Origin of the sequence: Nonomuraea sp. PA05 (assembly GCF_008086045.1) — a bacterium.
Lineage (GTDB): Bacteria > Actinomycetota > Actinomycetes > Streptosporangiales > Streptosporangiaceae > Nonomuraea > Nonomuraea monospora.
Map to the genome: position 1 here is coordinate 1 of NZ_VSEY01000069.1, position 50,301 is coordinate 50,301.

General features: G+C 71.1%; 44 protein-coding genes and 1 tRNA gene. 19 read left to right on the forward strand and 26 right to left on the reverse strand.

The features are described from left to right. Nucleotides 1–295 precede the first annotated feature (295 nt). The gene (locus tag FXF51_RS56220; RefSeq protein ID WP_262380550.1) at nucleotides 296–1,342 is read left to right on the forward strand and encodes a threonine aldolase family protein; all 1,047 of its coding nucleotides are present in this window, start codon (nucleotides 296–298) and stop codon (nucleotides 1,340–1,342) included. Between the two features lie 473 nt (nucleotides 1,343–1,815). Here the strand turns inward: FXF51_RS56220 and FXF51_RS56225 are convergent, their stop codons facing one another. From FXF51_RS56225 to rpmH, 8 genes are all read right to left on the reverse strand, one after another. Then, nucleotides 1,816–2,781 (reverse strand): ParB/RepB/Spo0J family partition protein, encoded by a 966-nt coding sequence (locus tag FXF51_RS56225; RefSeq protein WP_148443097.1) that lies wholly within the window; start codon nucleotides 2,779–2,781, stop codon nucleotides 1,816–1,818. Nucleotides 2,782–3,309: 528 nt separating this feature from the next. Continuing rightward, nucleotides 3,310–4,245: a ParA family protein gene (locus FXF51_RS56230; RefSeq protein WP_222871935.1), complete on the reverse strand. Its 936-nt coding sequence runs from the start codon at nucleotides 4,243–4,245 to the stop codon at nucleotides 3,310–3,312. Nucleotides 4,246–4,382: 137 nt separating this feature from the next. After that, nucleotides 4,383–5,057 (reverse strand): 16S rRNA (guanine(527)-N(7))-methyltransferase RsmG, encoded by a 675-nt coding sequence (gene rsmG, locus FXF51_RS56235; protein WP_187415127.1) that lies wholly within the window; start codon nucleotides 5,055–5,057, stop codon nucleotides 4,383–4,385. Between the two features lie 947 nt (nucleotides 5,058–6,004). Beyond that, complete coding sequence (locus FXF51_RS56240) at nucleotides 6,005–6,493, reverse strand: protein jag (RefSeq protein WP_148443099.1); 489 nt, start codon at nucleotides 6,491–6,493, stop codon at nucleotides 6,005–6,007. Between the two features lie 20 nt (nucleotides 6,494–6,513). Continuing rightward, nucleotides 6,514–7,464 carry a membrane protein insertase YidC gene (gene yidC / locus FXF51_RS56245; RefSeq protein ID WP_148443100.1) on the reverse strand — a complete coding sequence of 317 codons (951 nt, stop codon included), beginning with the start codon at nucleotides 7,462–7,464 and terminating at the stop codon, nucleotides 6,514–6,516. Nucleotides 7,465–7,468: 4 nt separating this feature from the next. Further along, complete coding sequence (gene yidD / locus FXF51_RS56250; RefSeq protein ID WP_148443101.1) at nucleotides 7,469–7,750, reverse strand: membrane protein insertion efficiency factor YidD; 282 nt, start codon at nucleotides 7,748–7,750, stop codon at nucleotides 7,469–7,471. Beyond that, on the reverse strand, nucleotides 7,747–8,109 hold the full coding sequence (gene rnpA / locus FXF51_RS56255; protein WP_148443102.1) for a ribonuclease P protein component: 363 nt from the start codon (nucleotides 8,107–8,109) through the stop codon (nucleotides 7,747–7,749). Before rnpA ends, yidD begins: the two co-directional genes overlap by 4 nt. Nucleotides 8,110–8,168: 59 nt before the next feature. Then, on the reverse strand, nucleotides 8,169–8,306 hold the full coding sequence (gene rpmH / locus FXF51_RS56260) for a 50S ribosomal protein L34 (RefSeq protein ID WP_020547366.1): 138 nt from the start codon (nucleotides 8,304–8,306) through the stop codon (nucleotides 8,169–8,171). Between the two features lie 442 nt (nucleotides 8,307–8,748). Between rpmH and dnaA the strand changes: the two genes are divergently transcribed. The 9 genes from dnaA to FXF51_RS56305 all read left to right on the forward strand — a co-directional run bounded on the left by dnaA (nucleotide 8,749) and on the right by FXF51_RS56305 (nucleotide 20,767). Further along, nucleotides 8,749–10,332: a chromosomal replication initiator protein DnaA gene (dnaA, locus tag FXF51_RS56265; protein ID WP_148443103.1), complete on the forward strand. Its 1,584-nt coding sequence runs from the start codon at nucleotides 8,749–8,751 to the stop codon at nucleotides 10,330–10,332. A 542-nt stretch (nucleotides 10,333–10,874) separates the two neighbouring features. Continuing rightward, nucleotides 10,875–12,014: a DNA polymerase III subunit beta gene (gene dnaN / locus FXF51_RS56270; protein ID WP_148443135.1), complete on the forward strand. Its 1,140-nt coding sequence runs from the start codon at nucleotides 10,875–10,877 to the stop codon at nucleotides 12,012–12,014. A 43-nt stretch (nucleotides 12,015–12,057) separates the two neighbouring features. Then, nucleotides 12,058–13,002 carry a phosphogluconate dehydrogenase (NAD(+)-dependent, decarboxylating) gene (gene gnd / locus FXF51_RS56275; protein ID WP_148443104.1) on the forward strand — a complete coding sequence of 315 codons (945 nt, stop codon included), beginning with the start codon at nucleotides 12,058–12,060 and terminating at the stop codon, nucleotides 13,000–13,002. 83 nt (nucleotides 13,003–13,085) lie between these two features. After that, complete coding sequence (gene recF, locus FXF51_RS56280; protein ID WP_148443105.1) at nucleotides 13,086–14,330, forward strand: DNA replication/repair protein RecF; 1,245 nt, start codon at nucleotides 13,086–13,088, stop codon at nucleotides 14,328–14,330. A 160-nt stretch (nucleotides 14,331–14,490) separates the two neighbouring features. Further along, complete coding sequence (locus FXF51_RS56285; RefSeq protein WP_262380552.1) at nucleotides 14,491–15,045, forward strand: DUF721 domain-containing protein; 555 nt, start codon at nucleotides 14,491–14,493, stop codon at nucleotides 15,043–15,045. Nucleotides 15,046–15,376: 331 nt separating this feature from the next. Continuing rightward, complete coding sequence (gyrB, locus tag FXF51_RS56290) at nucleotides 15,377–17,320, forward strand: DNA topoisomerase (ATP-hydrolyzing) subunit B (RefSeq protein WP_148443106.1); 1,944 nt, start codon at nucleotides 15,377–15,379, stop codon at nucleotides 17,318–17,320. Between the two features lie 15 nt (nucleotides 17,321–17,335). Further along, the gene (gyrA, locus tag FXF51_RS56295) at nucleotides 17,336–19,834 is read left to right on the forward strand and encodes a DNA gyrase subunit A (RefSeq protein WP_148443107.1); all 2,499 of its coding nucleotides are present in this window, start codon (nucleotides 17,336–17,338) and stop codon (nucleotides 19,832–19,834) included. A gap of 3 nt (nucleotides 19,835–19,837) precedes the next feature. After that, complete coding sequence (locus FXF51_RS56300) at nucleotides 19,838–20,563, forward strand: DUF3566 domain-containing protein (RefSeq protein ID WP_148443108.1); 726 nt, start codon at nucleotides 19,838–19,840, stop codon at nucleotides 20,561–20,563. 130 nt (nucleotides 20,564–20,693) lie between these two features. Continuing rightward, nucleotides 20,694–20,767 (forward strand) — tRNA-Ile (locus FXF51_RS56305). 61 nt (nucleotides 20,768–20,828) lie between these two features. On the opposite strand, the gene FXF51_RS56310 is transcribed toward FXF51_RS56305, so the two are convergent. Then, complete coding sequence (locus FXF51_RS56310) at nucleotides 20,829–21,752, reverse strand: alpha/beta hydrolase (RefSeq protein WP_148443109.1); 924 nt, start codon at nucleotides 21,750–21,752, stop codon at nucleotides 20,829–20,831. A 170-nt stretch (nucleotides 21,753–21,922) separates the two neighbouring features. On the opposite strand from FXF51_RS56310, the gene FXF51_RS56315 reads away from it, so the two are divergent. After that, complete coding sequence (locus FXF51_RS56315) at nucleotides 21,923–22,303, forward strand: DUF2255 family protein (RefSeq protein WP_148443110.1); 381 nt, start codon at nucleotides 21,923–21,925, stop codon at nucleotides 22,301–22,303. A 119-nt stretch (nucleotides 22,304–22,422) separates the two neighbouring features. Beyond that, nucleotides 22,423–22,887: an SAM-dependent methyltransferase gene (locus FXF51_RS56320; RefSeq protein WP_262380553.1), complete on the forward strand. Its 465-nt coding sequence runs from the start codon at nucleotides 22,423–22,425 to the stop codon at nucleotides 22,885–22,887. A 66-nt stretch (nucleotides 22,888–22,953) separates the two neighbouring features. Here the strand turns inward: FXF51_RS56320 and FXF51_RS56325 are convergent, their stop codons facing one another. From FXF51_RS56325 to FXF51_RS56340, 4 genes are all read right to left on the reverse strand, one after another. Continuing rightward, nucleotides 22,954–23,589: a carboxymuconolactone decarboxylase family protein gene (locus FXF51_RS56325; protein WP_148443111.1), complete on the reverse strand. Its 636-nt coding sequence runs from the start codon at nucleotides 23,587–23,589 to the stop codon at nucleotides 22,954–22,956. Continuing rightward, on the reverse strand, nucleotides 23,586–24,212 hold the full coding sequence (locus tag FXF51_RS56330; RefSeq protein WP_187415128.1) for an HXXEE domain-containing protein: 627 nt from the start codon (nucleotides 24,210–24,212) through the stop codon (nucleotides 23,586–23,588). The genes FXF51_RS56325 and FXF51_RS56330 overlap by 4 nt, the downstream gene beginning before the upstream one ends. Nucleotides 24,213–24,288: 76 nt before the next feature. Next, complete coding sequence (locus FXF51_RS56335; RefSeq protein ID WP_148443113.1) at nucleotides 24,289–26,997, reverse strand: helix-turn-helix transcriptional regulator; 2,709 nt, start codon at nucleotides 26,995–26,997, stop codon at nucleotides 24,289–24,291. Between the two features lie 28 nt (nucleotides 26,998–27,025). Further along, a complete protein-coding gene (locus tag FXF51_RS56340; RefSeq protein WP_148443114.1) occupies nucleotides 27,026–27,916 on the reverse strand; it encodes an alpha/beta hydrolase in 891 nt (296 codons plus the stop codon). Nucleotides 27,917–27,999: 83 nt separating this feature from the next. Here FXF51_RS56340 and FXF51_RS56345 point away from each other — a divergent pair, with 83 nt between their 5' ends. After that, on the forward strand, nucleotides 28,000–28,704 hold the full coding sequence (locus FXF51_RS56345; RefSeq protein WP_148443115.1) for a TetR family transcriptional regulator: 705 nt from the start codon (nucleotides 28,000–28,002) through the stop codon (nucleotides 28,702–28,704). A 4-nt stretch (nucleotides 28,705–28,708) separates the two neighbouring features. Here the strand turns inward: FXF51_RS56345 and FXF51_RS56350 are convergent, their stop codons facing one another. Further along, entirely contained in the window at nucleotides 28,709–30,007 is a 1,299-nt protein-coding gene (locus tag FXF51_RS56350; protein ID WP_148443116.1) for a hypothetical protein, read from the reverse strand. A gap of 74 nt (nucleotides 30,008–30,081) precedes the next feature. Further along, complete coding sequence (locus FXF51_RS56355; protein WP_148443117.1) at nucleotides 30,082–30,834, reverse strand: SDR family NAD(P)-dependent oxidoreductase; 753 nt, start codon at nucleotides 30,832–30,834, stop codon at nucleotides 30,082–30,084. Nucleotides 30,835–30,889: 55 nt separating this feature from the next. Here FXF51_RS56355 and FXF51_RS56360 point away from each other — a divergent pair, with 55 nt between their 5' ends. After that, nucleotides 30,890–31,264: an ArsR/SmtB family transcription factor gene (locus tag FXF51_RS56360; protein ID WP_148443118.1), complete on the forward strand. Its 375-nt coding sequence runs from the start codon at nucleotides 30,890–30,892 to the stop codon at nucleotides 31,262–31,264. A gap of 37 nt (nucleotides 31,265–31,301) precedes the next feature. Here the strand turns inward: FXF51_RS56360 and FXF51_RS56365 are convergent, their stop codons facing one another. Both FXF51_RS56365 and FXF51_RS56370 read right to left on the reverse strand, forming a co-directional pair. Further along, the gene (locus FXF51_RS56365) at nucleotides 31,302–32,051 is read right to left on the reverse strand and encodes a class I SAM-dependent methyltransferase (protein ID WP_148443119.1); all 750 of its coding nucleotides are present in this window, start codon (nucleotides 32,049–32,051) and stop codon (nucleotides 31,302–31,304) included. A gap of 12 nt (nucleotides 32,052–32,063) precedes the next feature. Continuing rightward, nucleotides 32,064–32,663, reverse strand: coding sequence for a TetR/AcrR family transcriptional regulator (locus FXF51_RS56370; protein WP_148443120.1), 600 nt, complete (start codon nucleotides 32,661–32,663; stop codon nucleotides 32,064–32,066). 82 nt (nucleotides 32,664–32,745) lie between these two features. On the opposite strand from FXF51_RS56370, the gene FXF51_RS56375 reads away from it, so the two are divergent. Next, nucleotides 32,746–33,906 (forward strand): DUF418 domain-containing protein, encoded by a 1,161-nt coding sequence (locus FXF51_RS56375; RefSeq protein WP_148443121.1) that lies wholly within the window; start codon nucleotides 32,746–32,748, stop codon nucleotides 33,904–33,906. Nucleotides 33,907–34,162: 256 nt separating this feature from the next. On the opposite strand, the gene FXF51_RS56380 is transcribed toward FXF51_RS56375, so the two are convergent. Continuing rightward, entirely contained in the window at nucleotides 34,163–34,789 is a 627-nt protein-coding gene (locus FXF51_RS56380; protein WP_148443122.1) for an FMN-binding negative transcriptional regulator, read from the reverse strand. A gap of 26 nt (nucleotides 34,790–34,815) precedes the next feature. Between FXF51_RS56380 and FXF51_RS56385 the strand changes: the two genes are divergently transcribed. Then, a complete protein-coding gene (locus tag FXF51_RS56385; RefSeq protein ID WP_148443123.1) occupies nucleotides 34,816–36,153 on the forward strand; it encodes an aminotransferase class I/II-fold pyridoxal phosphate-dependent enzyme in 1,338 nt (445 codons plus the stop codon). A gap of 12 nt (nucleotides 36,154–36,165) precedes the next feature. Here the strand turns inward: FXF51_RS56385 and FXF51_RS56390 are convergent, their stop codons facing one another. From FXF51_RS56390 to FXF51_RS56405, 4 genes are all read right to left on the reverse strand, one after another. Beyond that, entirely contained in the window at nucleotides 36,166–37,227 is a 1,062-nt protein-coding gene (locus FXF51_RS56390; RefSeq protein WP_262380554.1) for a Dyp-type peroxidase, read from the reverse strand. 38 nt (nucleotides 37,228–37,265) lie between these two features. Beyond that, complete coding sequence (locus FXF51_RS56395; RefSeq protein ID WP_148443125.1) at nucleotides 37,266–37,787, reverse strand: copper chaperone PCu(A)C; 522 nt, start codon at nucleotides 37,785–37,787, stop codon at nucleotides 37,266–37,268. A 101-nt stretch (nucleotides 37,788–37,888) separates the two neighbouring features. Next, nucleotides 37,889–38,428: an MFS transporter gene (locus tag FXF51_RS56400; protein ID WP_148443126.1), complete on the reverse strand. Its 540-nt coding sequence runs from the start codon at nucleotides 38,426–38,428 to the stop codon at nucleotides 37,889–37,891. A gap of 4 nt (nucleotides 38,429–38,432) precedes the next feature. After that, nucleotides 38,433–39,914 (reverse strand): MFS transporter, encoded by a 1,482-nt coding sequence (locus FXF51_RS56405; RefSeq protein ID WP_148443127.1) that lies wholly within the window; start codon nucleotides 39,912–39,914, stop codon nucleotides 38,433–38,435. Nucleotides 39,915–40,045: 131 nt separating this feature from the next. Between FXF51_RS56405 and FXF51_RS56410 the strand changes: the two genes are divergently transcribed. Then, the gene (locus FXF51_RS56410) at nucleotides 40,046–40,762 is read left to right on the forward strand and encodes a hypothetical protein (RefSeq protein ID WP_148443128.1); all 717 of its coding nucleotides are present in this window, start codon (nucleotides 40,046–40,048) and stop codon (nucleotides 40,760–40,762) included. Here FXF51_RS56410 and FXF51_RS56415 read toward each other — a convergent pair. Genes FXF51_RS56415 through FXF51_RS56420 form a run of 3 tightly spaced genes read right to left on the reverse strand, consistent with a single transcriptional unit; the run spans nucleotide 40,735 to nucleotide 46,785 of the window. Next, nucleotides 40,735–43,338 (reverse strand): LuxR C-terminal-related transcriptional regulator, encoded by a 2,604-nt coding sequence (locus FXF51_RS56415; protein WP_148443129.1) that lies wholly within the window; start codon nucleotides 43,336–43,338, stop codon nucleotides 40,735–40,737. The two genes, FXF51_RS56410 and FXF51_RS56415, sit on opposite strands and share 28 nt — an antisense overlap. A gap of 52 nt (nucleotides 43,339–43,390) precedes the next feature. Continuing rightward, nucleotides 43,391–43,552 carry a hypothetical protein gene (locus tag FXF51_RS61580; protein ID WP_187415129.1) on the reverse strand — a complete coding sequence of 54 codons (162 nt, stop codon included), beginning with the start codon at nucleotides 43,550–43,552 and terminating at the stop codon, nucleotides 43,391–43,393. 35 nt (nucleotides 43,553–43,587) lie between these two features. Continuing rightward, nucleotides 43,588–46,785: a BTAD domain-containing putative transcriptional regulator gene (locus FXF51_RS56420; protein WP_148443130.1), complete on the reverse strand. Its 3,198-nt coding sequence runs from the start codon at nucleotides 46,783–46,785 to the stop codon at nucleotides 43,588–43,590. Between the two features lie 108 nt (nucleotides 46,786–46,893). Here FXF51_RS56420 and FXF51_RS56425 point away from each other — a divergent pair, with 108 nt between their 5' ends. After that, nucleotides 46,894–47,412 (forward strand): universal stress protein, encoded by a 519-nt coding sequence (locus FXF51_RS56425; RefSeq protein ID WP_222871934.1) that lies wholly within the window; start codon nucleotides 46,894–46,896, stop codon nucleotides 47,410–47,412. Here FXF51_RS56425 and FXF51_RS56430 read toward each other — a convergent pair. Continuing rightward, a complete protein-coding gene (locus tag FXF51_RS56430) occupies nucleotides 47,368–48,786 on the reverse strand; it encodes a PLP-dependent aminotransferase family protein (RefSeq protein ID WP_148443132.1) in 1,419 nt (472 codons plus the stop codon). The genes FXF51_RS56425 and FXF51_RS56430 overlap by 45 nt on opposite strands. A 204-nt stretch (nucleotides 48,787–48,990) precedes the next feature. Here FXF51_RS56430 and FXF51_RS56435 point away from each other — a divergent pair, with 204 nt between their 5' ends. Then, complete coding sequence (locus FXF51_RS56435; RefSeq protein ID WP_262380557.1) at nucleotides 48,991–50,265, forward strand: MFS transporter; 1,275 nt, start codon at nucleotides 48,991–48,993, stop codon at nucleotides 50,263–50,265. Nucleotides 50,266–50,301 lie beyond the last annotated feature (36 nt).

The window sequence follows — 50,301 nt, forward strand, 5'->3', positions numbered from 1 at the left end:
TCCGCTCCCGCTCCATCCCTCCTCCAGCCCACCTGTTCCCAACCAACCGCCGCCACTTCCTCCTCACCCACGCGGCGGGCCAGCCACGCGCCTCTCCCTTCATCGCCAACTGCCATGAGACCGTCACCCCCACCTTGAGGCGCCTCACCCTTGAACAACCCACCCTCGAACGACCCGCCCTTGAGGCACCCGCCTTGAGACGCCCGCGTTGAAACGCCCACCCTTGAACGCCTAACTCTGGCGGCACCCCACCCGGAGGCACCGAAGCTCCCACACCGATAAGTAGCCTTACAACGTGCCGATCGATCCGATGTACCCCAAGAGCTTCGCCAGCGACAACCACGCCGGCGTGCACCCCACCATCCTCGAAGCCATCACCGCCGCCAACACCGGCGACGCCCCCGCCTACGGCGACGACACCTGGACATCAACCTTCGAGGAGAAAGTCAAGGAAACATTCGGCCCCAACGCCGAGGGCTTCGCGGTCCTCAACGGAGCAGGCGCCAACATGGTCGGTCTCGCTCTCATGCTGGGCCGCTACAGCGCCATCATCTGTGCCGACAGCGCCCACATAGCCACCCATGAAGCCGGCGCGTCGGAACGCCTGCTCGGCGTAAAGCTCATGACAGTCCCGACCGAGGACGGCAAACTACGCCCCGCTGACATCAAGTCGCGCCTGGACGGCCTCGGCAACCACCACGTGTCCCAGCCCGCCGTCGTCTCCATCACGCAGACCACAGAACTCGGGACCACCTACTCCCCCGCCGAGATCTCCGCCATCGCCGAAGTGACACACGAGGCAGGTCTCCGCCTCCACCTCGACGGCGCCCGACTCGCCAACGCGGCCGCCTTCCTCGACTGCGATCTGAAGGCCGTCACCACGGACGCAGGGGTGGACGTGTTCAGCTTCGGCGGCACCAAGAACGGCGCCCTGGCGGCCGAGGCGGTAGTCGTCCTCAACCCATCACTGGCACACGCCGTACCGTTCCTCCGCCGTCAGTCTCTCCAACTCGCCTCGAAGATGCGCTTCATCTCAGCACAACTTTCGGCTCTCCTCACGAACGACCTCTGGCGCCAGAACGCCTCCCACGCCAACGCAATGGCCACGCGCCTGGCGAACGGTCTCGCGGATGTCCCAGGCGTCTCACTCGCGTACCCAGTCCAATCCAACGCCGTCTTCGCCACTCTCCCACCGGCCATCGGCGAGCCCCTCAGCCGTCGCTACCTCTTCCACTACTGGGACGAGACCGCGGGCACCGTCCGCTGGATGACCGCCTTCGACACGACGCCGGGACACGTAGACGACTTCCTCGACGACATCCACAAGGCCGCCGCGACGTAAGAGCGGGGAGCCGCCATCCACCCCGCGCTTCTCCGGTTTCACGTGAAACACGCCGTCGCGAGGGACCCACCATCCGTGCTGGCGTCTATAACCGCTTCGCCAACTCTCCACCGCACAGTTTCTCGTGAAACACCACGACGGCTCTCATGCGGCAGACACCTACCCGATGCCACCCCGCCAGCCCCACCGCTCTCGCTGCCAAGCAAGTCACAGCCAACATCGCCTAGACGGAGCCGCCGCCGTCCACTCCCATGTTTCACGTGAAACAGTGCCAGGCTTCACCGCGGACCCGGCTCGCTCTTCACATCCGCGTTTCACGTGAAACGCCAATAGCTAAACACCCAGCTAACTAGGCACCGAGAGACGCCGATGCGGCCGTGCTGGCCGAACTGGCCGATGTTGGCCGTGCTGGCCGTGCTGGCCGAGGTTGGCAGAGCCGGACAGAGGAGCTGGCAGGGCCAGCCGCCGATCAGTCAGTCCTCGCCCTCCCGCATCGCACGCACCGCCTCAGGCGCCATCGTGCCGATGATGCGCTCAAGGTCATCGATCGTCGCGAACTCCACAACGATCCGCCCCTTCCTACGCCCCAGATCCACCTTCACCTTGGTCTCGAAGTGATCCGAGAGCCGGTCGGCAAGGTGCGTAAGCCCGGGCGCAGTCGGCTTGGCCGTCTGACGCTCTCGCGGCGCTGACTTGGCCGCCTTGGCGCTCCCCATGGCCACGATCTCCTCCACGGCCCGCACCGAGAGAAGCTCCGCCACAATGCGCTTGGCAAGCGCGATCTGCTCTTCCGCGCTCTCGAGCCCCAGCAGGGCCCGCGCATGACCGGCGCTGATGACCTGAGCGGCCACCTTCCGCTGCACGTCGGGTGGGAGGTTGAGGAGACGCAGCGTATTGGTGATGTGAGAACGAGAACGGCCGACCTTCTTGGCAAGCTGATCGTGCGTCGCCTGGAAGTCATCAAGGAGTTGCTGGTACGCCGCCGCCTCCTCCAACGCGTTCAGCTGCTCGCGCTGCAAGTTCTCTATGAGGGCGTCACGCAGAAGATCGGTGTCCTGAGTGTTCCTGACGATCGCCGGCACCGGATCAAGATCCGCCTGCTGGCACGCCCGCCAGCGACGCTCCCCCATGATCAGCTCGTACTTGCCACCGCCGATCGACCGAACCACGATCGGCTGCAGAAGACCGACCTCTCGGATGGACGCCGCCAACTCCTTGAGCCGCTCCTCCTCGAAGATCTCACGCGGCTGCCGCGGGTTGGGGACGATCGCGGACAGGGCGATCTCTTTGAAGTACGCCCCGGCGATCGGCTTGGGCCCCGTCTCCCCCGTTGACCCGTTGGACGTGGTCGGCGCCGCCGCCCCCGTACCGTCAACGATGGGACCGGTCGGGATGAGCGCCCCGAGCCCCTTGCCCAATCCCCGCCGCTGCTGACTCACTGCGTCTCCTCATCCACCCGGTAGATTCCGGTCTCCAGGAGAGGTTACCGTCGCCCGCCCCGCGGGGTGCCCCCTCGCCACACACCACCCAGTTGGATTTACACCGACACGGTCACAAACCTGCCTAACTCGTGACTGAGCTCCAAGATGCACCTGTCCCGCCCCGCCTACGCGCCAACCACCCGTGCCGAGCACGAGCGTCGGGCGCGACTGTACGTGGGTGTGTGTGAGGCATGCAGGCGTGCGCGTACAGCACAAAGGCTGGACGCCGGCCGGGAGCAGATCACCATCCAAGCCCACGCACGCCACACACAACGCACTCCCCCACGCCGAAGCGCCGCCCCGCGTCAAGGCACCATCTCAGCGGGAGCCACTGCAAGTGTCAGGAACCCTCGCCAGTCCGGGGCATCGCAGCGGGCCGAGACCACGCACCAGTTGCGTGGCCTCTGGCGGGGATTCGGACGTCTCCCGCTCGGGATGAGAACAAACCCGCCCGGTTCTCCTTCAACACACGCGTGGAAGAAGCAATCAGGCGACGACGGCCCGATGAGCGATCTCGCGCGCGGCGTCCATGTAGGCCATCGCGCCGCTGGACCCCGGATCGTACGTCATCACCGACTGTCCATAGCTGGGCGCCTCCGACAACCGGACGCTACGCGGGATCACAGTGTTCAGCACCGTCTCCCCGAAGTGGGCCCGCACCTCCTCCGCCACCTGCGACGCCAGCCGCGTACGCCCGTCGTACATCGTCAGCACGATGGTGGAGAGCCGCAGCGTCGGGTTCAGATGGGCCTTGATGAGGTCGACGTTTCGGAGCAGCTGCCCGAGCCCTTCCAGCGCGTAGTACTCGCACTGGATCGGGATCATGACCTCGTCGGCGGCGACCAGGGCGTTCACCGTCAGGAGGCCGAGGGACGGCGGGCAGTCGATCACGATGTAGTCGAAGTCCACCCCCTCGTAGGCGGCCAGGGCGCGGCGGAGGCGGGCTTCGCGGGCGACCAGGGAGACGAGCTCGATCTCCGCGCCCGCCAGGTCGATGGTGGCCGGGGCGCAGTAGAGGTTGGGCATGTCGGGCACCTGCTTGACGATGTCCGCCATCGGCAGGTCGTCGACCAGCACTTGGTACACGTCCGGCACGTCGCCGCGATGCTCGGTGGCCAAGGCGGTGGAGGCGTTGCCCTGGGGGTCGAGGTCGACCACGAGAACGCGCTGCCCATGCATGGAGAGGGCGGCGGCAATGTTGACCGAAGTGGTCGTCTTGCCCACGCCGCCCTTCTGGTTGGCAACCGCGATCACTCTGGTTTTGGCTGGACGCGGCCAGTTGCCGTTGCCCTCACTCGAGACCTCACCCGACTGGGCGGCCGTCTGGGTGGCGGTTGTTTCACGTGAAACCACTGAGCTGAGGGCCTCTCGTACCAGGGGCGAATCACCGGGGTTCAGGGGGGTCTGGGTCACGTTGGCCATCCTTTCAACCAGTGGTGTGCCGGTGCCGGGAGTTTGCTGTCGCGACACGCCCATTTCAGGCCAGCCAACCCCGTTGGGACTCTGGGACCGACGGCTGTCCGGCCAGCCCAGACCGCTTGACGCGACTGGCACAACCGTCACCTCCTTCGTCGCGGCCTAGCTCGCTCCGGCGCGCGACCCGCTACCACCCGAACCAATGTTGCAGGCGGCTCGACCTTACCGTGCCCGACGGTCACAAGCTCAGCCGTTCGGGCTCCGCTCGCCCGCAATTGGGCCTCCGCCTCGGCGAGTTCGTCGGCGGCCCGCTCCCCCTTCATGGCGATCAGCTCGCCGCCCTCACGGAGCAGCGGCATCGCCCATTTCAGGAGGCGGTCGAGCGGCGCCACCGCGCGGGCGCTGGCGACGTCGAAGACGTGCTTGCCGGCCAGTTCCTCCGCCCGGCCGCGCAACACCTCGACGTTGTCCAGCTTGAGCGCCTCAACGCATTCCTCCAGGAACACGGTACGACGCAGCAGCGGCTCCAACAGGGTAACCGTGATGTCCTGTCGCACGATGGCCAGGACCAGGCCGGGCAATCCTGCCCCCGAGCCGATGTCCACCAGTCGTACGTCCGGAGGCACGGCCTCGGCAACCACCGCGCAGTTGAGCAGGTGACGATCCCAGATGCGCGGTACCTCCCGCGGACCCAGAAGCCCGCGGACGACGCCGGGACCCGCCAGCAGCCCGGCGAAGGCGTTGGCACGCTCCCAAGCTTCCCCGGTGAAGACGTCTCGCGCTATCTCCGGCGGCTCAGGAAGCTCATCGTCGCTCACTGGTCGGTGGCCCTTTCTGGGGCCTGGCGGCCCTTGCTCGCTGTGTCGGTGTGGAAGGAGGTGTGGAGAGTGGGTGGACGGTATCGAGGGGTGAGGTATGGAGAGTGGGTGGAAAGGGTCGGCGTGGGTTCGGTGTTTGTCGTCGTCTCGTGTCGCGCCGGTGCGGGCTGCGGTAGGCGGTCTGCTTCGGTGGTGCGGCGGCCGGCTCCGGAGTCCGGACTCGGTTTTGTGCTCCCCCAAGGCTACGGGGTGAGATCACAAAGGCAGACTAGCGGGCTGGGGTCAAGGAGGCCTGTGAGCGCGCCGTCGGCACGCCCTTGCCGACTTGCGAGCGCTAACAGAGGAGAGAGCGTAAGTGCAGGCGAACGCGAGTGCGGCGAAGGCGAGTGCGGAGGTGCAAGCGAACGTAGGTGTGGGCGAAGGCAGACGCGGGTGAAGGTAGACGCGGGCGAACGTAGACACGGGCGCTGGGGTGCGGGCGAACTCGGGTGCGGACGCTGGGTGCGAGCGGGGTGCGGGCGCAGCCGCTGGGTGCAGGCAAACGCAGGCGCTGGGGTGCAGAGGAACGGAGGTGCAGGGGAACGGGGGCGCTGGGATGCGGGCGGGTTGCAGGCGCTGGAGGGCGGCGAAGTGCTGGGGTGCGAACGCTGGAGCGTGTGAGTGGTGGAGCGTGCGGGCGCTGGAGCGCGTGAGTGCTGGGGTGCGTGAGTGCTGGGGTGTGAACGTAGCGGGGCCTGACGCAAGGGCAGAAGGCAGCGTCCGTCCAGTCCGTACAGAAAGGCGACCGCGAGCCGCCACCCACCCGCACGGAATCCGCCGCCCCCGGAAACCGGAAACGGCCGCCTGCCACGCGCGACAGCGGGCAGACGGCCGATTCGGACGGCGGCGGGACGTACCTCAGGCGAGTGACACCAAGGCCCCTCAGCCGGGCACGACCCCCACATGCCTCAGGCAGGCAGGACCACCACGTACCGCTGCGGCTCCTCCCCCTCGGACTCGCTCCGGAGCCCGGCGGCGGCCACCGCGTCGTGGACGATCTTGCGCTCGAACGGGGTCATCGGCTGCAGCGCCTTCGACTCGCCGCCCTCCTTGACCTGGATCGCGATCTCGGTGCCGAGTTTGGTCAGCTCCGCGCGGCGTCGCTCCCGGTAGCCGGCCACGTCGAGCATCAGCCGCGAGCGCTCGCCGGTCTGCCGGTGCACGGCCAGCCGGGTCAGCTCCTGCAGCGCTTCGAGGACCTCGCCCGCGGGCCCCACCAGCTCCGTGCTCTTCAGCCCGACGACGGAGACGAGGGCGCGGTCGCCCTCGACGTCCATGTCGATGTCGCCGTCGATGTCGGCGATGTCGAGAAGGCCCTCGACGTAGTCGGCAGCGATCTCACCTTCCTGCTCCAGCGCGTTGAGATCAGGAGCCTTCTCCTGCTCGGCCTCGGTCATGGCCGGCCTCTCCTTCGTGTTCAAGACTTCTTGCTGCCGGTGCGCTTGCTGCGTGACTGCCTGCTCGGCTGCTGCCTAATGATCTTAGGCTCCGGAGGGGGCGGAGGGGCCTGTTCTTCCGGAGTCGTCTTCCGCAGTTTGGCGAGGAGCCCAGGCTTGTTCTGGACGGGGATCACGTTGCCCTTGGCGTCGTACTGCGGCATCGGGTGCCTGCTGTAGAACCAGTGCTGCTGACCGAGGGTCCACAGGTTGGTCGTGACCCAGTACATGATCAGACCGAGCGGGAAGTTCAGGCTGAAGAAGGCGAACAGCGGAGAGATGTACATCAGGATCTTCTGCTGCTGCGCCATGGGGTTGTCCGGCATCTGAGCCATGGAGCGGGTGACGCTCTGCCGGACGGTGAGGAAGGTGGTCAGCGAGCTGACCGCGACGAAGATACCCAGGACGATCTTGGTCTGTACGTTGCCGGCGCCGAAGGCCGCGAGATCGTCGGCGTTCATCCAGAAGTTGGCGGGCAGCGGCGCGCCGAAGATGTGCGCCTTACGCGCGCTGTCGACGAGCTCCTGCGTCATGCCGTACTTGGCGTGCCCGTTCGCCATGTTCTGCAGCACCGTGAACATGGAGATGAAGATCGGGAACTGCGCGACGACGGGGAGGCAGCCACCGAGCGGGTTGGCGCCCGCGCCCTGGTAGAGCGCCATGACCTCCTGGTTCATGCGCTGCTTGTCGTTCTTGTAACGCTTGCGCAGCTCTTGAACCTTGGGGGCGAGTTCCTGCATCTTCCGCGACGAGCGCATCTGCTTCAGGAAGAGCGGGAAGATCAGGATCCGCATGAACACGGTAAGCGTGATGATCGTCAACGCCCAGGTCAGCCCGCTGTCCGGGTTGAGGACCGTGCTGAATGCAGTGTGGATCCAGATGATGACTTGGGCTACGGCTTGGTACAGCCAGCTCAGCCAGGACAGCTCCACCGAGCTATCTCCCTTGCGTTTCGTGGGACCGGACCGGGCGTGGGGGCACCGGGTCTATACCTCCGGGATGGAATGGGTGGCACCGCCCGATGCGCCGGACAGTCAGCCATGTGCCGCGCAATGCCCCGTGCACGGCAATCGCTTCGAGTCCATAGGCACTGCACGACGGATAGAACCGGCAGCGTGGACCGAGCAGTGGGCTGATGAACGCCCGATAGAACCGAATGGGGATGATGAGCGCTCGGGCGGCGAGGCCCGGCACCACCCCTTGCGGTTGCTCCGTCATTTCTGTCCACCCGTCGAGGACTCGCGCCGCCTGAGCAAACGATCCAGCGCGAGATCGAGTTCGGCGGCCAGGTGCTCGAATCGCGCGGACGCGGCCGGTGGGTTGGCGCGTACCACAAGCAGGCTACCTCGCGGCAGCCGATCGAGACGGTCCCGCATCAGGTGTCGGAGCCGTCGTTTGACCTTGTTTCGGGTCACGGCGCCCCCGACGGCCTTGCTCACCACGAAACCCACCAGAGGTGGCTCTTCCCCAGAAATGGTGAAATGCACCACAAGGGTCGGGCGACCCGCGCGTTTGCCGCGCCTGACCGCCGCCTCGAACTCCTCCCCGCGTCGCATGCGGGATTGACGGGACAGCACCGTATACGTCTAACGCCCGCCGGCGAGCATCGCCGGCGGGCTGTAGTCGCGCGAGACGATCAGGCCGACAGCTTCTCGCGGCCCTTACGGCGGCGAGAGGCGAGGATGGCGCGACCGGCCCGGGTGCGCATCCGCAGCCGGAAGCCGTGGGTCTTCGCGCGGCGACGGTTGTTCGGCTGGAAAGTACGCTTGCTCACGGGTGGGCTCCAGGCTTGATGGTGCGCCACGGGGGGCGCTGTACACACATGGATGGCCTGCCAGTATACGAGGGCACGCGAAATAGCCGTCGCGTGACAAGCCGACCGTCGTACGTTACGGGGCAAGTACCGTCCAGGTCAAACCAGACCGGTTATCCACCAATCCACAGCCCACTTTTCCACCGGGGGCCCCACGTCCACAAGTTGTGCACTCTGGTGCCACTAGGCTGTGGACAACGCTTGAACACACCTGTGCACAAAGATACTGTCGGCCCTTTCGGCCCGCTCAAGCCCTGTGGATAGCGTGTGGACCGCCTGTGGAGGACGGCCTGAAGCTCCGTCCCCACGTGTGGACAAAGGGGGCCGCCGACCGCCGCAGGCGACCCTGCCATGTGGATAACGATCGCGGGGGGCCGCGAGAGGGAGGAGGGGGAGCCGCACCATGAACGGTGTCGACCTCGGCACGGTATGGGAGAACGCCCTGGGCAACTTCCTCAACGAGAACGTGCCCATCCAGCAGCGCACCTGGCTGTCGATGGTGCGTCCGATCGCCCTGGCCGACGACACGATCGTGCTCGGTGTCCCCAACGACTTCCTCAAGGACCTCATCGAGAGCAACAAACTGCGCCCGCTGGTGACGCACGCGCTCTCACAGGAGCTCGGCCGGACGATGCGGGTGGCCGTGATGATCGACACGGCGGCCCCCGAGAAGCCTGCCGGCGACGTCCATCAACAGCCTGTGACTCAAAGTTATCCCCAGGGTGTGGAGAGTCAGCTTCGTTACGCACAGCCCGTCCAACCGCAGTACAACCAGGTGTCCGAGCCTCCGCAGTTCTATTCTCCACAGCCGGAGCAGCCCCAGATATCCACCGAATATCCACAGCCTGGCTTTGGTTATGAACAGGCCCAGCCGTACACACCGCCTGTGGAGAAGTCGCCCGAGCCGACGCCTAATCGGTGGGAGGCGAAGAGCAACAAGCCCAGCGAACCGGCCAGGCTTAATCAGAAGTACACATTTGAGACATTCGTCATCGGCGCCAGTAACCGGTTCGCGCACGCGGCCGCCGTGGCGGTGGCCGAGTCCCCCGCGAAGGCGTACAACCCGCTCTTCATCTATGGCGACTCGGGGCTGGGGAAGACGCACCTGCTGCACGCGATCGGGCATTACGCCCAGAGCCTGTACGACGGGGCGCGGGTCAGATACGTGAGCTCCGAGGAGTTCACCAACGACTTCATCAACAGCATCCGCGACCACAAGGCCGACGGCTTCCGCGGCCGCTACCGGGCGATCGACATCCTGCTCGTGGACGACATCCAGTTCCTGGAGGGCAAGGAGCAGACGCAGGAGGAGTTCTTCCACACCTTCAACACCCTGCACAACGCCAACAAGCAGATCGTCATCTCCAGTGACCGGGCGCCCAAGCAGCTCATCACGCTGGAGGACCGGCTGCGCAACCGGTTCGAGTGGGGCCTGATCACCGACGTCCAGCCGCCCGAGCTGGAGACCCGGATCGCCATCCTCAGGAAGAAGGCCATCCAGGAGGGCCTGGCCGCGCCGCCCGAGGTGCTCGAGTACATCGCCAGCCGCATCTCCACCAACATCCGTGAGCTCGAGGGCGCGCTGATCAGGGTCACCGCGTTCGCCAGCCTCAACCGGCAGGGCGTCGACCTGCAGCTCGCCGAGGTGGTGCTGAAGGACCTGATCACCTCGGAGTCCGACACCGAGATCACCATCGCGGCCATCATGAGCGAGACCGCACAGTACTTCGGGATCAGCATCGACGACCTGTGCGGCACCTCACGCAGCCGCGCGCTCGTCAACGCCCGGCAGATCGCCATGTACCTGGCGCGCGAGCTGACCGAGCTGTCGCTGCCGAAGATCGGCCAGCAGTTCGGCGGACGCGACCACACCACGGTCATGCACGCGGAGCGGAAGATCCGGTCGCTCATCGCCGAGCGCAGGTCGATGTACAACCAGGTCAACGAGCTAACAATGCGGATCAAGCAGACACAGCGTGGATCTTGAGTTTATGCACAGCCTGTGGAAAACACTGTGGACCAGCGGAAACACAGAAATTCACCCGCCGTTCGCCCGACAATGCTGGGAAAAATCCGTCCACAAGGGCTGGGGACAAAGGTGGGGACATCCTGTGGGGAACTTGGGGACTACCAGTGGACAACGTGTGGACAGACTGTGAACAACGGATCTGGGACTCCAGAAGGGCCCCTTCTACCCCGTGGATAACCTGTGGAAACCCCGTGGATAACTCCCGTCTCACGGTGGATGACGGGACCATGATCTGGGGACGGCCTGTGGGCGAAGTTTCGTCATCCCCAGGCGGCGAAGTTCTCCCCAGGCTTCACCCACAGGACGAGTGGATAAAAATATGGCGGCTGACCAGCCAAGACGCTGGTTGTCCACAGTTTCCACAGCCCCTAGTGTGATGACTTCCCTTCTCTAACTAAGAAACACAAAGACCCATAGTTGGGCTTCTCCCGGAGCGCGAGGCCGGGAGGGTGGATCCTTGAGATCCTTGAATCAACGACGAACCCAGGAGGCTGATGACCGTGATGTTCCGAATCGAGCGAGACGTCCTCGCTGAGGCGGTGGCATGGACGGCACGCAGCCTCCCGGCCCGCCCGTCGGTGCCCGTGCTCGCCGGCATGCGCCTGGAGGTCACGGAGCAGCAGCAGCTCAAGCTCTCCGGCTTCGACTACGAGGTCTCCGCCGAGGTGACGCTCGAACTGCACACCGGTGAGCCCGGCGTCGTCCTGGTCTCCGGCAAGCTGCTCGCCGAGATCACCCGCGCTCTTCCCGCACAGCCTGTGGACTTCGTGGTGGAAGGCGCCAAGGCGGTCGTCACGTGCGGCAGCGCGCGATTCACCCTGCTGACCATGCCTGTGGAGGACTACCCGACCCTGCCGGCCATGCCTCCGGCCGCCGGGCGGGTCGGCAGCGACGTGTTCGCCTCCGCCGTCAGCCAGGTCGCCGTCGCCGCCGGTCGCGACGACACGCTGCCGATGCTCACGGGCGTGCGGATGGAGATCGAGGGCGACACGGTCACCCTCGCCGCGACCGACCGCTACCGGCTGGCCGTGCGCGAGCTGAAGTGGCAGCCGGGCCAGCCCGACTTCGCCGCCATCGCGATGATCCCCGGCAAGACGCTCGCCGACACGGCCAAGGCGCTCGGCGCGACGGGCGCCGAGGTGGAGATCGCGCTCAGCTCCGCCGGCGGCACCGGCGAGGGCATGATCGGCTTCTCCAGCGCCGGGCGCCGGACGACGACGCGGCTGCTCGACCCCGAGTTCCCCAAGTACCGCTCGCTGCTGCCCACTGAGTTCTCCGCGCGCGCCGACCTGTCCACAGGCCCGTTCGTCGAGGCGGTCAAGCGCGTGGCCCTGGTCGCCGAGCGCAACACGCCGGTGCGGCTGGCGTTCAAGAGCGGCGAGGTCGTCCTGGAGGCCGGCAGCGGCGACGAGGCGCAGGCCGTCGAGGCGCTGCCCGTCGACTACGAGGGCGAGGAGATGAACATCGCCTTCAACCACCAGTTCCTGCTGGAAGGACTGGGCGCCATCGACTCCGATGTGGCGCGGCTGCAGATGACCACGTCCACGAAGCCCGCTATCCTCACCGGTGGCAAGCCTGTGGAGGACGGAGCCGTAACGGACTACCGATACCTGATCATGCCCATCCGACTGTCAGGCTGAACCTGTCATCGGAGATGATGGAAGTCTGACAAGGGGGTACATCATGCAGATCGGCATGGTCGGACTGGGCAAGATGGGCGGCAACATGGCCGAACGGCTGCGCCGCGGTGGTCATGAGGTCGTCGGTTACGACCGCGACCCGGCCATCAGCGACGTCGCCAGCCTGAAGGAACTGGCCGAACGCCTTCAGGCGCCGCGCGCCGTGTGGGTCATGGTGCCCGCCGGCAAACCCACGCAGACCACCGTCGACGACCTGGGCGAGCTGCTCGACGAGGGCGACATCGTCATCGACGGCGGCAACTCCCACTACGTCGACGACCAGAAGCACGCCGCCGAGCTGGCGGAGAAGGGCATCGGCTTCGTCGACTGCGGCGTCAGCGGCGGCGTGTGGGGCCTGCAGAACGGCTACGCGCTCATGTGCGGCGGCGACCAGGCCCACGTCGAGCGGCTCATGCCCATCTTCGAGACGCTCAAGCCCGAGGGCGAGGACGGCTTCGTGCACGCGGGCGACGTCGGCGCCGGGCACTTCGCGAAGATGGTCCACAACGGCATCGAGTACGGCATGATGCAGGCCTTCGCCGAGGGCTGGGAGCTCCTCGAGGCCTCCGACGTCGTCAAGGACGTCAAGGGCTCCTTCAGCAGCTGGCGCACCGGCACCGTGATCCGCTCCTGGCTGCTCGACCTGCTGGTGCGGGCGCTCGACGACGACGAGCACCTCGACCAGCTCCGCGGTTACGCACAGGACTCCGGCGAGGGCCGGTGGACGGTGCAGGCGGCTGTGGACCACGCGGTCCCGCTGCCGGTCATCACCGCCGCGCTGTACGCCAGGTTCGCCTCCCGCCAGGACGACTCCCCCGCGATGAAGGTCGTGGCGGCGCTGCGCAACCAGTTCGGCGGCCACGCCACCACCTCGGCGGAGGGCAGCACCGGCAAGGGCGCCGACTCCCCCGGAGCCGACGTGACCCCGCCGCGCGAGGCCGACCGCTGAGCCTGCCTCCGGGTCATTCAGGGTTTTCCACAGAACGCATGCCGGTGACCCCGGTGACCCGTGAGGCGCACTAACCTCGTGGGGTGCATGTCGCCCACCTCTCGCTGACCGACTTCCGGTCCTACGCGTCCGTGGAGCTCGGCCTTGAGCCGGGCGTCACGGCGTTCGTGGGGCCCAACGGCCAGGGCAAGACCAACCTGGTCGAGGCCCTCGGCTACGTCGCGACGCACTCCAGCCACCGGGTGGCCAGCGACGCGCCGCTGGTGCGGCAGGGCGCCACCCGGGCGATCGTCCGCTGCGCCATCCACAGGGACGACCGGCGGGCGCTGATCGAGCTGGAGATCAACCCGGGGCGGGCCAACCGCGCCAGGCTCAACCGCTCGCCCGTCTCCCGCGCCCGCGACGCCGTCGGCCTGCTGCGCACGGTGCTGTTCGCCCCCGAAGACCTCGCGCTGTCCAAGGGCGACCCGTCCGAGCGCCGCCGCTTCCTCGACGACCTGCTGGTGGCGCGGACTCCCCGGTTCGCCGGGGTGCGCGCCGACTACGACCGGGTGCTGAAGCAGCGCGGAGCCCTGCTCCGTACGGCCGCGCAGGCCCGCAGGGGCAGCAGGAGCTCGCGGCGGCAGGAGAGCGACAGCGGGTTCGCCGCGGCCGGCGCGGGCGACGTGCTGAGCACCCTGGAGGTGTGGGACGCCCACCTCGCCCGGCACGGCGCGGAGCTGTTGCGGGGCCGGCTGGAGCTCATCGAGGAGCTGCGCCCCCTGGTGGCCGGATCGTACGCCGCGCTCGCCCCGTCGAGCGCTCCCGCGACGCTCGCCTACCGCAGCACGTTGTCCACAGGCGGGGATCCCGGCGAGGGGGTCGTGGAGGGTGAAGTCCCCGGTGAGCGGGGATCTTTCGATACACAGACGTTATCCACAGACTTGGGGAAAACCCTTGAAGAACGTCTGCGGGAGCGGCTAATAGAGGTCCGCTCCTCGGAGCTCGAACGAGGCGTCACGCTCGTCGGGCCGCACCGCGACGATCTGGTTCTCGGGCTGGGCGATCTGCCTGCCCGTGGTTACGCCAGCCACGGCGAGTCGTGGTCGTTCGCGCTGGCGCTGCGGTTGGCGGCCTACGACCTGCTGCGGGCCGACGGGGGCGATCCGGTGCTGATCCTCGACGACGTGTTCGCCGAGCTCGACAGCCAGCGCCGGCGGCGGCTGGCGGAGATGGTGGCGCCCGCCGAGCAGGTGCTGATCACGGCGGCCGTGCCTGATGACGTGCCGCAGGAGCTGGCGGGAGGCAGGTTCGACGTCGCGGAGGGGAGTGTGACGCGTGTCCGCTGACGACGGCCTTCCGCTGGGGAGCGGAAGTTATCCACAAGCTGGGGGTCCCGGTGGACGGCCACGGGCCGGGTCGGCCGGTGGACGCGCGGCGGCGGCGGACGGTCGTCCACAGGCGGGGGCGACCGGTGCACAGGTGCCGTCGGCCGGTGCGCGGACAAGCGTGACCGGTGCGCGAACGCCGTCGGCCGGGCAGGGCGGCCCTGCTGCCGCGGCGGCGGGAGGCGAGAGCGCGACGGCCCGCGGCGTGGCCATGGCGCGGGAGAAGCTCGCCCAGGCCAAGGCCGACGCCGCCAAACGCGGCAACCTCCCCCGCCGCGAGCCCCGGCGGAAGGCACGCGGCGGCGCCCGCAGGGAGAACGGCGATCCACAGCTTTTCGGACGCGCGATCGCCGATCTCCTGGCCGATCGCGGCTGGGAGCGCCCGGCGAAGGTGGGCGCGGTGTTCGGCCGCTGGGTCGAGATCGTGGGCCCTGACCTGGCCGCCCACACCAAGCCCGAGTCCTTCGACGACGGCGAGGTGCTGATCGCGGCCGATTCGACGGCGTGGGCGACGCAGGTCCGGCTGCTCGCCCGCACCCTCGTACGCAGGCTGAACGAGGAGCTCGGCGACGGCACGGTGACAAAGGTCAAGGTCAGAGGCCCGCAGACGGCGCCGCGTCCATCAGGGGGTTTGCGGGTGACCGGAAGGCGAGGCCCCCGCGACACCCACGGCTAGCGGCGGCGTTCGCAGGGGCTGCGGTTGGGCGCTCGGGGCGATCAGACAGCCGCAGACGCGATAAGCCCCCTTTCCGGAGGGGGGATGCTTGGCAGGGGGCCAAACGAGCTAGAGGGCATCACAGGCGCGTTCATTGCCACCTTGGCCCTCCGGAAGCGGTAGAATGAAAAAGGATTCCGGACACGTCCGCTTGCGTGTCACCCCGGCAGCAAGCCGACTCCCCTGGGTGACCGCGCATCGGGGCACTCACGACGGTGACGGGCACGGCAGGGGCAGCTTCGCTAGATAGTCGCCTCCCCCGCCGCGTGTCCGCGGCAGGAGGATTTCGCAGTTGTCCTACGACGCTAGCTCAATCACCGTACTCGAAGGGCTTGAGGCGGTTCGCAAGCGCCCGGGTATGTATATCGGTTCGACAGGTGAGCGTGGCCTGCACCATCTCGTGCAGGAGATCGTCGACAACGCGGTGGACGAGGCGCTGGCCGGTTACGCCGACCGGATCGACGTCACGCTGCTCGCCGACAACGGCGTCCGCGTCGTCGACAACGGGCGCGGCATCCCCACCGGCATCCACCCGGTGGAGAAGCGCTCGGCCGTCGAGGTCGTGCTGACCACGCTGCACGCGGGTGGCAAGTTCGACAGCCAGTCCTACGCGGTCTCCGGCGGTCTGCACGGCGTCGGCTCGGCCGTCGTCAACGCGCTGTCCACCGCCATGGAGGTGGAGGTCAAGCAGAACGGCCACTACTGGCGCCAGCGCTACGAGATGTCCAAGCCCACGGCCCCCCTGGCCAAGGGCGAGGAGACCGACGAGACCGGCACCACGGTCACGTTCTGGGCCGACCCCGACGTCTTCGAGACCACCACGTGGAACTACGAGACGCTCTCGCGGCGCTTCCAGGAGATGGCCTTCCTCAACAAGGGCCTGACGATCACGCTGACCGACGAGCGTCCCGACCACATCAACGGCGAGGCGCACTCCGTCGTCTACCACTACGAGGGCGGCCTGTCCGACTTCGTGCAGCACCTCAACGCCAAGAAGGAGCCGGCGCACGCGTCGATCATCTCCTTCGAGGAGGAGAGCGACGGGCTCGCGGTCGACATCGCGATGCAGTGGAACAACTCCTACTCGGAGTCCGTCTACAGCTTCGCCAACGTCATCAACACGGCGGAGGGCGGCACCCACGAGGAGGGCTTCCGCGCGGCGCTGACGTCCATCGTCAACCGCTACGCGCGCGAGCAGAAGTTCCTCAAGGAGGGCAAGGACGACAACCTCAGCGGCGAGGACGTCCGCGAGGGGCTGACCGCGATCATTTCGGTCAAGCTGTCGGACCCGCAGTTCGAGGGCCAGACCAAGACCAAGCTCGGCAACACCGAGGCGAAGTCGTTCGTGCAGAAGGCCTGCAACGACCACCTGCGCGACTGGTTCGAGCGCAACCCCGGCGAGGCCAAGGACATCATCAACAAGTCGCTGCAGGCCTCGCGCGCCCGCATCGCCGCGCGTCAGGCGCGCGACCTGACCAGGCGCAAGTCGCTGCTGGAGGCGGGCAGCGGGCTGCCGGGCAAGCTGGCCGACTGCCAGTGGAACGACCCGGAGAAGTGCGAGCTGTTCATCGTCGAGGGCGACTCGGCCGGCGGCTCGGCCAAGGGCGGCCGCGACTCGCGTTTCCAGGCCATCCTGCCCATCCGCGGCAAGATCCTGAACGTGGAGAAGGCGCGGATCGACAAGGTCCTGAAGAACAACGAGGTCCAGGCGCTGATCACGGCTCTGGGCACCGGCGTGCACGACGAGTTCGACATCGCCAAGCTGCGCTACCACAAGGTCATCCTGATGGCCGACGCCGACGTCGACGGCCAGCACATCAACACGCTGCTGCTGACGCTGCTGTTCAGGTTCATGCGGCCGCTGATCGAAGCCGGTCACGTCTACCTGTCCTGCCCGCCGCTCTACAAGATCAAGTGGGACCGCAAGGGCGAGGACGCCTCCTACGCCTACTCCGACAGCGAGCGGGACGCGGTGATCGCCGCGGGCATCGCCAACGGCAAGCCCGACCCGCGTCCGCGCGACAACGTACAGCGCTTCAAGGGTCTGGGCGAGATGAACGCCGGCCAGCTCTGGGAGACCACGATGAACCCGGCGACCCGGCTGCTGCGCCTGGTCACGCTCGACGACGCGGCGCAGGCCGACGACCTGTTCAGCGTGCTGATGGGGGAAGACGTGGAGGCGCGGCGCGACTTCATCATCCGTAACGCGCGCGACGTTCGCTTCCTCGACGTTTAAGAAGGACCAACACCTGTGACGGACGTGAACACCACTCCCCCGGCTGACCGCATCGAGCCTGTGGACATCCAGTCCGAGATGCAGCGCAGTTACATGGACTACGCGATGTCCGTCATCGTGTCCAGGGCGCTGCCGGACGTGCGCGACGGCCTCAAGCCGGTGCACCGGCGCGTGCTGTACGCGATGTACGACGGCGGGTACCGTCCCGACCGCGGCTACTTCAAGTGCGCCCGCGTCGTCGGCGACGTGATGGGCACCTACCACCCGCACGGCGACACCTCGATCTACGACGCGCTGGTCCGCCTGGCGCAGAACTGGTCGCTGCGCTACCCGCTGGTCGACGGCCAGGGCAACTTCGGCTCGCCGGGCAACGACCCGGCGGCGGCGATGCGGTACACCGAGTGCAAGCTCGCGCCGATCGCCATGGAGATGCTGCGCGACATCGACAAGGACACCGTCGACTTCCGCCCCAACTACGACGGCAAGTCGCAGGAGCCCGACGTCCTGCCGGCGCGCTTCCCGCAGCTGCTGGTCAACGGCTCGGGCGGCATCGCCGTCGGCATGGCCACCAACATCCCGCCGCACAACCTGCGCGAGGTCGCGGCGGCGGTCAAGTGGGCGCTGGAGAACCCCGAGGCGGGCGACGAGGAGCTGCTCGAAGCCTCGATCAGACTGGTCAAGGGCCCCGACTTCCCCACCAAGGCGCTCATCGTCGGCCGCCGGGGCATCGAGGACGCCTACCGCACCGGGCGCGGCTCGATCACCATGCGCGCCGTGGTCGAGGTCGAGGAGGAGAAGGGCCGGCAGGCTCTGGTCGTCACCGAGCTGCCGTACCAGGTCAACCCCGACAACCTGGCGCTGAAGATCGCCGAGCTGGTGCGTGAGGGCAAGCTCACGGGCATCGCCGACGTACGGGACGAGAGCTCCTCGCGGGTGGGCCAGCGCCTGGTCATCGTGCTCAAGCGCGACGCGGTCGCCAAGGTCGTGCTGAACAACCTGTACAAGCACACCCAGCTCCAGGACACCTTCGGCGCCAACATGCTGGCGCTGGTCGACGGCGTGCCGCGCACGCTGCGGCTCGACCAGTTCATCCGGCACTACGTGGCCCACCAGATCGAGGTCATCGTCCGCCGGACGCGGTACCTGCTGCGCAAGGCCGAGGAGCGCGCGCACATCCTGCGCGGGCTGCTGAAGGCCCTGGAGCGGCTCGACGACGTCATCGCCCTCATCCGGGCCTCGGAGTCCGCCTCGGCCGCCCAGCAGGGCCTCATGGGGCTGCTGGAGATCGACGAGGTTCAGGCGCAGGCCATCCTCGACATGCAGCTGCGCAAGCTGGCCGCCCTGGAGCGGCAGGCCATCCAGGACGAGTACGACTCCCTGATGACGCAGATCGCCGAGTACAACTCGATCCTGGCCAGCGAGAGCCGGCAGCGCGAGATCATCAACGAGGAGCTCGCCGAGATCGTCAACCGCTACGGCGACGAGCGGCAGACCGAGATCATCGCCTACGACGGCGACATGTCGATCGAGGACCTCATCGCCGAGGAAGAGATCGTCGTCACCATCACCCGGGGCGGCTACGCCAAGCGCACCCGTACCGACCTGTACCGGGCGCAGAAGCGCGGCGGCAAGGGCGTTCGCGGTGCTCAGCTCCGTCAGGACGACATCGTCGACCACTTCTTCGTCACCACGACCCACCACTGGCTGCTGTTCTTCACGAACAAGGGGCGGGTGTACCGGGTCAAGGCGTACGAGCTGCCGGACGCGGGTCGCGACGCCCGGGGCATGCATCTCGCGAACCTTCTTGCCATGCAGCCCGACGAAACAGTCATGGAGGTTCTCGACCTACGCGACTACAACGTCGCCCCTTATCTCGTTCTTGCCACGCGCAGCGGCCTGGTCAAGAAGACGCGCCTGTCGGAGTACGACTCCCCCAGGTCCGGCGGACTGATCGCGATCAACCTGCGGGAGGACGACGAGGTCATCGGAGCCCGGCTGGTCTCCGAAGAAGATGACCTGCTGCTCGTCTCCAAGGGCGCGCAGTCGATCCGCTTCACCGCCTCTGACGAGGCGCTACGCCCCATGGGGCGGGCGACCAGCGGTGTCATCGGCATGAGGTTCCTGGAAGGTGACGAACTTCTTGCCATGAATCGCATCGCAGACGGTCAAGATGTGCTTATCGCCACGAAGGCTGGGTACGCAAAACGGACGCCAGTGGAGCAGTATCCAGTTCAAGGACGTGGCGGTAGAGGCGTGCTGACTGCGAAGATCGTATCTTCCCGTGGCAAGCTGGTCGGAGCCGTCATGGTGAACCCAGAGGACGAGGTTTTCGCGATCACGTCCGCCGGCGGGGTGATCCGGACGAGTGCCGGCGAGATCAAGCAGTCCGGCCGCCAGACCATGGGAGTTCGATTGATGAATCTCGCTGAAGGCGACAGCGTGGTGGCCCTCGCCCGGAACGCCGAGTCGATGGAGACTTCGGTGGAGAGTGATGAAGACGGGGGAGGAGAGTAGTTCATGAGCGCCCAGGGTGGTCCCGCCAGGACCAAGGCGGCTTCGGGTAACGGACAGCAGCCGAACAAGCCCGCAGAGACCGAGATGTTCGACGCGGTCGAAGAAGGCCAGGACACCTCGCCCGCGCAGGGCAGGTCCATGCCTGCCAAGGATGACAACAAGCCTTCGCCGCAGCAGGGCCCGCCCGGCCCCGTCGTCGGGCCTCAGGGCGGCCCTGTCCCGCCGCAGGGGGCACAGCAGCAGTCCGAGGGCAACGAGACGGTACGCCTGCGCCCGTCGCTGGCCAGCGAGGCCCCGCCGGCCCTTGAGCTGCCCAAGAAGAAGGGGTCCGGCTCGGCCGGCAGCCGGCTGCCCCGCAAGGCCCATCTGGTCCTGCGCCGCGTCGAGCCGTGGTCGGCCATGAAGTTCAGCTTCGTGGTCTCCCTCGTCTGCTTCGTGGTGCTGTTCGTGGCAGTCGCCGTGCTTTACGGCGTGCTGTCCGCCCTGGGCGTCTTCGACTCGATCGTCGACCTGGTCAACCAGCTCGGCCAGGGCGAGCAGGGGCAGAGCTCCATCCCGATCGACATCGCGTCCTGGTTCGAGCCCGTGCGGATCCTCGGATACACGGCGCTGATCGGGGCGGTGAACGTCGTACTGATCACGGCTCTTTCCACGTTGGGGGCGGTCATCTACAACATCGCCTCCGACCTGGTCGGGGGCGTTGAGGTGACCTTCAGCGAGGCCGAGTAAGCGGGGTGCTCGCGCCGTCCGGGTCAGTGCGGACGGCGCGAGCAGCCTGTCGGAGGCGGTAAGCTTTTCTCGTCCCGAACAAAGCGGTTCGCCTCGGTGAGGTGGATGCGATAACGTTCGGGGTGCGAGCGGGGCTATAGCTCAGACGGTTAGAGCGCTTCCCTGATAAGGAAGAGGTCCCAGGTTCAAGTCCTGGTAGCCCCACAGATTTCAAAGGTCATCCCCCGGAGTCCGGGGGTGGCCTTTTCGGTTTTGTGCCGCCAATTCACTTGTTCAAGTTGGTGCCGAAGTAGTCGGCGAGCCGGTCGATCGCCAGGTCGATGTACTCACGCTTGTCATAAAGGTCCACATGGCTGGCGCCCTTGATCCAGTGGATCTCCGCGGGGCCGGTGGCGCGCCGGTGGGCCTCAAGGCCCATCCAGGCGGTGACGGCGCGCTCGCCGAGGATCTGCAGCATCGGGCGAGGGCCGATCAGCGGGACGGAGTGGAAGACGTCGCTGGAGGCCATCCTGTCGATGCTCTCCCAGGCGAGGAACTTCGCCGAGCGCTCGTGGTGACCACGCGGGCCGCAGTAGTACTCCCAGCCTTCGACGCCGTGCTGCCCGCCGAGCGCGCCGGCCTGTTCGGCGGTCTCGGGGAACATGGTCAGCACGCCGGGGTCCTCGCCGCGGGCGGCCTTCGTGCGAGCCTGGGCGGCGGCGTCCAGCAAGGTCTGGAAGACGGCCGGGTCCTGGGTGCCGTCGGCGCCGTAGCGGAACTGGCGGGCGGGCTCGGCGGTGCACACCGTCGCCACCGCCCTGACGCGGTGGTCGCCGCCGGTGGCGGCGAGCGAGTAGCCGCCGGAGGCGCACACGCCCAGCAGGCCGATCCGGTCGGCGTCGGCCTCCGGCCGGGTGGTGAGGTAGGAGACGGCGGCCTTGAAGTCCTCCACCCGCTGAGCGGGGTCCTCCAGCCCGCGCGGCAGACCGCCGGACTCGCCCTGGTAGGCGGCGTCGAAGGCCAGGGTGACGAACCCGCGCTCGGCCATCAGTCGCGCGTAGGTGCCGGACGTCTGCTCCTTCACCCCGGTGCCGGGATGGCCGACCACCAGCGCGGGCAGCGGGCCGTCGGCGGCGGGGGCGTCGGGGACGTAGAGGTGGGCGGCGATCTCGATCCCGGCGCTGTGGAAGGTGACGCTGGTTCTGGCCATGAGGGGACTCTCCTTGGTCGATCGAACTACGGGTTGTGCCACACCGCGTCTGCGGCGGTTCCACCATCGGCCGTGCCCGCGCCGGGGCAAAGAGGCGGGTTTCTGCCTGGGAAAGAACCTGCCCCCTCAGATCTGTGCCGGGTACGTGGCCGCGGCTTCAGACTGGAGCCATGCTGGATGATCGAAGCGCCTGGACGTCCGAAGACCTCGCTCTGCTCGCCGGAGCCTACTCACTCGTCCTGACCGCTGGGGACGGCGGCGGGCCCGGGGTGGAGATCGGTATGGCGGTCGTCGGCGGCGAGGTGTACGTGCGCGCCTACCGCGGCCCCCGATCCCGCTGGTACCGGGCGGCGGAGCAGCACGGTCACGGCCGGATCGAGGTGGGCGGCATCGACCGCGAGGTTCTGCTCACGACCGGTGGGCCGGCGACGCCTGCCGGGCTCGACGCCGCCTTTCGCGACAAGTACGGGGAGGCGGCCGAAGCCCTCGTGGCCAGCCCGGAGGCTCGTGCGGCGACGGTCAGGATCGACCCGGCGCCGGTGGGGCTGTGACGGCTCTTCGCCGGCTGTCCCACGGGTGCACCTCCTGGAACTTCAGTCGTCCGACTGATCCCGTGCGACCGATCGGGCCGTACCGTCATGATCAGCCGAGTGCACATGGAGGAAACACCGTGCAGATCATCACCTTGCAGCCCGTGGGAAGCGTCGTCGGTGGCCGGGCCGAGGCGATCGACGACGACTGGGACGCCGAGCAGGCCGTGATCCGCATCGACGGGACACGTTTCGGGCCGGACACGCTCGCCGGGCTGGACGACTTCTCTCATCTGGAGGTGGTGTTCCAGTTCCATCTCGTGGATCCGTCCAAGGTCACCACCTCGGCCCGTCACCCGCGCGACAACCCCGAGTGGCCGAAGGTGGGCATCTTCGCTCAGCGCGGTAAGAACCGCCCGAATCTGCTGGGTGTCTCCCGCTGCCGGCTGGTCGCCGTCGAGGGGCTCGACATCCATGTGCGCGGTCTGGACGCCATCGACGGCAGCCCCGTGCTGGACGTCAAGCCGTACATGGCCGAGTTCGGGCCGCAGGGTGAGACGGTGCAGCCGGAGTGGGCGACCGAGCTGATGCGTGCCTACTACTGAGACGTTCGGAGAGGACGTCGTCGCCCGCCCGCGCGGACGCGAGGCGGGCGGCGGCTCCTCCCCTGCTTACAGGCCCATGGCGCGGGCCGCGGCCCAGGCTCGTGGGAGGCCGCAGACGGCGACGCCGCGCAGCAGGTCGCGGAGGGTGTCGTCGGTGGCGCCGGCGGCGCGGGCGACCTCCGCGTGGAGGCGCAGGGAGTCGTCCAGAGTCTGGTAGAACACGTCCACGACCAGGCAGGCGAGCGCCCGCTCGCGGACGGTGAGGTGGGGGCGGGCCCAGCGCTGGGCCAGCTGGTCCTCGGTGAAGACCGCCAGGCCGGGGTCCGTCTTCTCCAGGTCGCGTACGGCGCGCGCCAGCGCTCCGGTGAGCAGGGTGAGCTCGACCGGGTTGTCGTCGCGAGCCGGCGGGAGCCCGAGGTCGGTCAGGCGCTGGAAGGCGCCGACGAGGGCGGGGTAGCCGACGTACGGGGCCAGGTGGCGGTAGAGCTCGCGGATGGATTCCGGGTCCACCCCGTGCTCCAGGGCCGACTGGACGTGCGTGGCCGGGTGCGGGTGGCACAGGTCGGCGGTCAGGCCGATGAAGGCCTTCTCGCGGGTGGTGAGGTGGGGCAGGGCCCAGAGGTGGTGGCCCGCGCCGATGGCGAGCCGGGCGAAGACGGGGTCGAGCGCGGTGAGGGCGTCGGCGCCGGTGGGCCAGGTCATCGGGCGCTCCGTTCCTGGCCGGCCGAGAGGGGCGCCGCCGGTAGTGGCTGTTGCTCCGCGGCCTTGAGGTGGCGGTTCTCCTGGACGAGGAAGTAGATCAGCAGGCCGCTCATGATGAGGTGGCCGCCGGCGGTGTAGAGGCCGGGGAAGTAGCCGCCCTTGATGATCGGGAAGACGAAGTGGGCGATGCCGTTGAGCAGGCCGGCGCCCAGGGCGTACCACCACAGGAAGAAGTTGGACACCCGGATCCGGTAGAGCGCGCCCGCGCCGGCGAAGAAGTAGAGCGAGCCGAAACCGAAGACGAAGACCAGCAGGAACTCGTTCATCGGCCAGTCGCGGGGAGAGTCGAACAGCTCGACGATCTCGTGCGGGAAGCCGCCGGTGTACTCCTCGGCCATGTGCACGAGCTGGAAGCCGACCGCGCACAGGTAGACGGCGATCACCTTGCGGGACTTCACCGGGCGGGCGTAGCTGAAGGTCATCCACCCGCTCCAGGCCAGGACGCTGGCCACGACGAGGACGAGGGCGCCCTGGAGGGGCAGCGTGAGCAGGGCCCAGGCGCAGAAGGCGACGGCGAGGACCGCCATGATGGTCGCTGAGTAGGGCTCAGGTCGCTTGGTCATGGCTGGAACCGTAGAAAGATCGCCCATGCGGCCGCCTCCGTCACGCGACTGAAGCCCCGACCGAAGCCGGGGCCGGTCAGTCGCCGAGCGGTAGCCGCGCCAGCTCGGCCCGTGCCGTGACGCCGAGCTTCGGGAACGCCTTGTACAGGTGTGAGGCCACCGTGCGCGGGCTCAGGAACAGCTGGGCGCCGATCTCGCGGTTGGACGCGCCGGTGACGGCCAGCCGTACCACCTGAAGCTCCTGCGGCGTCAGGACGGCAAGCGGATCCTCCGCGCGGGCGGACTCCGGCAGGGAGTAGCCGGCGGCGCGCAGCTCGGCGGCCGCGCGGGCGGACCAGGGGGCCGCGCCGAGCCGGTCGAAGGCCTCCATGGCGGCCTGGAGCTGCGTACGCGCCTCGGTGCGGCGCCGGTTGCGGCGCAGCCACTCGCCGTGGACCAGGCGGGTGCGTGCCTCGTCGAAGGGGTGCCTGTCCTCGGCGTGCAGGGCCAGCGCCCGCTCGTACAGCGCTCCGGCCTCGCTGTCGGGCGCCAGCATGGCACGGATCCGGTGCAGGACGGCGTTCGAGCCGGCGCGGCCCGTGGCCTCGACCCACTCCGTGAAGCGCGGCAGCCGGTCGCGCACCCGTCGCGGGTCGCCCGTCCGGATGGCGGCCTCGGCATAGTCCGGCCAGGAGTAGCGCCACAGGAACGCGTGCCTGGTGGGGCCGGTCATCGCCCGCTCCAGCCGTTCGAGCACGGCCTCGTAGCGGCCCAGGCTGAAGTCGAGCATCCCGCGCGCGCACTCGGCCCAGCAGGCCGCCGGCATCCAGCGGCGGTCTTCGACGTCGCGGATCGCCTGCTCCGCCATCGCCGCGCACTCCTCCTCCGCTCCGGCGACCGCCGCCAGCCACGCGCGTACCCCCGCCAGATAGCCACGCCACATCGGCTGGCCGACGTCGGCGGCCAGGCTCAGCCCCGCCGTCGCCGTGGCCCGCGCGGACGGGTGCAGGCCGCTGAGCGCCTGGACGACGGCGAGGAGCGTCATGGCCTGCGGCATGCGCCCCAGCCGCCCCACCGCCCGGCACTCCTCGACGAGCGCTGTGGCGTCGTCGAGCATGCCGTCGTTGTCGGCGCGGCCCATGCCCTGGAAGGTGACGAGGAAACGCAGCTCGGGCGGCAGGGCGCCGGTCTGGTCCGGCGTCAGGTAGACGAGCCTGGTCGCTTCGTCGCCCTCCAGGATCAGGCTGAAGGCCAGGTTGATCGTACGCACCACGGCGGGCAGCCCGTCGCCGTCCGGGCAGAGCTCCACGGTGCGGCGGGCCAGTGCAAGCTGGTCGGGATGGGCGGCGCCGGCCCAGGCGTAGTAGCCCGCCATGCCGAGCAGCGACAACCTCGTGGGCAGGTCGTCGGTCGCCTCGATCCCTTCGTGCAGCAGCCGTACGGCCTGCAGCGGCCGGCCCGCCTCCACCTCCAGCTTCGCCCGCACGCAGATCAGCTCGGCCAGGGCGGGGCCCTTCAGCGCCATCGCCTCGGCCCTGTGCCGTGCCCGGTCCACCAGCTCGGCCGCGCGCTGCCACAGGCCCGCCTCGGCGGCGGCGTCGGCGGCGGCGGTCCACCGGCGAACGGCCTGGCCGGGGTCGGCGGACAGCTCGGCCGCGCGAGCGTAGGCCGCCGACACCGCCGCCTGCCCGCCGCGCTGCCGCGCCCGCAGCGCCAGGCACTCCAACTGCCCGGCCACCCGCTCGTCGGCCTGAAGGGTGACGGCGGCCAGGTGCCAGGCGCGCCGGTCGTCCTCCGTCGCCTCGGACAGTGCTCGGTGCGCGGCCATCCGGGCGGCGATGTCGCAGGCCAGCAGCACCGCGGTACGCACCAGCGGGTGGTGGAAGGCGACGCCGTCCAGGCCTACCCGGACCAGGCCCGCTCGCTCGGCCGGGGCGAAGTCGGCCAGCGAGGCGCCCAGCTCGCCGGCCGCGCTCGCGATGACGTCCAGCTCGTCGTGGTGGTCGAGGGCGGCCACGAGGAGGCACGAGCGGGTGGCGGGGGGCAGCGCCGAGATGCGGTCACGGAAGCCGGTGAGGACGCGGTCGGTCGCGGGGCGGGTCGTGCCGACGGTGAACGACAGGGGGGTGAGGGCGCCCTTGCGCTGCTCGGGGGTGAGCATCCGGGGCAGCTCGATCAGTGCGAGCGGGTTGCCGCCTGCCTCCGCCACGAGCCGGTCGCGGACGGCGGGCGGCAGGTCGGCCGCCTGATCGTCGAGGAGGCGGCGGGCCGATTCTGCGTCGAGCTCGCCCAGTCGCAGCTCGGGCAGCCCTCGTGAGGGGAACTCGGCCTCCCTGGCGGCGAACAGGATGACGACGGGCTCGGCGTGCAGGCGGCGTGCCGCGAACAGCAGCGCGTCGGCCGACTCGCCGTCCAGCCACTGGGCGTCGTCCACCAGGCACACCACCGGGCCGGACGCCGACAGCTCCACCAGCAGGCTGAGCGTCGCGAGCCCGACGAGGAAGCGGTCTCCCCCGGTGGCGCCGCCCAGGCCGAGCGCCCCGCGCAACGCCTCCGCCTGCTGCGGGGGCAACGCCTCCGCCTGTTCGAGCACCGGGCGCAGCAGCAGGTGCAGGGCGGCGAACGGCAGGTCGGACTCGGACTCGACGCCGGTCACGCGCAGCACCCGGGCGCTCGCCCGCACCTCCGAGAACTCCAGGAGGGCCGACTTGCCGATGCCCGCCTCTCCCCGCACGATCAACGCGCCCGACTGGCCCTTCAGCAGCTCATCGATGACGGACAGCTCCGCCTGACGCCCGTACAGCATGGCACTCCAGCAAGTGATCGAGATCTTGTCAACGCAGCACCCGGCGGAAGAACGCGATCTGGTCGGCGACGACGTGTTCGCGCAGGTCGGGGTCAGTGTAGAAGCTGAAGTGGGTGCCGGGGTAGACGCGCAGCTCGCCTCGGGGCGCCCGGTCGGCGAGCTCCTGAGTCTGCTCCAGCGGGGTCTCCCGGTCCGCCTCGGCGGCGCAGACGAGCAGCGGGCAGGTGAGGCGCGCGGCGGCCTCTGCGGGGCGGTAGCGCATCATGTCCAGCATCGCGCGCGGCGCGACGCTGTTGCGCCAGAGGGTCGCGGCGTCGCCGCCGGTCAGGGTGCTGATGTGCTGTTCTGCCTCGTCCGTGGCGGTCACGGCCAGCTCGCCCGGGTGCCCCACCATGGGGATGTAGTACGGGCTCAGCCCGAGCCTGCCGCGCACCGCGTCCCAGACGATGGCGGCCAGCAGTTGTGCGGTGCGGACGGCACTGCGGCCCTCCACCCGTTTCGGGAACCCGTTGAACGGGATTTGCGCCGACACCGCCGCGACCCCCGGGTCGCCGGCGGCCACGACGACGACGTGGGCGCCGCCGAGCGAGTTGCCCCACAGCAGGACGCGGCCGGGATCGACGCGTTCGTGCGCGCGGACGAAGGCGACGGCGGCCCGGAGGTCCTCACGCTGGCCGGCGAGGTCGGGTAACTGCCGTGGCTCGCCGTCGCTCTCGCCGAAGCTCCGGTAGTCGAACACCAGCGCGCCGATCCCCTCGGCGGCGAACCGCTCCGCGTAGGGGACCAGCCGGTCCATCGTCCCGCTGAAGCCGTGGGCCAGCACCACGCAGGGCACCCGACCGGATCCGGCGGGCAGGTGGAGCCGCCCGGCGACGCGCACTCCGGCGACGTCGAACGACACCTTGATCTGCTCGGACATACGGATCCCCCAACGGCGCCGTAGACTGACTGACTGCCGGTAAGCACTCTAGCCTCAGAACTGACCGCAGGTAAAGGAGATCGATGACCCCCCAGCGGATCCTGTCGGCCGCGCGGGCCCTGTTCGCCGTCCACGGTTACCGGGCGACGTCCATGCAGTCCATCGCCGACCAGGTGGGCATCACCAAGGCCGCGCTCTACTACCACTTCGACTCCAAGGAGGAAATCCTCCACCAGCTCACGCTGCCCCTGCTCGACGAGCTGGAGGGGGCGCTGGCGGAGGCGGAGGCGCAGGGCGGGCCCGAGGAGGTGCGCTGGCGGGCGATCGAGGGGTACGTGGAGGTGCACCTGCGCCACCGGCAGACGCTCACCATGCTGGTCAAGGACATGACGTTGCTGGTGCAGGCGCCGGTGGGCGATCGGTTCCGCGCGGCGATCGCGCTGGCGAACAACCTGGTGGCGGGGCCGGGGAGCGGTCTGGAGGAGCGGGTGCGGGCCTGCCAGGTGGTGGCGGGGCTGGCCGATCCGGTGGTGCTCTTCCGCGACGTCCCGGCAGACGTGCTCAAGGAGCACATCCTGGCCGGGGCGCGGGCGCTGCTGGGGGAGCCGCTGGGTGCGGGTCGTGCGCGGGGCCCGGCGCGGGGGCGCAAGGGCGGACGGCCGGCCGCGCTGACGGAGGAGCAGGTCGCGCGGGTCCGGCAGATGCACGCGTCCGGGTACGGGGCCGAGGAGATCGCGGCCACGTTCGAGGTTTCCAGGGCTACGGTTTATCGCTGTATCAAAAACTAACGTCTCACAATGGTTTTGATTTTGAGACGGGTTCTGATTGCACCTGCACCGTGAAGGGCCGGGTCACGAGCCGGTCGCCGGTGGCGTACTGGGCCCAGGCCAGGTAGCGGCCCGGCTCCGGGAGAGTGAGCGTGAAGTGCAGCGCGGTGGCACCGGACGCGGTGCCGTGCGCGTGGGCCAGGTGCAGCCCGTCCGCGCTCCTGACGATCAGGTGGCCGGGCATGCCCAGCCACGGCCGGATCGGTCCCTCTGAGGTGAGCCGGATGGTCAGCGGACGTCCTGCCGAGGCGGTGAGGGGATGCGGGGCGCTCTCCTGGTAGGAGTCGTCAGGCCCGGAGACGTCGAAGGCGCCGGAGAGGAGCTGGCCGCCCGAGTCCTGCCGTTCGATCTCGGCGTGGGCGAGGTAGTGTCCCGGGCGCGGGACGCGCAGCCGTACCGTCAGCACGCCCGGCGCGGTCCGCAGCGGGTGCACGTGCCGGAACACCGTGCCGTCCGCGCTGGTGACGACCAGGTGCACGGGGGCCTCATGGTGGACGGCGAGGTCGTCCACGGGCCGCCCGGTCGCGCCGTCCACGAGCCGCAGGGTCAGGGTGAAGTCGGCGCCGGTCACGGGCCGGGCGGGCGACGTCGAGAAGCGGGCCTGCGCGTACGGGCGGCCGGTCCCGCTCGTGGGTGCGGCGCCGTCCGGCTCGGCGGCGGGCAGGTGCGGCGCGAGCAGCAGCAACGAGAGCGCGACCGCTGCCGACGCGCTCGCACCGCCCACGACCAGCCGCGACACGCCGCCTGCGAGCGCGCCGCCCGCCACCGGCCGTGATGTGCCGCCCGCCACCGGCCGTGATGTGCCGCGCGCCAGTACGCCGCCCACCACGAGCAGCCCCGTCACCAGGAAGGCGCCGTCCCGCACCATCGTCCAGGGGGCGCTCACGGGCACCAGCACCCGGAACGGGATCGACGTCACCTCCGCGCCCGCGCGCACCCGCAGCTCGTACGGCCCCGCGTGGGTCACCCGCAGGTCGGCGGACCCCTGACCGGCGCGCAGCGAGCCGGAGGAGCGGCGCCCGTCGGTCAGCGAGCGCAGGTCCAGATCCAGGGGCTGTACGGTCCGCGCGCTCACCCGCAGCGGCGCGGGCACCGCCGAGACCCCCGCGATGACCAGCGTGACCTCGCCCGCGGCGAACGTCTGCGTCACCCGCAGCTCCGCCCCCGCCTCGACGACATGCGCCCTGGCCGGTGCGGGCAGCGACACCACCAGGACGAACACGGCAGCCAGGACGCGGATCAAGCCGCCTGTGACCGACTTCATGGCGAAAGACGCTAGGCGGGCGGGCTCGCCCGTCGCCTCCGTCAGGTGACTGACGTGCCGTGGGCGCTCATCAGTCAGACGAGTTCCAGGCCGCCGTCCACGGTGAGCACCTGGCCGGTGATCCAGGTGGCGGCGGGGTCGGCGAGGTGCACGATCCAGGCGGCGACCTCCTCGGGGGCGCCGCGGCGGCCGAGGGGGATGGCGGCGGTCTCGTCCTGCTTGATCTGGGTGACGGTGTGCTCAGGGAGGCCGGCGGCGGTCAGGGCCTCGCTCTCGGTGGGGCCGGGGGCCAGGGCGTTGACGCGGATGCCGTCGGCGGCCAGCTCCAGCGCCCAGCTCCGGGTGAGCTGCTCGACGGCGGCCTTGGAGGCGGCGTAGTGGGCGGCGCCGGGCAGCGGGCGGTGGCCGAAGGTGCTGGAGACGTTCACGATCGTGCCGCGACCGGCGCGCAGGTGCGGCAGCGCGGCCTTGGCGAGCAGGCTGGGGGCGACGACGTTGAGCGCCAGGAGGTCGGTGACGCGCCGGGCGTCGGTGTCGGCGAGCGGCATGACGGCGGTGGCGCCCGCGTTGTTGACCAGGACGTCCACGCGGCCCCAGCGGCCGGCCGCCGTGTCGATGACCTGCCGCGGGGTGTCTTCGGCGGTGATGTCGGCGGGCAGGACGGCGATGCCGGGGTGCTGGGCGGCCGTCCTGTGCAGGGCGTCGGCGCGGCGGCCGACGGCGAGCACGTGGGCGCCCGCGCGGGCGAGGGCGAGCGCGGTGGCGCTGCCGATCCCGGATCCTGCGCCGGTCACGACGGCGACCCGGTCCTGGAGTGAGGCGGTCACGGGACGACCCCTTCGTTCGATGTTCGTTAAACATCGAACAAGCTACCATGGAGCCATGAGACGGGCACAACACCCCGAAGTGGGCGAGATCACGCTGACCGGGGTGATGGCCGCACTCAGTGACCCGATCCGGGTCGGAGTGGTGCGGGTGCTGGCCGACGGGCGCGAGCGCGGCTGGGGCGACCTGCGGGCGCCGGTGGCCAAGTCCACGCTCAGCCATCATCTGCGGGTGCTGCGCGACGCCGGGCTGACCCGTACGCGCCAGGAGGGCACCCGCTGCTTCGTGACCCTGCGGCGGGAGGAGCTGCGCGGCCGCTACCCCGGGCTGCTGGAGGCGGTGCTGGCGGCGGCCGAGGACGAGGACGTCGGCCATCAGGTGGGTGTGCGGGACGACGCCCCGCCGTCTGCCTCTGGCGGCGGCTCGTCCTGACGCTCACGGTGTCCGCGCCGTCGGCGCGGTGCGCTCGCTACAGCCGCCGCGCGAGGGTGAGCTCGGTGACGAAGGTCATGTCCACGCCGTCGCCCAGCACAGAGGCGAGTTCCGCCAGCATCGGCTCGCGGCGCTCGGCGGGCAGGATCCGGTAGGCGGAGATGGTGCGGACCAGGTCGAGGTAGCGGGCCGCGTCGTACCACTCCGTCCAGGAGTAGGAGCGCTCGTCGAGGTCGGTGAAGCGCGGGTCGCCGGCGAGCAGGTGGCGGCTCTCCTCGTTCCTGACCGGAGTGTCCTGGTGCAGGCTGGAGCTGCTGAGGCCGTGACGGTGGTCCACCTCGGCGAGGGCGGCCCGCAGGGCGGGGTCGGTGACGAGGTAGTGGTTCCAGAAGAGCGCCAGCGCGCCGGACGGGGCCAGCGCGGCGTGGGCCAGGTCCCAGCGGCGTTCGGGGTCCACCCAGTGCCAGGCCTGGGCGGAATAGAGCAGGGCGAAAGGCCGGTCAGGGGTGTAGTCCTCAAAAATCCCGATTTTTACGCGTACGTCGGGGCAATTTGCCGCCAGGGCCGCCGCCATCCGCGCGTCGGGCTCGACGCAGGTCAGATCGAGGTGGCGGGCGGCGAAGACCGCCGTGGCCTTGCCCGTGCCCGCCCCCACCTCCAGTGCCGGGCCGTCGGGGGCGTACTCCAGGACCTCGGTGACGAGCCTGCCGGGGTAGCCGGGCCTGGCCGACTCGTACAGGTCGACCGCCTGGCCGAACACGACACTTCGCTCACGGTCCACAGCCATGGCGCGATTCAATCACGGGCCTGGACGCAGCCCGATCGCGGGCAGGATCGCCTGGTCGACGATGGCCGCCAGGTAGTCGTCATCGGGCGGTGAGCCGGCGTCGATCAGGTGCTTGGTGACGAGGGCCTCGCCGATGTCGGTCACGACCGGGGTGAGCAGGGCGGCGGGGAAGTGGCCCTGGTCGGCGTAGTACTGCAGCACGGTACGGGTGAACGTGCCGCCCCGGCCGGCGAAGACCCGCTCGAACAGGGCCTCGGACATCAGCGCCACGCTCTTCGGGTCGGTGAGGATGGCCGACACGGCGCGGCCCGCCGGGCTGAAGGCCCACTCCACCATGAGCCGCAGGGAGCGGATGAGGTCGCCGCGCAGGTCGGTGGCGCCGGGAGTGGGCTCCTCGACGGGGTGCTGGTGGTAGAGCGCGTCGAGCAGCACCTCGATCGGGTCCGACCAGCGGCGGTAGAGCGTGCTGCGGGGCGTGGCCGCGCGCCGGGCGATGCCGTCCATGGTGAGCCGTCCCGCGCCGACGGCCACCACCTCTTCCAGCGCGGCGTCGTGGATGGCCTTGATCAGCTCGTCGCCTCGCCGGCGTGTCCGGGTGGTCCGCTCGTCCATGTCCGCCCCTTGTTTAGCTACGCCATTGTATTTTAGCGTGGAGATTAGCTACATTCGTGTATCTACATTTGAGGGGACAGCCATGTCCATCGCTCCACCGGCTCCCGTCCAGGGGGCCACTCCCGTCGCCGGGCGCGCGCTCGCCCCTGACCTCGCGCGCGGGCTGATGCTGCTGCTCATCGCGCTGGCGCACGCGCACATGTACCTGTCGGGCCACGAGGCGGGCTTCCGCGGGTACGCGCTCGACGGCGGCCCGCTCGACCGGCTGGTCGCCGGGGTGCAGATCCTGCTCGTGGACGGGCGCGCGCTGCCCATGTTCGCCGCCCTGTTCGGCTACGGCCTGGTGCAGGTGGCCAACCGGCAGTTCGCCACCGGCCGGAGCTGGCCGCAGGTGCGCGCGGTGCTGCGCCGGCGCAGCCTGTGGCTGCTGGCCTTCGGGTTCTGCCACGCGCTGCTGCTGTTCTTCGGGGACATCCTCGGGGCGTACGGGCTGATCGGGCTGGTGCTCGTCGGGTTCGTCAGGAGGCAGGACCGGGCGGTGCTGCGCGCGGCCGTCGCGGGGCTGGTGCTGCACGTCGTGGTGCTGTTCGGGTTCGGGCTGCTGACGATCTCCGCGCCCAAGGGGGACACGCCCGCGGCCATGGCCGACCCCGTCGAGGCGCTGATGATGCGGCTCATCGGGTGGTCCGGGATGACGCCCACCTACTTCGCCGCGAGCGTGGTGCCGGCGTTCCTGTTCGGCGTGTGGGCGGCGCGCCGCCGCCTGCTGGAGGAGCCCGCGGCGCACCGGCCGCTGCTCGTGCGCGTCGCCGTCGTGGGGACCGCGCTGTCCCTGGCCGGCGGGGTGCCGCTGACGCTGATCGACGTCCAGGTGTGGGGGGTGCCGGATCTGGCCGCGGTGTCGGCGTACGCGCTGCACAGCGTGACCGGCATCGCGGGCGGGCTCGCGTACGCGGCGATCATCGGGCTGATCGCCGCGCGGGTGCCGTCCGGGCCCGTGGTGCGGGCGCTCACCGCGTGCGGGCAGTGGTCGCTGACCTGCTACCTGCTCCAGTCGGTGATCTTCGTGGCGGTTTTCGCGCCGTACGCGGGAGGGCTCGGCACCCGCGTCGGCGACGCGGCGGCGTCCGGCGTCGCCGTGGTGGCCTGGCTCGCCACCGTGGTGCTCGCGGCGCTGCTCGCCCCGCGCCGGGGCCCGGCGGAGGCAGCGCTGCGACGCCTCACCTACGGGCGCCGGGGGTGAGTTCATCCACAGGCTGTGGGCTCGGGTTCGCAGCCTGTTGATGAAGGTTCTTCCGTAACGCGACGGCGGCCCTGGCAGGTGTGGTATGGCCCCCGGGTGAGTGCTCCCTATATGGCTCTGACCAGGTTGAATGCCTGCCGGCGGAGGGCGCGGCGAGTGGTGTGGTCTCTGCCATGTGCGGCGCCTGCGGGGGTGTGGATCGCCACAGAGTTATCCACAGGATGTGGGTGTTGTCCACAGGTTGTGAATCAGCGCTTCACGGTGCGGTGGCGCGGCGCCCGCGTTGCCGGGTCAGGGCGCCGGCGTCGCCCGGCAGGTCGCGCTCCGCCAGACCGCGCGCGACGCGTTCGTGCAACTCGGCCTGCCGGTGGTCGTCGTACTTGAACTTGGCCCGCACCTCCGCCACCCGCAGTCGCAGCCCCCTGATCGCCGACAGGTTCTTGTGGTACGGCCCCGCGTCGGCGGCCACCTCGCCGTGGTCGCCCGCGGGCTGGTGGTGGGCGAGCTGGCGGCGCAGGATCTCGGCCTTGCCCTCCCTGTCGTCCACGATCTCCGCCTGGCACACGAGCTGGACGGCCGCGTAGTAGCTGGTCGGCACGCCGGTCGCGGGGGAGTCGGAGCGCCAGGACGTCGGGATGTAGGCGTAGTCGTCGTGCACGCTCACCACCGCCGCCGGGTTCGCCTCCAGCGCCGCCCAGACCGGGTTGGGCCGGGCCAGGTGGAGCAGCACCTCGGCGTCCCCGTCGTAGAGGAAGTGGGTGGGCACCACCACGGGCGCCGCGCCGTCCACGCCGTTGACCGCGAGCTGGCCGAAGTCGCGGGTACGCAGCCAGCTCCGCCACTCGTCGTCGTCCCTGGCGGCGTCCCACGGATGAATGAGCACACTGACCACCTTTGTGTTAGTACATAATGTATTTTGTGCTAGAAAAGTACACGATCGCAGGTGGCACGGCCAGCGAGATTGCGGCGGGCGTCGAGGTCGCCGTGTCCGAAGGGCGGCTCTCGCCAGGGGCGACGCTGCCGCCGGTGCGTGAGGTGGCCGCGCAGACGGGCGTCAGCCCGGGGACGGCGGCGGCCGCGTACCGGATGTTGCGCGAGCGCGGCGTCATCGAGACCGCCGGGCGGCGGGGGACCAGGGTCAGGCCGCGCCCGGCCAGCACGTTCCGCGAGGAGATCCGGATCGAGGTGCCGCCGGGCGTGCGCGACCTGGCCACCGGCAACCCCGACCCCCGGCTGCTGCCGCCGCTGCACGACGCGCTCGCCGCCGCCGCCAGGGCGCACGAGGAGCGGCCCGCCATGTACGGCACCGGCGACGACGAGGAACTGCTGGACCTGGCCGGGCAGCGGCTGCGTGCCGACGGCGTGCCGGCCGCGCCGCTGGCGATCACGTCCGGCACCCTCGACGCCGTCGAACGCGTGCTCACCGCCCGGCTGCGCCCCGGCGACGCGATCGCCGTCGAGGACCCGGGCTGGACGGCGCTGCTCGACCTGGTCGGCGTCCTCGGGCTGCGGCCGGTGCCGATGCGGCTCGACGACGAGGGGCCGCTGCCCGACGAGCTCGGACGGGCGCTGCGGGCCGGGGTCCGGGCCGTGGTGATCACCGCCCGCGCGCAGAACCCGACCGGCGCCGCCGTCTCCGCGACCCGCGCCGGTGAGCTGCGGGAACTGCTCGCGCGGCATCCTGAAGTGCTGCTGATCGAGGACGACCACGGCTCCGGGTTCGTGGAGCTGCCGCTGTATCCGCTGGCCGGCGTCACCACCCGCTGGATCCTCGTGCGCTCCACGGCCAAGTCGCTCGGCCCCGACCTGCGCCTCGCCCCGGTCACCGGCGACCCGGTCACGCTCGACCGGCTGCGCGGGCGGCAGCGGCTGGCCACTGGATGGGTCAGCCACCTGCTGCAACACGCCGTCGCCCACCTGTGGCGGACGAACGCCGTGGACACCTCCGCTGTCGCGGCTTCGTACGCGCGGCGCAGGAACGGGCTGGTGGGGGCGCTGGCCGTACGCGGCATTCCCGCGTACGGCCGCAGCGGCCTGAACGTGTGGATTCCCGTCGCCGACGAGTCCACCGCCATCACCCGGCTGCTGTCACGAGGCTGGGCCTGCGCGCCCGGCGCCCGCAACCGCCTGGGCTCGCCGCCCGCGCTGCGCCTGACCGTCTCCTCCCTGGACCCGTCGGAGATCGAGCCGCTCGCCGCCGACCTCGCCGCCGCCGTGCGCCCGGCGGCGAGCGGCCGGTACGGCTGAACGTTCCTCAGGTCAGGTCAACAGTCCCTCCCCGATCCAGCCGCCGGGCGCGCACCCCGGCGGCACGGCGAAGACGGCCGACCCGATGTGCGTGACCCACTCGTTGAGCAGGTCACCCTCGGCCAGCATGCGCTGCACGGGCACGAACTGCGCCGCCATGTCCGCCTGGTAGGAGGCGAACAGCAGCCCCGAGTCCGACTCGCCCTCGGGCGACAGCCCCTCGTCGTAGTTGTACGGCCGCCGTAACAACCGCAGCGCCGGATCGGCCACGTGAGCCCGCCTGATGTGGGCGAACTCGGAGATCACCGGAAACCCGAGCCGGTTCTTCCTGGCGTAGTCGGCCGGGTCGGTCTCGGCGGAGCCCGTGAGCGGCGCCCCGTCGCCGAGCTTCCGCCCGATCGTGAACTCCCTGGCCACCCGGTCGGCGGCGTCCCACGTCTCCAGCCTCATCCGGATCCTGCGCAACACCATGGTGGTGCCGCCGCGCAGCGGCCCCGAGCCGATCCACACGGCTCTGTCCAGGTCGGTGGCGTTCACCGTGCCCTCGATCTGGCCCATCAGGTTGCGCCGGTTCGTGCTGCGGAAGCCGCGCTGGGTCCACCGGACGCGGGCGAAGGAACGCGTGTCCTTCACGATCATCCGTACGGCGTGCGCGACCGTCACGGTGTCGTCCGCGCACACCTGGACCAGCAGGTCTCCCCCGCTCCACCGCTTCTCCAGCCGGTCCGTCGAGAACGCCGGCAGCGCCCGCACCGGCGAGTCCGCCCCGGCCGCCGCGAACAGCCCCGGCCCGAACCCGAACGTGATCGTGAGCCGGGCCGGGTTCACGGCCAGTTCGGGCTCGGTGTCGGCGAGCGCGGGACGTCCCTGGGTGAGGCGGGCCGCGTCGTCGGTGAGGAGCTGGAGCAGGCGGACGATCGCCTCCCTGCGGGTGCCCTTCAGCAGATCGAAGCCGAGGAACACGGCGTGGGCCTGCGGTGCCGTGGCCACGCCTGCCTGGTGCGCGCCGTGGAAGGGCTCGACGGCGGTGGCAGTCGCGGTGGTGGCGGCTGTCGTGGTGAGAGCGCCGGCCACCGTGGCGGCTCCCCCGGTGAGGAGCCCCCTGCGGGAGATCACTTGTGCCCCGGCTGGTAGTCCTCCTCGCCACCGGCGAAGTCCTTGCCGATGGCGGTGAACTCCAGCGGCTCGCCGTCCTTCACCTGCAGCGTGAACGCGATCCTGGCCCCGGGCTTCACCTCCTCGGTGACGCCCATCAGCATGATGTGGTCGCCGCCGGGCTGGAGCTGGTGGGTGCCGCGGGCGGGCACGACGAAGCCGCCCTCCTTCGGGCGCATGACCATCTTGCCGCCGTCCTCGACCACTTCGTGCAGCTCGATGACCGGGGACAGGGGCGAGGCGCCGGACGTGATCGTCACCGGCGCGTCGGTGCCGTTGACCAGCGTGCCGAACGCGGCGGTCATCCCCTCCTTGGTGGTCTTCACCCACGGGTCGGTGATGGTCAGCGCGGCGGTCGTAGCCGCCGCGCTCGCGGTGGCGCTGGTGGTGGCCGCGGGCTCGGGGGAGGCGGCGGAGCCGCCGCAGGCGGTGAGTGTCACGACGGCGGACGCGAGCACGAGGGCATGGCGAACGTACATGGTGGTGTGTTCCTTTTCTCCGCCCGGCATGCCGAAGCAGCCCCTGCCGGGCGGCGGGGGTCGTCTGAAGAGGGAGAACGTCTCGCCCGGCCTTCAGGAGGTCAGGCGGCGACCACCCGAGGCGGGCCTCTCCTGCTGACGACGTGCCGCAGCACGGCCGAGCGCAGCACGGGCGGCTCGGTCGTGCACAGGGGTGTGGAGAAAGGAGTGGGGGTGAGCAGCGGCAGCCGGATGACCAGCAGCCGGACGGCGAGCCTGCGCAGCAGCGCCCAGAGCGCGGCCTCGCCCCGCGCCAGCCACAGCGCGGTCATCCCGACCGCCCAGCCGTGGGCGACCAGCATGCCCAGATCCGGGACCAGGCCCGCATGGAGGTGGCCGGTCAGCGCGTGCGGGGAGGCGGCGTGGGAGAGGGAGAACAGCAGGTGCAGGATCACCTGTAAGCCGGTGAGCAGCGGCAGGATCGCCGCGAACGACCGCTCGCGGCCCGACAGCGGGTACGCCGCCGCGAACGCCACCACCAGGGCCGCCGCCATGGCGGGCATCGGCACGGAAGCACCGCCGAGCACGTGCGCCGCCACGCCCAGCCCGAGGCACACGACGGCGAACACCGTGGTGCGGGCGAGACGTAACGGCGGCGCCATGCGCCTAGCATTCCACGCCATCCCGCCGGTCGGCACACCCGATCGTGCTCGGTGCGCAGGCGCCCACACCCAGCGACGCCACGATCAGCACCGTGACCCCGGCCCGCGCCGCCGATTCCCACCCGCCGTCCAGCGCCGCGAAGAACACCGCGCCGGTGAACGTGCCGCCCAGCACTCCCCCGGCCTCCTGCACGGTCCCGAGCACCCCGGCCGCGGCGGCCGACCGCTCAGGACGTACGGAGGCCAGGACGGAGGAGAGCAGCGGCGACATCAACAACCCCATCCCGGCACCCGTCACCACCAGCGCCACCCCCACCTGCAGCGGCCCGGCACCCAACGCGTGGTACACCAGCGCCAGCCCCACGACCAGCACCGGCGCCCCGAACCGGCCGCGCGGGCGCAGCAGCGAGGCGGCGAAGAAACCGGCGTTCAGGGCCGTGCACACGGTGGCGGCGGCGAGCGGGGTGAGCCCGAGCCCGTCCTGAAGGTAGAGGGCGAGCACGAACGACAGCCCCGCCGACGTGCCGAACAGCAGGCCCACCGCCACCAGACCCCAGGCGAACCCCTTCTCCCTGAAGACCGCCAGGTCCAGCAGCGGCACCCGCCCGTCGGCCGTGAGACGGCGCTGCCGCCGCACGAAAGCGCCCAGCAGCAGGGGCGCGGCGCCCAGGCACGCCCACGCCCAGCCCGGCCACCCCTGCTCCCGGCCCTCGGCGAGCGGCAGCACCACGGCCACCAGCCCGGCCATGACGAGCACCGCTCCGCCGAGGTCGAGGTCATGGGGGAGCAGAGCCCGAGCGGCGCGGGAACGCGGAGCAGGCTTGGCCAGGGGAGGCAGAGCGGGTGCGGTGCGGGGGAGTGGCGAGGTGGTGCTGGAGAGCCTGGCCGAGGTGGCGTAGGGGAGCGGCGCCGGGGCGGGTGCGGCCCGGGGGAGCAGGCGGCAGGTCAGGGCCAGGGCGGTCAGGCAGATCGGTACGTTGACCAGGAAGCAGGCCCGCCACCCCAACCCCATCGGGTCGGCGGCCACCACCATCCCGCCGATGACCTGGCCGCTCAGCCCGGCCAGCCCGACGGCGGTGCCGTACCAGCCGAAGGCCCTGGCGCGATCGTCCCCCTGGTAGAGCCGCCCGAGCAGGGCGAGGACCTGCGGTGCGAGCAGCGCGGCCGCGACGCCCTGCCCGACCCTGGCCGCCACCAGTGTCGACGTGCCGCCGGCGAGCCCGCACCCGGCCGAGGCGAGCGTGAACAGCGCCAGCCCCACGGCGAACGTCCGCCGGTGCCCGTACAGGTCGCCGAGCCGCCCGGAGACGATGAGCCCCGCCGCGTACGCCAGCCCGTACCCGGCGATGACGAGTTGCACGGCGCCGTCGCCGGCGCCGAGGTCGGCGCGGATGGAGGGCACGGCCAGGTTCGCGACGTAGAAGTCGAGCGTGGTCACGAACACCGCGACCAGCAGCACGGGCAGGGCGGCCCAACGCGTGGACATGTGACTCCAGGGGAGGGAGAGGGGCAGGCGGTGAAAGAACACCGCCGGACGCCGGACGGTTGACCCCACCCTCGGACCGGGCCGTTACGATTCCCTGCGGATCCGCTACGGACCACCCCATAATCAACCCGATGCCGAAATTTCAGGACCTGTCGGAATTTGCGGCGGCCATCGCCCCGGTCATCGGCGCAGCCCACGTCAACGTGCACGCCTCGGCCGCCAGAGCCGTCGCCCAGCTCGCCGAGACGTCAGGCGTGACCCCGGCCCTGCTCTCCGACCTGCGCTTCGCCCTCCCCCTGCGCCCCCTGACCCGAGATCACCTGGCCGTCATCGACCGGTACGGCACCGCGTCCGCCCGCGAGCGCGACCTCCAGGAACACCTGCGCCAGCACACCCTCACAGAGGACGACGGGACGCTGCGGTTGACGGACAAGGGCCTGGAGTTCGTCCACAGGCTGTACGAGGTGCACGCCGCCACGGCCGATCGCGTCTGGGCGGCCCACGACGTGCCGGGCCTGGCCGCCCTCGTCGCCCGGGTGCTCGACGCGGCCGAGCGGCTGCCGGGCGGGGCGCTGGAGCTGGTGACGCCGCCGTACGAACCGGACGACGCGACCCCGGGCCTGCTGCTGTTCAACCGGCTCGCCGTGGTCCGCTACCACCGCGCCGACGCGCACGCCGCCGCCTGGCGGGCGGCGGGCCTGTCCGTGTCCGAGATCGTCGTCCTGCCGGACGGCCCGCTGCGCGCCGGGATCGAGGCGGAGACGAACCTGCGGGCCGCCGCGCCGTACGGCGTCCTGACAGGCCTGGAGCGCGAGGCCCTCTACGACGGGCTCATGAAACTGGTCTGAGGCGACTCCAGCAGGCGGCCTGCCTGCGTGCGGTCGTTCACGCCCAGCTTGTCGTAGGCCGCCTGCAGATGGTTGGCCGCCGTCCGCCTGGACAACGTCAGCCGATCGGCGATCTCCCTGTTCGTCAGCCCGGCGGCGGCGAGCTGCAGGATCTCCCGCTGCCGCGGCGTCAGCTCCGGCGTGACCAGCTCGACCAGCGCCGGCGTCGAGACGCCTGTGCAGAGCCTGGCCAGCGCGCCCGCCCGCGCCCGCGCGCTCCTGGCCAGCCGCCCCCGCCCCGCGTCGTGGTAGGCGTTCGCCTCGTGCGCGGTGGCCTCGGCCGCGTACAGCACCATGCCGAGTCGCTCGTACTCGGCCGCCACCGCCCGTAAGCCCGCCGGATCGCCCAGCGCCAGCTCGTGCCTGGCCAGCACGCGCACCAGCGGCCCCTCCAGCTCGGTCGCCAGCGCGCCCAGCTCGGGGGCGCGCCCGCCGAGCCGCACCAGGTCGTGCAGCGCGAACATCAGGTGGCCGCCCAGCTCGTGCCGCCGCGCGTGCGCCGCCGCCACCCGGCACAGCTCGGTGGCCTCGTCCAGGTCGCCGCCCGCCGCCGCCACCCACACCGCCGCCTGCAGCACGTGCTGGCGGGTGAAGGCCCAGCGGGCGGTCAGCTTCTCGGCCTCGGCCAGCGTCTCCCTGGCCTCGTCCAGCCGGCCGAGCAGTGCCAGGGCGTGCGCCAGCTCCGCCGCCAGCCGCCCCAGGTACGGCTCCCCGGCGGGCACCCTGGCCATGTCCTCCCTGCACCAGCGGACCGCCTCCTCGGCGTCGCCGCGCAGCCGGGCCGCCATCGCCCGGTAGGCGCCGTACCCGGTCACCGACATCTCGGCGGTGGGCAGCCGCATGGCGTGCTCGGCCGTCCGCGCCGCCTCCGCCAGCCTCCCGGAGAACGTCCGGGCCGCGCACTGCGCTTCCAGGAACGTGGGCAGCGCGTGCGGTGCGAGGTCCCGCCACTCGTCGACGGTGGCCATCGTCCGCTCCGCCACGGCCAGCGCGCGTTCCGTGCGGCCCGCGTACGCGTCCACCCACGCCTCCAGGCACGCCGCGTGCGCCGCGCCGCGCAGGCTGCCCGGCGTGCACGCCCTGGCCAGGGCCAGCGAGCGCGTCGCGCCGGTCAGCCGGCCGGCGAAGCAGTCGGTGACGGCGCGGTAGACGTGCGCCTCCTGCCGCCACACCGGGTCGGTGAGCGTCGCGACGGCTGTGTCGAGCACGTGGCACGCTTCGGCGTCCGCGCCGGCCCAGGCCAGGTTCACGGCGAGGCTGCAGGCGTGCTGGGCGCGCTCGCTCTCGGTCACGGCGTCGCGTGCCACCTGCCGCAGCGCGGTCACCGCGGAGCCGGCGTCGCCGAGCACCATGAGCACCTCGCCGAGCACCGAGACCGCCGCCACGCCCGCTCCGGCGTCGATCGCGGCCCTGGCCAGCCGCGCGGCCAGCCGGGGGTCATGTCTGCCCCAGGCCAGCTTGGCGGCCGAGGTCAGCATGGCGGGGTCGGTGACCGAGCCGCTGTCCAGCCGCCACACGGCGGCGCGTAGCTCGTCCTCGCGCCGCCGCAGCCCCGTGGCCTCCAGCGCCTCGGCCAGCACGCGCAGCCGCCGCCTGGCCCGCAGCGTGCCGCAGTCGCCGCGCACCACCTCGCCGTAGAGCGGATGGCCCAGGCCCAGCTGGTCGCGCCGGCCGTCGCCCACGGTCACGATCAGGCCGCGCGACTCGACGCGTTCGACCGCGCCCGCCGAGGTCAGCTCGACCAGCAGCGCGGCACCCAGCGGCTCGCCGAACGCCACCAGCTCCAGCACCTCGCGCTCGTCCTCGTCGAGGTGGCCGATCCGGTCGCCGACCAGCTCGCGCAGCCGGGTCGTCATGGACAGCTCGCCGCGCCAGCGCCACACCCCGTCCCGTTCGGCCAGGCAGCCGGATTCGCGTCCCGCGAGCACGACCTCGCGCAGGTAGAGCACGTTGCCCTCGCTGACCCCTGCCAGATGCCGTACGGTCTGCGCCGCGACCTCCCCGCCGAGCGCCCCCGCGAGCACCTCGCCCACCTCGGACACCGTCAGCGGCGGCAGCTCGACGCGCGGCAGCAGCTCGTCCTTCCACAGCGCCACCACCGGATCCGGCTGCGGCTCCCCCGACCTGACCGTCACCAGCAGCCGCGCCTCGCCCTTGGCGGCCAGGTAGTGCACCAGCGCCGCCGACGCCGGGTCCAGCCGGTGCGCGTCGTCCACGCTGACCAGCAGCTCCGCGCCGCGGGCCCGGCCGCGCAGGTGGCGCGTGGCCCAGCGCAACAGGTTCTCGCCGCTGCGCGGCGGACCCGTCAGCACGTGCGCGAACGCGCCGAACGGGATCATCGACGCGGTCTCCGTGCCCAGCGCCCGCACGATCGCGTACCCCTGCTGACCGGCCAGCACGTGCGCCGCCAGCCTGCTCTTGCCGACCCCGGCCGCGCCGGCGATCATCATGCCGGAACCCGACCGCAGCGCCTCGCGCACGGCCGCCAGCGGCCCCCCTCGCCCGACGAACGGCCAACCGCTCCCCTGCTCGCTCATCGTGCCTCCCCTCTCGTGCACCCATCGTGGCCGCCGGGGGTTCGCGGGAGGTTCAGGCGGGATCGCGCTTGAGCCCGGCGGCGGCACGCAGCAGCTCGATGACGGCTTCCGAGCCGCTGAACGGCACCGGCTCGCCCCCTACCTCTTCGAGCAGGCCGCGGAGCTGGCCGTCCGCCTGCTCGGGCTCGACGAGCCGGACGATCACCGTTCTCATCTGAGCACGATCTCTCCGGACGGTTCAGGTACGGTTCAGGCCGGGTAGGGCGCGGGCTCCACCTCCAGCTCGCGCATCAGCTCGGCGTAGAGCCGGTAGCGCCTGCGGGCGTCTCCCCTGCGCCCGGCCAGGTCGAGCACGCGGACCAGGCCGAGATGGGCCCGCTCGTCGTAGCGGTCGCGCTCCAGCAGCCGCAGCCAGTAGCGGGCGGCCTCGTCGTAGCGGTGCTCGCCGGCCCTGGCCGTGGCGAGCCTGGCCGCCGCCTGCACGTACGCGAGCCTGAGCTGCTCGCGCAGGCCCACCGCCCAGTCCGCGTACGGGTCCTCCTCGCAGAACTCACCGCCGTACGCGCTCTCTGCCGCCGCCCACCGGGCCAGCGCCTCGGCCTGCCTGCCCGCCTGCTCCAGCCGGGACGCCTGGGCCACCAGCTCCAGGAACGTCTCGACGTCCACCTCGACGCCGGACAGCTCCAGCCGCAACGCGCCCTCCTCAGACACCACGAACTCGTCGGCGGGCCAGGCGTGCCCAGGGTCCAGCACGGCACGCAGCGTGGACACCATGACGTTCAGCCGCCGCAGCCCGACCGTCTCGTCCTCCTGCTCCGGCCAGAGGATCTCGACCAGCCGCTCCCTGCCGATCGCGCCGCCCCGGCGGCTGACCAGGATCTTCAGCAGGTCGCGGGCCTTGCGCGACTGCCACGCCGTGCGGGGGACGGGCACCGAGCCGCGCAGCACCCGGAACGTTCCCATCGTCTCGATCGCGAGCTTCGCCCCGCGCGGGGGACCGGCGCGCGCCACCAGGGCGTCGATCAGGTCGTCGAGCGCCCGGCAGCCGATCGCGTGCATGCGCTCACGTACACCGGCGGCCACCTCGCCGCCGGTCGCAGGGTCGGCCAGAGCGGCCCTGACCAGCTCGGCCCTGGCCCGGCCGATCGGGTCGCCGACCGCCGCCCACCTGCGTACGGCCTCGTCGGCGAGCTTGGCGTCGCCGTCCAGCCGGGCGCGCAGCTCCGCCACGGCGGCCAGCGCGGCGTGGTCCCTGCGGTCGTTCGCCGCCGGCTCGGCCTCGTCGAGCAGCGTCCGGGCGCGCCCGGGCTCGCCCGCGGCCAGCGCCACCCGGGCCGCCGCGACCCTGGCGGACACCCCGGAGATGCCGTCCACGTGCCGCAACGCCCGCGCCGCGATCTCGGTGGCCGCCTCGGGGTCGTCGGCGGTCAGCAGCTCGGCGAGCCCGTTGAGCGCCTGCGACAGCGCCTGCACCTCGCCCGACGGCTCGGCCCGCGCGATGACCTGCCGGTAGAGCGTCGCGGCCGCCGTACGGTCGCCGCGCAGGGCGTGCACGGCGGCCAGCCGGTTCAGCCCGGCGCCGGTCAGCCGGGAGCCCATCGCCTCCCACCTGGCCGCCGCGTCGGCCGCCTCGGCCGCAGCCTCCTCCAGCCGGCCCAGGCCGATCAGGGCCTTGGCGCGGTTGGCGACGTTCAGCGCGGCGAACGGGGCGAACGCCACCAGGTCCGACAGCCGGCCGGCGATCTCCGTCTCCGCCAGCGCCTCGGCGTACGCGGCCTCGTCCAGGTGACGGGAGGCCCGGTTGGCGTGGATGCGGATGAGCTGCACCAGGTCGCCGGCCCGCTCGGCGTAGGACAGGGCGCGCAGGTAGTAGGCGTCGTTGGCGCGGCGGTCGCCGTCGAGTGCGGCCAGCATGGCCAGGACGGTGTTCGCCATGGCCAGCGCGCTCGCGTCGCCCAGGCTCATGGCCTGCTCCAGCGCCCGGTCCGCCAGCTCGGCGCAGGCCGCCCGGTCGCCCTTCAGCCAGTGCACCGAGGCCATGGACGCGGCGCACATGGCGGCGTCGGCGGGCGGCAGGCCGTGGGCGTGGCCCCGCTCGTACATGGGCAGCGCCCGGTCGAGGTCGCCGCGCATGTGGTCGATGAAGGCCAGCCGCCTGGCCACGGACGCGTCGAACCCCGGCCCCTCGGCTGCCTCGGCGAGCAGCTCGCGGGCGCGGGTCCAGTGGCCGCGGTTCTGCTCGGCGATGCCGGCCAGCCTGAGCATCGGCGGCGCGCGCCTGGCAGGCTCGGGTAACAGCTCCAGCGCGGCGAGCACGTCGCCGCGCTCGGCCAGCGCCGCGCCGTGCCCGTCGAGCAGCGTGGCCGCCAGCGTGGGGTGGGCGGTCGCGACGGCGGCGCGCAGGGCCAGCTCGGGGCGGTCGTGCGCGACGTACCATCGGGCGGCGACGGCCGCCACGTCGTGGGCCTCGTGCCGGTCCAGCGGCAGGTTCCTGGTCAGTACGGTGCCGGCCGTCGAGGTGAGCCGGTGGCCGTCGGGCTCCGGCTCGAGGAACAGGCCGCGGGCGGCGAGCGCGTCCAGGGTGTCGGGAGGCGCGCCGAGCGTGGCCGCCAGGCCCGGCGTGAGCACCGGCAGGACGGTGGCCGCGCGCAGCAGCTCGCGCATGGCCGCGGGCAGGTCCTTGAACGCGGCCAGCGTGAGGCGTTCCAGCGTGGCCGAGTTCGCCGCCAGGCCGGCCACGGTGCCGCGCCAGGTGGCCGGGTCGCCGCGGGCCAGCGCGTCGAGCGCCGCCTGCACGGCCGCTGGCCAGCCGCCGCACGTGCGGTGCAGCTCGGCGGCGATGCCCGCGCCCGCCTCGCCCAGCAGGTCGCGGGCCCAGGCGGCGGTCTCGTCAGGCGTCAGCGCGAGGTCGGTGGCGTCGAGGTCGAGCACCTCGTGGTCCTGGCGCAGCCGGGCGGTCGGGAACGGCAGCGGCGCCCGCGACGCCGTCACCAGATGCAGGTGCCGGGGCGCCGCGCGGACCAGCGTCTCCACGTACCGGACAGGGCCGGGCGCGCCCGCGATGGCCTCGATGCCGTCGAAGATCAGCACCAGCCCGCGCCGCGACCGCGTGACCAGCGCCTCCGTCAGCGCGCCCGCCAGCGCCGCCGCCTTGGACAGCTCGTCCGCGTCGGGGCCGAGCGGCGCCGCGGCCGCCGTCACCAGGTCGGCGGGAAGGTCGGGCACCTTCGCCGACAACGCCGCGGCCACCGCGCCCGCCAGCGTCGGCAGGTCGCGGTCGGCGGGCCCGAGCCGGTGCAGCACCGCGCCCACGGCCGGGCCCCAGCCGGCCAGCGCCGTGGACTTGCCGTAGCCCGTGGTGGCCACCAGGCAGGTGAGCCTGTGTGTCAGCGCCCCGTCGAGCCGCCGGTCGAGGGCGGGACGGGGGCGCACCCACCCGCGCTCCACCCCCGCATGCTATGCCCGCATTCGGACGGGACTCCAGAGTTCGCAAATTGCCACCTCCCGGTAACCAGCGTGGTGGCGCACTATGGTCGTACTTCGACAGGAGGCACCGTGGAACAGGATCTGCCCGGCGGTGCGCGGCTGATCGTCGGTGTGGACGAGTCCCCGGCCGCGCGCTGGGCGCTGGCCTGGGCCATCGGCGCGGCCAGGCTGCACCGGATGGCTCTGGTGGCTGTGCACGTCAGCCGCGCGCCCGTCCACCCCTTTCCCGAGGCGCTGCCCGTGCAGCACGCCGTCAGGGCGGGCGAGGAAGCGCGCTGCACCGAGGTGATCACCAGCGTGTTCGAGGACGTCGCCGGCGGGGTGCCCGACGACGTGCGGACGTTCGTGGTGGGCAGGGTCGGCGACCCCGGCTACCACCTCGTCGACCTGGCTCGGGAAGGTGACCTGCTGGTGCTGGGGCGGGGCCGCCGCGGCCTGCTCAGCCGCATCTTCCTGCCCTCGACCAGCATGTACTGCGCGCGGCACGCCCGCACGACCGTCGTGATCGTGCAGCAGCCGTCGCCGCCCGACGATCCCGAGCTGTCAGGGGAGCGCAGCCGCCGGTTCTGGACCCGCCGACATCCGTGAGCTGTCCTGCGAAGCTTGTGTCAGCCGTGATCTGAGCAGGCGCAGCCCCTCGGGGATGGCGTCCCTGCCGATCGCGCCGTACCCCAGCACCAGGCCGCGCTGCGGCGGGCTCTGGCCGCAGTACGCCTCCAGGGCCTCGACCGCGAGGCCGGGCGCGGGACGTACGGACGCGCCCAGCGCGCACAGGTGCAGGCCCGCCGTGGACGGCACCAGCCGCACGCGCTCGTCGGCGGCCAGGGCCTCGGCGATCAACGCGTGCCTGGCCGCGTACTCGCGGGTGGCCCTCCTGATGTGCCTGGCCAGCAGACCCTCGTCGATGAAGCGGGCCAGTGCCGCCTGCGTCGGCAGCTCGCCGTGCCAGTCGGACAGGTGCCTGGCCGCCGTCAGCGCCGGCGTCAGCGAGGCCGGGGCCACCAGGAAGCCCAGCCTGAGCATGGGGAGCAGGGTCTTCGAGAACGAGCCCACGTAGATCACCCGCCCTGCCCTGTCGAGGCTCTGCAGCGGCTCCAGCGGGCGCTCGCCGAACCGGAACTCGCTGTCGTAGTCGTCCTCGATCACCACCGCCCGCCGGCGTTCCGCCCAGGCCAGCAGGGCGGCGCGGCGGGCCAGCGACATGGGTGTGCCCAGCGGGAACTGGTGCGACGGCGTCACGTACACGAGCTTGGCGGTCCGGGGGATGGCCCGCACGTCGATGCCCTCCGCGTCCACCGGCACGCCCGCGACCCGGGCGCCGAGCGAGCGGAACAGCAGGCGGGCCGGGGGATAGCCCGGCTCCTCGACGGCCACGACGGCGCCCGGCTCGATCAGGACGCGGCCGATCAGGTCGAGCGCCTGCTGGGCGCCGTTGGTGATCAGCACGTCGCCCGCGCCCGCGTGGACCGAGCGGCTCAGGCCGATGTGGCGGGAGATCGCCTCGCGCAGGGGCTCGTGCCCGGCGGGGTCGCCGTAACCGGCCACGCTCGCCCGCAGCTCGCGGGCCACCAGGCGGCGCCAGGTCTCCATGGGGAATAGGCGGGCGTCGGGGACGCCGACGCGGAAGTCGTACCTGGCCGGGGCCATCCTGCTCGGAGGGGTCAGATCGTCCCAGACCGGACGCGGGCGCACCACGCCGCGCGGCGCGGCCCTGCCCCTGACCTGCTCTCCCGACACGAACGTGCCCGCGCCCGCCCGGCCTACCAGGAAGCCGTCGGCGACCAGGCGGTCGTAGGCGAGGGCGACCGTGTTTCTGGAGATGTCGAGGCGGCGGGCCAGCTCTCTGGTCGGGGGGAGTCGCTCGCCCTCCCTGAGGCGGCCGTCGAGTATCGCGTCGAGGAGTTGCCGGTAGACCTGTGCGGCCAGGTCGCGGCGGCCGTGGAGGCTGATGTGGACGTCCATCTTGGCCCAATCAACTTGCTGGAAATTGGAGCTTATCTCGGGACAAATGTGGATTCATCATGAGTGCATGACCGAGCGGATGTCTCTCGGGACGCGGGCGCCGTGGCGGCGGGGGAGCGCGGCACCAGACCGCTTTTGTTCGACGAGCCGGAACGGCCCGCGCCGGTTCTCACCGAGTCCCCCACGCGACTGGATGCGTTGATCATGGCCACCACTGGCTTCTCCTCCGCGAACCACCCGGCGCCCGCCTCCCAGATCTCGGCCATGAAACATCGGCGAATCCTGGCACATGCGCAGCTGGTCAGCTCCATCGGCGACGGCGTCTACCTCGTCACCTCGGCGTTCTACTTCGCTGGCATCGTCGGGCTGTCGGCCACCGAGATAGGCCTCGGCCTCACGCTGGGCTGGGCCGTCGGCTCGGTGGCCGGCGTGCCGCTCGGCCACCTCGCCGATCGGCGCGGGCCGCGCGGCGTCGCGGTGCTGCTCGCCGTTGCCACCGCCGTCGCGGTCAGCGGCTTCCTGTTCGCCCGCTCGTTCGCCGCGTTCGCCCTGGTGGCCTGCCTGTACGGCACCGCGCAGACCGGGCTGTCCGCCGCCCGCCAGGCCCTGCTCGCCGCCCTCGTCCCGCCCGCCTCGCGGACGCGCGTACGGGCGGTGCTCCAGGCCACCCTGAACGCCGGGCTGGCCACCGGCGCTGCGCTGGGCGGGCTGGCGCTGCACCTCGGCACCCGGGAGGGGTACCTGGCGGTGTTCGTGCTCGACGCGCTCACCTTCCTCGGCGCCGCCGTCCTGCTGCTCAGACTGCCCGCCGTACGGCCCGCACCCGCTCCGGCCGGGCCCCGGCTGGCCGTCCTGCGTGACCGGCCCTACGCGCTCGTGATGCTGATCAACGCGGTGATGCTGTTCTACATGCCGCTGCTGAGCGTCGTCGTGCCGCTCTGGGTGGCCTCGCGTACCGACGCGCCCACCTGGGTGGTGTCGGTGCTGCTGCTGGTCAACACCGGTGGGGTGGTGCTTTTCCAAGTACGGGTGGCCCGGCGGGTGCGCGGCTTGCGGGACGCCAAGGCGGCGGTACGGCAAGCCGGGATGCTGATGCTGCTGGCCTGCGCGGTGTTCGCGCTCAGCTCGTACGGGTGGGTGTTCCTGCTGGCAGGTGCGGCGTTGCTGGTGGCGGGGGAGATGCTGCTGGCGTCCGGATCATGGGAAATCGGTTTCTCATTGGCGCCCGACGACCGTCAGGGGCAGTACCAGGCTTTCTTCGGCACCGGGGTGGCCGTGGCCAGGATGCTCGGGCCGGTCGTGCTCACCACGCTCGTGCTCGGTGGCGGGACGGTGGGGTGGCTGGTGGTGGGCGCCATGTTCATGACGGCCGGCGCCGTGATGGCGCCGGCCGTCAACTGGGCCCGTCTTTCACGTGAACCGGCCGGCGGCTCGGACCCTGCCTCGAGTGCAGCGGCCGCCGGTTCAGCTCGTGCTTGACGTGCTTGGCCGGTGTTTCACGTGAAGCGGCGCAGG

Excerpts from the sequence above, each read along its gene's own strand:
- FXF51_RS56430 (WP_148443132.1), bottom strand. The coding sequence starts at position 48,786 with ATGGACGTCCACATCAGCCTCCACGGCCGCCGCGACCTGGCCGCACAG.
- FXF51_RS56365 (WP_148443119.1), bottom strand. The coding sequence starts at position 32,051 with ATGGCTGTGGACCGTGAGCGAAGTGTCGTGTTCGGCCAGGCGGTCGAC.
- FXF51_RS56345 (WP_148443115.1), top strand. The coding sequence starts at position 28,000 with ATGACCCCCCAGCGGATCCTGTCGGCCGCGCGGGCCCTGTTCGCCGTC.
- FXF51_RS56350 (WP_148443116.1), bottom strand. The coding sequence starts at position 30,007 with ATGAAGTCGGTCACAGGCGGCTTGATCCGCGTCCTGGCTGCCGTGTTC.
- FXF51_RS56435 (WP_262380557.1), top strand. The coding sequence starts at position 48,991 with ATGGCCACCACTGGCTTCTCCTCCGCGAACCACCCGGCGCCCGCCTCC.
- FXF51_RS56360 (WP_148443118.1), top strand. The coding sequence starts at position 30,890 with ATGAGACGGGCACAACACCCCGAAGTGGGCGAGATCACGCTGACCGGG.
- FXF51_RS56340 (WP_148443114.1), bottom strand. The coding sequence starts at position 27,916 with ATGTCCGAGCAGATCAAGGTGTCGTTCGACGTCGCCGGAGTGCGCGTC.
- FXF51_RS56370 (WP_148443120.1), bottom strand. The coding sequence starts at position 32,663 with ATGGACGAGCGGACCACCCGGACACGCCGGCGAGGCGACGAGCTGATC.
- FXF51_RS56230 (WP_222871935.1), bottom strand. The coding sequence starts at position 4,245 with ATGGCCAACGTGACCCAGACCCCCCTGAACCCCGGTGATTCGCCCCTG.
- FXF51_RS56405 (WP_148443127.1), bottom strand. The coding sequence starts at position 39,914 with ATGTCCACGCGTTGGGCCGCCCTGCCCGTGCTGCTGGTCGCGGTGTTC.
- FXF51_RS56335 (WP_148443113.1), bottom strand. The coding sequence starts at position 26,997 with ATGCTGTACGGGCGTCAGGCGGAGCTGTCCGTCATCGATGAGCTGCTG.
- FXF51_RS56415 (WP_148443129.1), bottom strand. The coding sequence starts at position 43,338 with ATGAGCGAGCAGGGGAGCGGTTGGCCGTTCGTCGGGCGAGGGGGGCCG.
- FXF51_RS56410 (WP_148443128.1), top strand. The coding sequence starts at position 40,046 with ATGCCGAAATTTCAGGACCTGTCGGAATTTGCGGCGGCCATCGCCCCG.
- FXF51_RS56400 (WP_148443126.1), bottom strand. The coding sequence starts at position 38,428 with ATGGCGCCGCCGTTACGTCTCGCCCGCACCACGGTGTTCGCCGTCGTG.
- FXF51_RS56315 (WP_148443110.1), top strand. The coding sequence starts at position 21,923 with ATGCTGGATGATCGAAGCGCCTGGACGTCCGAAGACCTCGCTCTGCTC.
- FXF51_RS56300 (WP_148443108.1), top strand. The coding sequence starts at position 19,838 with ATGAGCGCCCAGGGTGGTCCCGCCAGGACCAAGGCGGCTTCGGGTAAC.
- dnaA (WP_148443103.1), top strand. The coding sequence starts at position 8,749 with ATGAACGGTGTCGACCTCGGCACGGTATGGGAGAACGCCCTGGGCAAC.
- FXF51_RS56375 (WP_148443121.1), top strand. The coding sequence starts at position 32,746 with ATGTCCATCGCTCCACCGGCTCCCGTCCAGGGGGCCACTCCCGTCGCC.
- FXF51_RS61580 (WP_187415129.1), bottom strand. The coding sequence starts at position 43,552 with ATGAGAACGGTGATCGTCCGGCTCGTCGAGCCCGAGCAGGCGGACGGC.
- gnd (WP_148443104.1), top strand. The coding sequence starts at position 12,058 with ATGCAGATCGGCATGGTCGGACTGGGCAAGATGGGCGGCAACATGGCC.
- FXF51_RS56385 (WP_148443123.1), top strand. The coding sequence starts at position 34,816 with ATGTATTTTGTGCTAGAAAAGTACACGATCGCAGGTGGCACGGCCAGC.
- FXF51_RS56240 (WP_148443099.1), bottom strand. The coding sequence starts at position 6,493 with ATGACCGAGGCCGAGCAGGAGAAGGCTCCTGATCTCAACGCGCTGGAG.
- yidD (WP_148443101.1), bottom strand. The coding sequence starts at position 7,750 with ATGACGGAGCAACCGCAAGGGGTGGTGCCGGGCCTCGCCGCCCGAGCG.
- FXF51_RS56330 (WP_187415128.1), bottom strand. The coding sequence starts at position 24,212 with ATGACCAAGCGACCTGAGCCCTACTCAGCGACCATCATGGCGGTCCTC.
- FXF51_RS56395 (WP_148443125.1), bottom strand. The coding sequence starts at position 37,787 with ATGTACGTTCGCCATGCCCTCGTGCTCGCGTCCGCCGTCGTGACACTC.
- FXF51_RS56325 (WP_148443111.1), bottom strand. The coding sequence starts at position 23,589 with ATGACCTGGCCCACCGGCGCCGACGCCCTCACCGCGCTCGACCCCGTC.
- FXF51_RS56310 (WP_148443109.1), bottom strand. The coding sequence starts at position 21,752 with ATGGCCAGAACCAGCGTCACCTTCCACAGCGCCGGGATCGAGATCGCC.